42 protein-coding genes (1 of these 42 running past the window's edge) are annotated in these 57,671 nt (G+C 37.6%); 21 read left to right on the forward strand and 21 right to left on the reverse strand.

What is annotated here, in order from left to right; all coding sequences use genetic code 11:
• The 4 genes from BC008_RS41560 to BC008_RS41575 form a co-directional block, all read left to right on the forward strand.
• Positions 1-1,090, forward strand: a 1,090-nt coding sequence (locus BC008_RS41560) for a WD40 repeat domain-containing protein (RefSeq protein ID WP_407657100.1), incomplete at its 5' end; no start/stop codon positions are given.
• 234 nt (positions 1,091-1,324) lie between these two features.
• Entirely contained in the window at positions 1,325-2,443 is a 1,119-nt protein-coding gene (recF, locus tag BC008_RS41565) for a DNA replication/repair protein RecF (protein ID WP_027846327.1), read from the forward strand.
• Positions 2,444-2,697: 254 nt separating this feature from the next.
• Positions 2,698-3,114 (forward strand): hypothetical protein, encoded by a 417-nt coding sequence (locus BC008_RS41570; RefSeq protein WP_027846326.1) that lies wholly within the window; start codon positions 2,698-2,700, stop codon positions 3,112-3,114.
• Between the two features lie 306 nt (positions 3,115-3,420).
• Complete coding sequence (locus BC008_RS41575; RefSeq protein WP_027846325.1) at positions 3,421-5,868, forward strand: putative PEP-binding protein; 2,448 nt, start codon at positions 3,421-3,423, stop codon at positions 5,866-5,868.
• A 114-nt stretch (positions 5,869-5,982) separates the two neighbouring features.
• On the opposite strand, the gene BC008_RS41580 is transcribed toward BC008_RS41575, so the two are convergent.
• The gene (locus tag BC008_RS41580; RefSeq protein WP_027840911.1) at positions 5,983-6,819 is read right to left on the reverse strand and encodes a DUF1361 domain-containing protein; all 837 of its coding nucleotides are present in this window, start codon (positions 6,817-6,819) and stop codon (positions 5,983-5,985) included.
• A gap of 312 nt (positions 6,820-7,131) precedes the next feature.
• Here BC008_RS41580 and BC008_RS41585 point away from each other — a divergent pair, with 312 nt between their 5' ends.
• Positions 7,132-8,697 (forward strand): hypothetical protein, encoded by a 1,566-nt coding sequence (locus BC008_RS41585; RefSeq protein ID WP_027840912.1) that lies wholly within the window; start codon positions 7,132-7,134, stop codon positions 8,695-8,697.
• A 71-nt stretch (positions 8,698-8,768) separates the two neighbouring features.
• Complete coding sequence (locus BC008_RS41590; protein ID WP_058183382.1) at positions 8,769-8,981, forward strand: hypothetical protein; 213 nt, start codon at positions 8,769-8,771, stop codon at positions 8,979-8,981.
• 39 nt (positions 8,982-9,020) lie between these two features.
• Here the strand turns inward: BC008_RS41590 and BC008_RS41595 are convergent, their stop codons facing one another.
• The 6 genes from BC008_RS41595 to BC008_RS41620 form a co-directional block, all read right to left on the reverse strand.
• Positions 9,021-10,130, reverse strand: coding sequence for a hypothetical protein (locus BC008_RS41595; RefSeq protein WP_036264476.1), 1,110 nt, complete (start codon positions 10,128-10,130; stop codon positions 9,021-9,023).
• A gap of 119 nt (positions 10,131-10,249) precedes the next feature.
• Positions 10,250-12,256 carry an iron uptake porin gene (locus tag BC008_RS41600; RefSeq protein WP_027840914.1) on the reverse strand — a complete coding sequence of 669 codons (2,007 nt, stop codon included), beginning with the start codon at positions 12,254-12,256 and terminating at the stop codon, positions 10,250-10,252.
• A 163-nt stretch (positions 12,257-12,419) separates the two neighbouring features.
• Positions 12,420-12,896 carry a hypothetical protein gene (locus BC008_RS41605; protein WP_027840915.1) on the reverse strand — a complete coding sequence of 159 codons (477 nt, stop codon included), beginning with the start codon at positions 12,894-12,896 and terminating at the stop codon, positions 12,420-12,422.
• Between the two features lie 303 nt (positions 12,897-13,199).
• Positions 13,200-13,952 carry an energy-coupling factor ABC transporter ATP-binding protein gene (locus BC008_RS41610; protein WP_027840916.1) on the reverse strand — a complete coding sequence of 251 codons (753 nt, stop codon included), beginning with the start codon at positions 13,950-13,952 and terminating at the stop codon, positions 13,200-13,202.
• 362 nt (positions 13,953-14,314) lie between these two features.
• Positions 14,315-14,974, reverse strand: a complete 660-nt coding sequence (locus BC008_RS41615) for an energy-coupling factor transporter transmembrane component T family protein (protein WP_036264478.1) — start codon at positions 14,972-14,974, stop codon at positions 14,315-14,317.
• Positions 14,967-15,890: an energy-coupling factor ABC transporter permease gene (locus BC008_RS41620; protein ID WP_027840918.1), complete on the reverse strand. Its 924-nt coding sequence runs from the start codon at positions 15,888-15,890 to the stop codon at positions 14,967-14,969. The genes BC008_RS41615 and BC008_RS41620 overlap by 8 nt, the downstream gene beginning before the upstream one ends.
• Before the next feature lie 350 nt (positions 15,891-16,240).
• Here BC008_RS41620 and BC008_RS41625 point away from each other — a divergent pair, with 350 nt between their 5' ends.
• Positions 16,241-16,738, forward strand: coding sequence for an acyl-CoA thioesterase (locus BC008_RS41625; RefSeq protein WP_027840919.1), 498 nt, complete (start codon positions 16,241-16,243; stop codon positions 16,736-16,738).
• Positions 16,739-17,195: 457 nt separating this feature from the next.
• Here the strand turns inward: BC008_RS41625 and BC008_RS41630 are convergent, their stop codons facing one another.
• Positions 17,196-17,429 (reverse strand): hypothetical protein, encoded by a 234-nt coding sequence (locus BC008_RS41630; RefSeq protein ID WP_321170070.1) that lies wholly within the window; start codon positions 17,427-17,429, stop codon positions 17,196-17,198.
• Between the two features lie 696 nt (positions 17,430-18,125).
• On the reverse strand, positions 18,126-19,322 hold the full coding sequence (locus BC008_RS41635; RefSeq protein ID WP_027840920.1) for a 1-deoxy-D-xylulose-5-phosphate reductoisomerase: 1,197 nt from the start codon (positions 19,320-19,322) through the stop codon (positions 18,126-18,128).
• 1,216 nt (positions 19,323-20,538) lie between these two features.
• Here BC008_RS41635 and BC008_RS41640 point away from each other — a divergent pair.
• On the forward strand, positions 20,539-21,453 hold the full coding sequence (locus tag BC008_RS41640; RefSeq protein ID WP_027840921.1) for a polysaccharide deacetylase family protein: 915 nt from the start codon (positions 20,539-20,541) through the stop codon (positions 21,451-21,453).
• A gap of 297 nt (positions 21,454-21,750) precedes the next feature.
• Here BC008_RS41640 and gltB read toward each other — a convergent pair whose 3' ends face one another.
• Complete coding sequence (gene gltB, locus BC008_RS41645) at positions 21,751-26,460, reverse strand: glutamate synthase large subunit (protein ID WP_027840922.1); 4,710 nt, start codon at positions 26,458-26,460, stop codon at positions 21,751-21,753.
• A 986-nt stretch (positions 26,461-27,446) separates the two neighbouring features.
• Here gltB and BC008_RS41650 point away from each other — a divergent pair.
• The 9 genes from BC008_RS41650 (at position 27,447) to BC008_RS41690 (ending at position 38,283) form a co-directional block, all read left to right on the forward strand.
• The gene (locus BC008_RS41650; protein WP_058183389.1) at positions 27,447-29,588 is read left to right on the forward strand and encodes a phosphodiester glycosidase family protein; all 2,142 of its coding nucleotides are present in this window, start codon (positions 27,447-27,449) and stop codon (positions 29,586-29,588) included.
• Between the two features lie 338 nt (positions 29,589-29,926).
• On the forward strand, positions 29,927-30,346 hold the full coding sequence (locus BC008_RS41655) for a phosphomannose isomerase type II C-terminal cupin domain (protein WP_027840923.1): 420 nt from the start codon (positions 29,927-29,929) through the stop codon (positions 30,344-30,346).
• Between the two features lie 251 nt (positions 30,347-30,597).
• Positions 30,598-30,924: a HesB/IscA family protein gene (locus tag BC008_RS41660; RefSeq protein WP_027840924.1), complete on the forward strand. Its 327-nt coding sequence runs from the start codon at positions 30,598-30,600 to the stop codon at positions 30,922-30,924.
• Positions 30,925-31,167: 243 nt separating this feature from the next.
• Positions 31,168-31,542 (forward strand): 30S ribosomal protein S12, encoded by a 375-nt coding sequence (gene rpsL / locus BC008_RS41665; protein WP_027840925.1) that lies wholly within the window; start codon positions 31,168-31,170, stop codon positions 31,540-31,542.
• A 531-nt stretch (positions 31,543-32,073) separates the two neighbouring features.
• The gene (gene rpsG / locus BC008_RS41670) at positions 32,074-32,544 is read left to right on the forward strand and encodes a 30S ribosomal protein S7 (RefSeq protein ID WP_027840926.1); all 471 of its coding nucleotides are present in this window, start codon (positions 32,074-32,076) and stop codon (positions 32,542-32,544) included.
• 162 nt (positions 32,545-32,706) lie between these two features.
• A complete protein-coding gene (gene fusA / locus BC008_RS41675) occupies positions 32,707-34,785 on the forward strand; it encodes an elongation factor G (RefSeq protein ID WP_027840927.1) in 2,079 nt (692 codons plus the stop codon).
• A gap of 27 nt (positions 34,786-34,812) precedes the next feature.
• Entirely contained in the window at positions 34,813-36,042 is a 1,230-nt protein-coding gene (gene tuf / locus BC008_RS41680) for an elongation factor Tu (protein WP_027840928.1), read from the forward strand.
• Positions 36,043-36,336: 294 nt separating this feature from the next.
• Complete coding sequence (gene rpsJ, locus BC008_RS41685; protein WP_027840929.1) at positions 36,337-36,657, forward strand: 30S ribosomal protein S10; 321 nt, start codon at positions 36,337-36,339, stop codon at positions 36,655-36,657.
• A gap of 969 nt (positions 36,658-37,626) precedes the next feature.
• The gene (locus tag BC008_RS41690; RefSeq protein ID WP_027840930.1) at positions 37,627-38,283 is read left to right on the forward strand and encodes an LON peptidase substrate-binding domain-containing protein; all 657 of its coding nucleotides are present in this window, start codon (positions 37,627-37,629) and stop codon (positions 38,281-38,283) included.
• A gap of 37 nt (positions 38,284-38,320) precedes the next feature.
• On the opposite strand, the gene pheA is transcribed toward BC008_RS41690, so the two are convergent.
• Together pheA and BC008_RS41700 are read right to left on the reverse strand one after the other, a co-directional pair.
• Positions 38,321-39,226 (reverse strand): prephenate dehydratase, encoded by a 906-nt coding sequence (pheA, locus tag BC008_RS41695; protein WP_027840931.1) that lies wholly within the window; start codon positions 39,224-39,226, stop codon positions 38,321-38,323.
• Between the two features lie 284 nt (positions 39,227-39,510).
• On the reverse strand, positions 39,511-41,232 hold the full coding sequence (locus BC008_RS41700; RefSeq protein WP_058183383.1) for a glycosyltransferase family 39 protein: 1,722 nt from the start codon (positions 41,230-41,232) through the stop codon (positions 39,511-39,513).
• 635 nt (positions 41,233-41,867) lie between these two features.
• On the opposite strand from BC008_RS41700, the gene BC008_RS41705 reads away from it, so the two are divergent.
• Entirely contained in the window at positions 41,868-42,455 is a 588-nt protein-coding gene (locus tag BC008_RS41705) for a DUF1997 domain-containing protein (protein ID WP_027840933.1), read from the forward strand.
• Between the two features lie 37 nt (positions 42,456-42,492).
• Here BC008_RS41705 and BC008_RS41710 read toward each other — a convergent pair whose 3' ends face one another.
• From BC008_RS41710 to BC008_RS41725, 4 genes are all read right to left on the reverse strand, one after another.
• Complete coding sequence (locus tag BC008_RS41710) at positions 42,493-43,182, reverse strand: ribonuclease HII (protein ID WP_058183384.1); 690 nt, start codon at positions 43,180-43,182, stop codon at positions 42,493-42,495.
• A 28-nt stretch (positions 43,183-43,210) separates the two neighbouring features.
• Positions 43,211-45,286 (reverse strand): Rne/Rng family ribonuclease, encoded by a 2,076-nt coding sequence (locus BC008_RS41715; RefSeq protein WP_027840935.1) that lies wholly within the window; start codon positions 45,284-45,286, stop codon positions 43,211-43,213.
• A 572-nt stretch (positions 45,287-45,858) separates the two neighbouring features.
• Positions 45,859-48,462: a TIGR03960 family B12-binding radical SAM protein gene (locus tag BC008_RS41720; protein WP_027840936.1), complete on the reverse strand. Its 2,604-nt coding sequence runs from the start codon at positions 48,460-48,462 to the stop codon at positions 45,859-45,861.
• Positions 48,463-48,619: 157 nt separating this feature from the next.
• Positions 48,620-48,949, reverse strand: coding sequence for an STAS domain-containing protein (locus BC008_RS41725; RefSeq protein WP_027840937.1), 330 nt, complete (start codon positions 48,947-48,949; stop codon positions 48,620-48,622).
• A 430-nt stretch (positions 48,950-49,379) separates the two neighbouring features.
• Here BC008_RS41725 and BC008_RS41730 point away from each other — a divergent pair, with 430 nt between their 5' ends.
• The gene (locus BC008_RS41730; protein ID WP_027840938.1) at positions 49,380-49,574 is read left to right on the forward strand and encodes a hypothetical protein; all 195 of its coding nucleotides are present in this window, start codon (positions 49,380-49,382) and stop codon (positions 49,572-49,574) included.
• A 402-nt stretch (positions 49,575-49,976) separates the two neighbouring features.
• On the opposite strand, the gene BC008_RS41735 is transcribed toward BC008_RS41730, so the two are convergent.
• Positions 49,977-50,342 (reverse strand): hypothetical protein, encoded by a 366-nt coding sequence (locus tag BC008_RS41735; RefSeq protein ID WP_036264485.1) that lies wholly within the window; start codon positions 50,340-50,342, stop codon positions 49,977-49,979.
• A gap of 358 nt (positions 50,343-50,700) precedes the next feature.
• Here BC008_RS41735 and clpS point away from each other — a divergent pair, with 358 nt between their 5' ends.
• Positions 50,701-50,982, forward strand: a complete 282-nt coding sequence (gene clpS / locus BC008_RS41740; protein WP_058183385.1) for an ATP-dependent Clp protease adapter ClpS — start codon at positions 50,701-50,703, stop codon at positions 50,980-50,982.
• A 140-nt stretch (positions 50,983-51,122) separates the two neighbouring features.
• Complete coding sequence (locus BC008_RS41745) at positions 51,123-51,959, forward strand: CPBP family intramembrane glutamic endopeptidase (protein WP_027840940.1); 837 nt, start codon at positions 51,123-51,125, stop codon at positions 51,957-51,959.
• Positions 51,960-52,099: 140 nt separating this feature from the next.
• Here BC008_RS41745 and BC008_RS41750 read toward each other — a convergent pair whose 3' ends face one another.
• From BC008_RS41750 to BC008_RS41765, 4 genes are all read right to left on the reverse strand, one after another.
• Positions 52,100-53,272, reverse strand: a complete 1,173-nt coding sequence (locus BC008_RS41750; protein WP_058183386.1) for a WG repeat-containing protein — start codon at positions 53,270-53,272, stop codon at positions 52,100-52,102.
• 548 nt (positions 53,273-53,820) lie between these two features.
• Positions 53,821-54,462, reverse strand: coding sequence for a pentapeptide repeat-containing protein (locus tag BC008_RS41755; RefSeq protein ID WP_027840941.1), 642 nt, complete (start codon positions 54,460-54,462; stop codon positions 53,821-53,823).
• A gap of 636 nt (positions 54,463-55,098) precedes the next feature.
• Complete coding sequence (locus BC008_RS41760; RefSeq protein WP_027840942.1) at positions 55,099-56,502, reverse strand: DICT sensory domain-containing protein; 1,404 nt, start codon at positions 56,500-56,502, stop codon at positions 55,099-55,101.
• A 325-nt stretch (positions 56,503-56,827) separates the two neighbouring features.
• Positions 56,828-57,671, reverse strand: the 3' portion of a protein-coding gene (locus BC008_RS41765) for a photosystem II high light acclimation radical SAM protein (RefSeq protein ID WP_027840943.1). 755 nt of this gene lie beyond the right edge of the window; 844 of the gene's 1,599 nt are visible here — the last part of the coding sequence; the start codon falls outside the window, past its right edge; the stop codon is at positions 56,828-56,830.

A 57,671-nucleotide genomic window follows, 5' to 3' on the forward strand; every position in this document is an offset into this window, starting at 1 on the left:
CGCCAAGGTATGGGACACCACTGGCAAGTTGCTTGCCACTCTCAAAGGCCATACAGAAGCGGTCTCTGACGCCAATTTTAGCCCCGTTAGCGCAGCGTCCCCAAAGGGAATTGGCAAGACCATCGTCACCGCTTCAGATGACAACACCGCCAAGGTATGGGACACCAGTGGCAAGTTGCTTGCCACTCTCAAAGGCCATACAGGCTCGGTCTCTGACGCCAATTTTAGCCCCAATGGCAAGACCATCATCACCGCTTCACTGGACAACACCGCCAAGGTATGGCATGTGAAGAATTTAACGGAAATGTTAAATATTGGTTGTGAATGGTTGAATAATTATTTGATAATCAATCCCAAAAAATTGCAAAAATTAGAGGTATGTCAAAACAAATCTAATCTCAAAGCAGCAGCACCGTTTTTGGTGCAATTAGGAGAAAAAGAAGCCAAAGCTGGTAATTTTGAGGATGCTGTTGCTACTTTCAAGACTGCTTTAAAATGGAACCGTCAATTAAAGCTTGACCCCCAGAAAAAAGCGCAATTGTTTGAGAATCAAGGTAAAGCAGAACAGTTGGTTAGTGAAGGTCAATCCATAGCACAAGAAGGTGAAATAGAAAATGCTGTCGCGAAGTTTGAGGAAGCACTACAACTAGACCCCAAATTAGACATCAAAGCAGTTGCCAAAGGTTTAGTTAATAATGCGAATATTCTTGTTGAACAAAAGAAGATCAAAGAAGCAATTAAAACTTACAAGCAAGCACAAAAACTCGATCCCACAGTAGAAATTAATGCTGATACTTGGAATCAACTTTGTAGACAAGGTGGTTTAAATGGATCTGCCAAAGAGGTGATGTTTGCCTGTGAAAATGCCGTTAAACTTGCCCCAAATCATGGTTATATTCGCTATAGCAGGGGATTAGCCAGAGCATTAACAGGGGATTATAAAGGAGCTATCGCCGATCTTAAAATATTAATCGCTCAGACTAATAACAAAGAAAATAAAGCACAACGCCAGGGGTGGGTAAAAGCCTTGCGAGAAGGTAAGAATCCATTTACCAAGGAAGTATTGGAGAAGTTGCGGAATGAAGGATGAAAATTTACAGCATTTGTAATTGTATTGACAATTATCTGAACAATAATTCTGATGTGAGCGCTCCACAAGGGAAAGTCAAAAATAAATCGGGGATTTATGAGATAACTTTCAATTACGGCATAACGCACCGTCGCCATTAAGAGTAATATACGAGCATTAAGATATAAGGTTTAAGGAATTAATTAATCTTTTAACCTAAATACGTAGTGCTATCGTTTCCCAGTCGATCGCTTTATGTTTCTCAAAACTCTTCACCTCAAACAGTTTCGTAATTATCAAGAGCAACGAGTAGATTTTGTTGCTCCCAAAACCATACTCTTGGGTAATAACGCTCAGGGAAAATCCAATTTACTCGAAGCTGTAGAGCTATTAGCAACTTTGAGAACTCACAGGATCGCCCGCGATCGCGATTTAGTTCGTGATGGGGAAAATATTTCTTTGATTTTGGCAACACTACAAAGAGAAGCGGGTATCAGCGACTTAAAATTAACCTTGCGGCGTAACGGACGGCGAACCGTTAATCTCAATAGTGAAAATCTTCGCCGTCAGATGGATTTCCTTGGGGTTCTCAATGCAGTTGAATTTTCCAGTTTAGACTTGGAATTAGTTAGGGGAGGACCCGATGGACGACGTAACTGGTTAAATACCCTTCTAATTCAGCTAGAACCAGTTTATGCCCACATTTTGCAGCAATATAATAAAGTTTTACGACAGCGCAATGCACTTTTAAAGAGTTATCAGCAATCTGAATTAAAGGTTCCCCCCAAAGAACTGGCTGTATGGGACGCACAACTTGTCAGTGCTGGAACAAAAGTAATCCGAAGGCGCGATCGCGCTTTGCAAAGACTAACCCCCATTGCTAGTAATTGGCACGCCAGTATCAGTAATTCTACAGAAGTATTACGAATTAAATATTTGCCGAGTATTCCCTTGGAAGAAAACGAACCAGAACAGGTACAGCAAGCATTTTTCACCAAAATTGAACAACGGAGTGTAGCTGAGTTACATCAGGGTACAACCTTGGTGGGACCCCATAGGGACGAAGTAGAATTGACAATCAATCAAACAGCAGCCCGTCAGTACGGTTCCCAGGGTCAACAACGGACTTTGGTATTAGCACTTAAATTAGCTGAATTACAGTTAATTGAAGAAGTGGTTGGAGAACCACCATTATTACTGTTAGATGATGTCTTAGCAGAATTAGATCCTTCTCGGCAAAATCAATTATTAGATGCAATTCAAGATCGGTTTCAAACTTTAATCACTACTACTCATTTGGGTTCATTTGATTCCCAATGGCTCAAGTCATCGCAAATTCTGCACGTCAAAGCTGGGGAAATATTTCCTGGATAGGGTTAGCTTTGTCAAAAATTCTACTTGTAGCTAAGATTGGCTAAGTATAAGTTTGGAGAGGAATAATTTAAGAAATTAGTAACTATCAACGTAAATTGCGTAGTTACAGAGCCGTTGAATTTTGTTCGCGGATTATACCCGTCCGATCAGGTTATTGTTTAACTTGTGATTCTTTCACCTGTAATACCAGTTTAAAAATTACACATTTTTCGTATTACTTCGGTCAACAAATAAGAATTTATATAAATTGTGCAATGTCTCACAGTAATGACTTAGTAGAAAAAGAAGAGATCTCATCCTTAGGTGCATCTTTGCAAGAAATTGAGCCAGGAATTCTCAAAAAAGGCTATAAAAAAGGAGCCACAAGAGTTTGGTATCAAGGAGAAGAGCCATACTTTGATGTTTTTTGCGAACTCATTAATGATGAAATTGTCTGGTTTCAATTTACGTTGCGTGGTAAATCTGTATCTTGGGATAAAGATAGATCTGGATGGCAAACCGGTAATACTGACGAATTAAAAATCAACGATGTCAGTTTTTATGCAGCTAGTAAGACGATTGATAATGACAGTGCAATTGATTGGGAATTTATCAATTTAGTAAAATTAATTCTGACAACTAGAACTGACCAAGCTGTTTTTATTAAAGTACTAGCACTTTTTAATTCTTGAAAAGTAAAAAATAGGGGAGATTAAAGGTTAAAATTCATAGGCAATAGCTTAAAACTTCATAGTTATGGTCAGGTTACAGTTATCCAATTGAAACTTTAAACTACAGCACAATACAACCATAGTTTTATTAGATATTTATCGGTCTAAAGCAAAGTTGTAAATATGCTCATAAATACTATTTTAATGAGTATTTTTGCTGATAATTAGGTTTCACTAGTTGTCAGGATACTCTCCCCTGAGCGCTAATAAAACTAAAATAATTGATAACTTACAAGTAATAAATCAAGTAATAAATCAACGACCCAAGTGGACAAACTCTACTGGCTTGACCGAATTCAACTGCAAGATCGCACCAAAGTTGGTGAAAAAGCATTTAAGTTAAGCACTATCAAGCAGCTTGGCTACCCCGTAGTTCCGGGTTTTGTGCTTGAGGCTGAAGTAATGCAAGAATTTCTTGAATCTCTCAACACTTCAGAAGCTCTGATTGCTGATTTACCCCATTCTTCTTTACATTTGGATGCTGATAATTGGCGTCAGCTACAACAGGTTGCAAAGAACTTGCGTCAAGAAATTATCAATGCCACAGTTTCACCAGAGTGGGTTAAAAATATTACTAGTGCTGCTCAAGAATGGGAAAGTAAATATTTAGTATTTCGCCCTTCTATTGCGATACCCCATGCAAACAACCTGAGGCTTGAAAATATATCAAGCGTATTAGAAACTCAGTTTTGCTGCAATGAGTTTGAAGCAATTTCTTCAACACTAAAACGGGTTTGGAGTCAGTTATTTCGTGCTAAAAGCTTATTTTACTGGCAACGAATTGGAATTGATCTACAACAAGTAAATTTTGCAGTATTAGTACAACCGATCGAAAGTGCGATCGCCAGTGGTACACTCAATTCCTACCATTGGGGATGGGAAATTGAAGCTACTTACGGGTTAGGAATTGGTATCACTCTTGGTGATATACTGCCAGACTTTTATTCCATTGAAGGCGAAACACTCAACATTCAAAAGCAGCAGCTTGGCAATAAAATCTTAGCTTACCGTATTGGGGATAACCAATCTACGGAGAACTCTCCAGCAATAGCAACTTCTTCGATCGTATTAAATAATAATTGTCTTCTACCCTACATTTTAGAAGAAATCAAGCAACAACAATACGCCTTATCACCACAATATTTACATCAATTGAATCAAATTACTGGTCAACTAATTGATGAATTTGGCAGTAATTTTAGTTTTAACTGGACTATATTCCCAGAAACTCCCACCGGCAGAATTTACCTTACAAAAGTAAATAATCCCTTATCCAGCATTAATAGATTGAATAAGATTAGGGGATTAGCAGCATCCACAGGTAAAGTTAAAGCCAATACATTCATCATAAATAATTCAGACCCACGACCAGAATTATTACCCCAAGGGGTAATTTTAATTGCTCCTAATATTACTCCCGACTGGTTACCAATTTTACGGAATGTTGCTGGTATCGTTGCAGAAAGGGGAGGTTTAACTAGCCATGCAGCGATTTTAGCTAGAGAGTTAGGGATTCCAGCAGTTGTTAACGTTCCTGAAGTTACAAGTATTTTCGAACAAGGCGAACCAATATTAATTGATGGGGATAATGGGGAAATTTATCGTTTGAGTGCAGATACGGAACAAACACTGGATAATGGCAAAAATCATCAATTCTCCCTGAACACAAAATTAGCAAGCAATCAAAATCAGCCAGGAAATTTATCGACTGCGGTAGCTGTATCTATGCAGCATAATTCTGTACCAAATGACCGAAACCTATTACTCCCAAAAGATTTGCCCAGATCTAGTTCTCCTAACTTCGAAGAATCTATTGTTGCTACTCAACTATTAGTTAATCTCAGTCAATCCCATCTCATCGAAGAGGTAAAAAATCTTGCTGTTGATGGTGTTGGACTAATCCGTTCAGAATTAATGGTGTTAAAAATATTAGAAGGACAACACCCCCGTAATTGGTTACGTTCTGGTCGTAGGGAGCAGTTATTGGAGTGTTGGTGTCAGGAAATTCTGCAGTTTGTGGGTAATTTTAATCCCAGACCAGTTTTTTATCGTTCCTTAGATTGGCGATCGCACGAATTACCATCTCTTCAACATCACTCTCAATCTTCTTCCCAATCGATTTTGGGAGAAAGAGGAACCTTAAGTTACTTACAAAATCCAGAATTATTTGAATTGGAACTGGAAGCTTTAGCTAATATTCAACAAGCCGGTTATAGCAATGTTAATTTGATATTACCTTTTGTTCGTACAGTTGAGGAGTTTTCTTTCTGTCGTCACAAAGTAGAAGAAGCAGGTTTAACTCGAACGCAAAAGTTTCAGTTGTGGATCATGGCAGAAGTTCCCAGTGTATTATTTCTCTTACCTGAGTACATCAAAGCAGGAGTCCAGGGAATTTCAATTGGTACAAATGACCTCACACAATTACTCTTAGGAGTAGACAGAGAACAAGGACAGCTAGCAGCGATATTTGACGAACGACATCCTGTGGTGATGACTGCTATTTCTGAATTAATTCAAATGGCGAAAGAAGGGGGGATTCCTTGTTCAATTTGCGGTCAAGCACCAGCACTTTATCCCGAAGTAATTGACAAATTAGTAGAATGGGGAATTACTTCAATTTCTGTAGAGCCAGAAGCATTAAAGCGTACTCATAGCGCAATCGCTCGCGCCGAAAAGCGCCTGATTTTAGAAGCTGCTCGAACCAGAAAAAATTGAAAATATTTGATGAACAACAAATGAGCAATTACCAATTACCCATTACCAATTACCCATTACCAATTACCCATTACCAATTACCCATTACCAATTACCCATTACCNCAATTACCCATTACCCATTAGAATTCATACGTTGTGAGGGAACAGATACTTGATTTTTTCCTTGGTTTGTAATTCCTAGAGTCACCCGCTTCATTATCCAGTACAAACCCCAAAGAACTATAAAGGTAATACCCATAATTACTATTGGTTGTTTACCCAGAGTATCTGCGATTGTTTGAGTTAATAATTCGTCTGGTTTGGTAATTAAATCCCAAGTATTAAAACGTAAAAATCTTCCCAGATAAATACCAATTCCACACAGGATATGAGTAGTGATTTCCATTGCGAAAATCCATTTACTCTTACCAATTTGGTGTAAGTAGTAACCAAGATTTATTAGGGATAGAACATAAGCTTCAAATCCACCCAAAATTACAACAATATAAGTGGGAATCAAAACTAAAGTAATCATCCAAACAGATTGGATTGTCCGGATATCATCAATTAAGTGAATAATATCAGTTAATAAATAAGGTGCGTTAGGTAAAAAAGCATAGAAAACTAAAAATCCCGACCACCACTTCAAACGGAAACCCAATCGACCGGGAAACAGTGCTAACCCAACAGCAATTAACGCTGCACTTGAAAGCCATACCAGTTGAATTAGCTCTACATTATTTTGAAAACCAAGTACCTTTTGGAAAATTTTTGGGATACTCGGTAAAAAACCCAGAACCATTAAACCACTCAACCACCACAACCAAGTGTATTCTTGGCGCTTGCGAAACAGTATTACACTTAAAGCCAATGGAATAAAAGCCAAAAATAAATTCCAAGTCATCCAACTCATATTGATTCGCAAAACTTGGACAACTCTGTCTGTGAGGTCAATTAGTTCTGGTTTCATAGGTGCTTCAACAGAAGACGTGTAAACTAATACGATTTACTTTCTTCTAAACTAGCTAATTAATCAAAAAAATGCACGCTCTTGTTTCGCTTTATACAAATTACTTATTTGTACCGGTTAGGAACAAAAAATTGCCTATTAAATTATCTTATCTTTTCCCTACCTTTTTAAAATATGATGAACGCAAGTATTTTTTATACAGCAATAAACAACATAGTTAGGTAATAATTAATCTACTTACTTGTAGATGTGATAGATGCGTTGTTTTGTGGAGAAATAAATATCTCCTAAAAATTTTATGGAGAGGATTAGATGACTTTTAAATTATACAATCACAATATTTACTTGTTTGCTTATTATCTTAGCGAAAGTAATAACAGTTTAGGTGAATATAAACCAGATTGGCTATGGAATAAATGTGATGAAATAATTGCTAAAACTTTAAAAACAGAATTTCATTTTAACGTTAAACAATATCTTGATTTAGAAAACAAACCAGAAGAAGCATGGGCTAATTTAAATAAGTTTTTTCCAAAAACTGATGATTACCATCCTATATATATACAGCCTCATAATTGTTTTTTTGACCCCAATAGTCGCAAAAAGGATTTAGATAGTAAAACTTCTATTCTTTACCCAGTACAACTTTATGATAGTTATGGCTTCGGTCTTAAACTGATCAATCCAAATAATGAATATTCTAAAGGGGTGAATGATAAAGAGATAGCATTATTTAATCCAAACAATTGTTTGATGCTAGACCTAGAGCAAGATAATCAATATTTTCTCGGTCAAACCTTATTCATTACTATTAATTTGGAAAATAGGCAAAAGTTAAAATATAAAAATAATAGAAATAAACTTAAAAATATTGCTGATAATTACATAGAATCTTTATTACCTGATTATGTCAGAAAACCTCCCTTCAATCGTGCTGGAAGTTTATTCGGATCTCCAATATTTGAATATGGTATCATCAGAGCATCTCAAAGTTACAGTCATATTATAATTTGGTTTATTTTAGATGATTCTTCAGAAGAAAGATTTGATAAATATTATCAACAATTATTAGACTTATTCTTTTTTAGAGCTAAAATAATTCACGCCTATAATGAAATAATAAAGATTGAAAAAGAAGCAAAAAAGAAATCTAAAGATATACAATTAGAAATTGAAAAAACCCAAGAAAACTATAATAAGAATAAAATATTTAATCAGTATAGAGAAACCAAAAATGAATTAGATTTGAATAAATTAAAAAACTTGTTAATTGAACTACCATCTTTGTCGTTAGAGTATACAGAAAAGATACGTATAATAAAGGAATTTCAAAATGTTGTAGTATCCTACACTAAAAATTATAGTGACAAAATTTATGAAATAAGGAGTAATTTTTCAGATGAAGAGGATTTTTCATTTTTAGAGCTTTTTACTGATAGAACTTGCTATCCTTTTCAAGATAGAATAGTAGCTGCAGTCAACTTCTTTCAACTTGATACTAATTTAATCAACAATGCCATAGACTCAATTAGAGGTCAAGTTGAAATCGAACAGGCACATAGAGAACGCCAGTTACAAACTACAATTACAAGCTTAGGTATTGGTATTGCTGTTGCAGGGAATTTTGCATCTAGTTATGAAGCGGGTTCAATAACAGAGAACGACGAAGGCAATTACCCTGATATTTTGGGAATACCTTTTGACTCAGTTCATTTTACGATTTCCTTCTGTATAAGTATGGTTATTGGTTTTATTGCATGGCAAGGAGCATCGTGGTTTTTTAGTTGGTGGTATATTGAAGAGCAACTTATTAGAAAAACCAGATTTAAATTAAATCCTTTTAGATTATTACAAAATAGACAGCATAATACTAAATGAGATAATTAAATTCAAATAAGGAAAAGCACACAGACTTATTTATTACTGGATTTTTCCGTCCTATTGTTGGTATGTCGTTTGCTATTTTCACAGTAGCATTGATTGAATCTGGGATATTTTCTGGTGTTTTTAGAACTAGTAAAACTGAAAATCGCGCTGTTTATCTTTATATGGCTATAGCTTTTGTCGCCGGATTTAGTGAAAGATTGGTGGAAGATGTAGTTTTACGCACAGAAGATACTTTAACAGGTTTTTCTTCGCGTTCAAATAAATCAGATCGGTGATTACTAATCAAATAAAATTCAATTACTAAAATTCAATCACTAACGTAACAAAACGCGACTACGTGGACCAATAAGTTTTTTCCTTATGGTTACCTCCCTTTCCTTTGACAAACTTCCAACCTTCGGATTGAGTTTAGAATAATTACCACTGCTAAATTCAATATCGGGTATGGTCGAAGGTAACAAGCTATCAAAAGAATTAATATTATTGTTAGCAGTATTGATAGGAGAAGGTGGAATTATTTGATTGTCAGTTCCAATAGAATTTGAATTGTTGTTTGTCAAATTTCCATTAGTTACGGAATTTCCGCTAGCACCAGTGTTAGAACTTCCATGATTTGCAGAACTTCCACTAGTATTGGAACTGGAACTACCACTAGTTGTAGAACTTACACCAGTTGTTGAACCTCCACCAGTATTGGTATTGGAACTGGAACCACCACCAGTCGTAGAACTCCCACCAGTTGTTGTTATGGGAACAGCATCAGCAGGTACCTCCACATACAACTTCACCAAAGGTGAATTTTTCATTTCCAATGAAGTTACGGTTGGTTTCCCAGGAAGATCGGATTTAAAATCAAATACTGTTGGACTTTCACCACCATTAGGATCGCTGTATCTTGGTCCTTGTCCTGTGACTTTAAAAGTTCCTTCGTACTGCTTTCCAGTTTTTGGATCTGTAACAATACCTTTATAAAAACCTGCTTTTATTCCAAACTCATCTTGAACAACTGCTTGAAATTTAGTTCCATCTATTTTTCCTTGATATTTATAATCTTGTAATTCACCACCCGAAAGTACCGGTGAAGCGATCGCACCATTTTTAGAAATAACCGGAATACCTTTAAAGTCAACATAATATTGAAGACTTCCATCAGTACCAGTTTTCATTTTCACATAATCAGAACTGTAAACTGCTTTCCCATGACGGAAGTAAGTACCGTTATGATCGGTGTCCACCCGAGTAGTAACTCTATTGAAGTTTGGATTAAATGCAGGAAGTTCGAGAGTTCCAGATAATGTACCAGTACTTTGAATAGTAAATGGAGTTACTTGCGCTGACACGATTGATGAATTTAGCCCTAAAAATAAGCTAGTTAGACCAGTACCGAATAAAATGGTGCGAGTAAGCGCTGATGTTTTTTGCATTTTTGGTAATTGGTAATTGGTAATTGGTAATTGGTAATGGGTAATCAGTGATGAGTAACGAGTGATTTTTAACTATTAACTGTTAACTGTTAACTGTTAACTGACAACTGTTAACTGCTCTAAAACTGATATGTCGCTCTGAGTGCACCAACCACTAGAGGGTCGTTACTTTTGTTATGGTCGGGATTAAAAACTACAAAAAAGCCAGGAGTTAAAGAAAGATTTTGGTTCACTTGGGCGCGATAAAAAAGCTCTAGGTGAAGTGATGTATCTTTGCGTCCACCAACCGTACCACCATCAGAAAAATTCGGAAAATTAAAACCATCAGGTAAAGAACTGGAAGTGATTTTTGGTGGTTGTCCAACGATCGCACCAGCTAAATTACCGCTTTTTCCCAAGTTAGGTAAAGCTGCAAAAATAGCCCAATTAGTTGTTTGTACGTTACCAGAAATATTTTGCGGGTCTGAATAAGTCCAACCACCCCAACCTCCCACCTCCAAGTTTGGACTTATTCGCCATGCTACCGTCGCACCGACTGCTTGAGTATCAAACTCTGTCACAGGTGCAAAAGGGGAAATTAACTGAGCGTCTCCAATTCCCGTACCTAATAGAGCATCGGGAGAATGGGAGTAGAGATAATGTATTCCAATATTTAAATTATTGGTAGGAGCTAAACTTAATTGAGCTCCAGCACTATATCTACCATTAAATAAACCACCACTATTAGCTCCGGGGAAAGATGCAACTTCAGTGTTATAAATAGCTTGCAAACTCACGCGATCGCTAATTTGCCAATCAAAACCAACTCCACTTCTACCATTACCAATGGTCAAAATTGGGTTGCGTTGACCAAATAAAGAAATAGCTCCTTCTCCAGAACCTTCCAAAGGATTAATTCCCCTAAATGTAGAAATAGAATTAACTCCTGCAGTTCCAATAACAAACCCTAGATTTTCTGAGACCGCAAAGCGATAAGATAATTCGTTTAAAACTACATCATTATCAGTATCAGACTCATAACCCAAACGTCCCATGTTATTAAATACGAGAGGTGCTGAGGAACCTAAATTACCTGTGGATAAGCCAGTCAGCAGTAAATCCTTACCAGTAAATGAAGTAGCTAAAGTTAGTTGTACGCTATTGTTGAAACTCAGGCTGCTTTTTGCTTGACGCTCTGTTTCCCCATCCCGAGGAAATAAATCTACTTCTGGATTATTGTTACCCTGTAAACTAAGAATTGCCTGTCCAAATAGCTTTGTGGTAGGAGAAAAATTATTTTCTTCTGAGCGTGTAACTCTTTCTTCAAAATATTCGATCCGTTTTTTTAGCTGTTGTAACTCTCGTTGAAAATCTGTTTTTAGTCTTTGTAGCAAGCGTAAATCTTTTTCTGTAACAGCTTCGTTAGTATTGTCAGCTATCAACTGATTAATTTTTTCCGTACAATTTGCTAAATCAGCAGCAAATTCATAGCGATTTATCGCACGATTTCCAGCATAAGCTCTATCTTTATACCCTGAGATACAACCATAACGCTCTATTAAAGACTTCAAAGCACCAAAAGCCCAATCATCAGGTTGTACATCATCTAGCTGTGATACTGATGTAAGTTTAGAAATTAGGAATTTTGGGTTTTCTGTTTTAAGTACTGAATGTTCGTTCTTAGCTCTTAGGTCTTGACTTTTGACTTCTGATACCCGTTCAAAATCTGATATTTCTGGTATTTTCTCTTGAATTTCAACTTTTCTTGAAGAGAAAGAGTTAGAAACAGAAAACTCATCACCATTAGTTCTTTGTCTCAACTCTTGAACCCCACTCACTGGAGGTGTGCTGTGTAGTAAATTTTGTTCTGGAGTAATGATTTGAGGTAAATTTTCCTCCTCTTCAATTTTCAAGGTGATATTGGAACCACTCATATCTGGCTCGAGTGTTTCCGGAGGAGCTATTTGAGAAGATTGAATCTCTGGTTTTTTTTGTTCTTGTTTTACTTCTTTATGTTCTAATTGTTGATTTTGCTGTTCTGATACTTCCTCAAAAGAAGCTTCTACTTGTGGTGAATATGGTAATTCCTTTGCTGATGGGATTCCTGTTGTTAACACGCTCGCAATCAACAAGCCAATATTGCTCATTAGTTGTATTTCAATTTACTAACATCCACTATTTCCTGTGACAGATAAAATTAGTATTCATCAGGAAAATATTACATAAAAATGTTGCAAATGATACTAGCGATAGTGCTAGTTTATGACGAGGGTATTAATACTGAAAAAACTTCAAGAATTATCTAAGAAACTATTTTTCTTGCTTACAATAATTTCCGATCTCTATTTCCAACCTATCTGATTGCTTCGCATATTTTGATGCAGTATTTAATGCTAGTTTAATATCTTTACGTGCCTTACGTATTTTCCCTCGACCAGATTTTGAAGCTTCTGCTACTTTTGAAGCACCTAATGCTTTACCAGCTTTATCCACTTCTCGACTCATATTGTTAAAAACCTGAGCAAAACTATTTGTATATTCTCGGAGTTTTGGGTCTTCTAGATTAAGCCTTTCCAACTTCTCAGCGACTTTATCTAAATCTTGAGCTAGTTGTAAGCTGGTGACAACTTGGTATCCTTTCTTGCTTTGTACTAAGGATGTTCCTTCTTCTACTGTTTGAATTAAGCGTTGGCATTGTGCTTTTTTAGTCTCTTCACATGCGCCAACTAATAAGGTCAGACTTAAACTCAGGGGAGTGATAATTTTAAATAAAATCCGAATAGACATTAATTTTCTATATTAAATAATACTGAAATTATCATAACCAAGAGTAGAGTAATTTTACACATTAGCACTCATGTATTTAATCTACCTCGGTTTTAGGTGTCGAGTTGATAAAATGTGTATTTTAAAATAAATGTTCACTTTTATGGGCAGACAAAAGGAAGCTTGGGAGCAGGAAGAGGTTTGAGAAACAAATTAGGCAAAAAGTCTTTATCCCCCATACTATCCCCTGCTCCTTGCCACCTTATTAGATCAGTATTTTTACTGCCTATGATAAAAAAATAGTAATTTTATAGTCGAGTAATTCTACCAGTCTAAGGGTAAACCTACTGCCTCCAAGCTTTCACCATCTTGTAAAAGCAATTTTATGTCTTTGTCTATAACAACTTGTCCTCTCGATAGGACTAAAGCTCGCTGTGTAATTTTGCCAAGCCAATGCAGATCGTGGGAGGCAATCAACATTACTTCTACTGGTAAATTTATCAGCACTTCAGCCAAATTTCGCCGCCATTTAGGATCTAAACCATTAGTTGGTTCGTCTAATATGAGAATTTTTGGTTCTAAAGCTAAAATAGTTGCTAAAGCAGCTAATCTCCTTTGTCCCCCTGAAAGTTCATGTACCGAACGATTAGCATAAGCTTCTAAATTAAAATCTGCTAATAACTTTCTGGCTTTATCCACAGCAACAGCTGCTGGTACCCCATAATTCCGGGGTCCAAATGCCACATCCTCTAAAATTGTCGGCATAAATAATTGGTCATTAGCATCTTGAAAAGAAAAGCCAATATAACTCCGTATTTCTGGTAAAGTTTTCGTTTCTACAGGAGTACCGCGAATCCAGATTTTTCCAGAAGTTGGTTCTTTTAAGCCAATAAGGTTTTCTAACAAAGTACTTTTACCAGAGCCAGTAGCACCCATTAACGCGACTCTTTCCCCTGCATACAAGTTGAAAGAAATTTCCCTTAAGATAGGCTCTTGTTTGGAATAAGCATAAACTAATTTTTCTACTATCACTTCTGGTTTTGAGGTGATTGATTTTGAGGTGGTTAATTGTGACATTTTGAGTTTTCTTTCGATCGATCTAATGAGGTGAAGTTAATCAGGACAAAACGCCCCCGAAAGGGCGCTCCTGTAATGCGAAGACAAATAACAATGAAGATGAATAACTCGAAAGCAAGAGTCTGAAGACCAGTTAATCCTGAAATTCGAAAATAGAAAAACAAGAAATTAGAAAATAAACCACTAATTGAGAAAAAATAACAGTTTATGTGGTTAGAATATCCGTAAAAGTGATGTGCGATCGCCAAAACTGACAGAAAATTTCTAATAAACTCTAAATTCTTGGGAAGAGTAAAGTAAGTCCTCAGAAGTAGTGACCCTAAATCCTAAGCCTTGATTGCTGTTCGAGTGTGAATTCGTAATCAATCGAGGAGATAAGAACCTACAGTTAAACTAATTGCCATTGTACTACTGACAAACAAAGTAAAACGTTCTTTTGTTCTTAGTCCAGAATTTACTGGAAGTTGACCATTGTAACCGCGAGCTACCATAGCAGCATGAACTCTTTCAGCACGGTCTAAACTGCGAAGAAAAAAGGCTCCAATCATCGCCGCACTGGTGTAACGAATCCAGCCAGCTGTACCTCCCAAACCACGTAATTTAGCGCTACGCTGCATTCGAGTTACTTCTAACAACAATATTTCTAAGTACTGCCCAGCTAAAAGTAAGCTTTCTTTGAAGGCTTTGGGTAGTGGCAAATCTTTAAGGGCGATACCAAAGCTATGGGGAGGTAAAGTTAGCAAAAAGCTATTCATAGTTACCAGACAAACTAAAGAACGAACCAGTAAAAAACTTGCTCGTTCCCACCCTAAAGGTAAAGCCATTACAGATAGAAAGACTAATTCTAGACTTAACAATCCTGTTAATTTGCGGATATTAGCCTGCAAGAAAATAGCCCATAAAATTGCTATTACCCCATAACATAGGAGCCAGTACCAAGCTCCTAATTTTAGTAAAGCTGTTCCAATTACGATAATCAGCGACAAATGTAATTTTAATGATAGAGAGACTCGATCAAGCATTCTTTGGTTTAACAATTTTGGCAATTCCAAAAGCTACAGCAAAACAAACAACCGACCCTAAAACTCCAGCAATGCTAGTACCTACTCCCTCATTACCATTAAATGTATAGTCTGAAAATGGTGTGGGTAAAGATACTCGCACGTTATCTGCTAGACCTATAAATCCGTTGTCCTCAGCCACCCTTTCTAAACCATCGGGCCAAGCCGAAGCAAACAAAGATAACACTCCCGCAATCAATAAAATACTGATAACTGGAACTACCCAACCGCGAACTTGTTTCTCTTCTCCTGGTAATAGGTCCGGTCTAGCTTGAGAAAGATAGGCTAATACTCCACCGGTGATTAATCCTTCTCCAATACCAATCAAGATATGAACACCAGTCATCGCTGGTAAAACAATATTTACCTTTCCAGTACCGGATATGCTAAGTTCAATTGCTGCAAAAATTGCCGCCGCGACTACACTTAATGCAGCCGCAATTCCACCAGCAAGAGGTAAACGACTTTTAGACCCACCCAGCAATCGTTGCAAAGTTTGAGTTAATATCCATGCTACCCAAACTCCAATTACAGCCATATTAAAAATATTGGCTCCTAAAGCTGTAATACCGCCATCAGCAAATAATACCGCCTGAATAATTAAAACAGTAGCAATACACAATGCACCAGCCCAAGGACTACCCAAAACAATCGCTGCTAATGCTCCACCTAGTAAATGACCGCTAGTGCCGCCAGCTACAGGAAAATTTATCATCTGCGCTGCAAAGATAAAGGCTGTAGTTAAACCTAATACAGGGGCACGACGAATACCAAAAGCCTCTTTGGAGCGTCCTAATGCCAAACCTAATACTGCTACACTTGCCAAACTTGTAGCTGCTGCTACAGATGGAGAAACAAAACCATCTGGTATATGCATAATTTTTCGATTAATTAGTGATATAAACCAACAAAAAATACTGTAGCTAATACGCAATCTTCTATGTATTAAATATTGTTTGAGTTATTTTTTCAATACCCCTATAGGGCATTTTATAAGTTTTTTCATCAATACTAGTGCTTTATTATATGTTGCTAAATATACTTGTGTTTCGCGATGTAAACTTTATGTAACTTACTTTAATTTGTTGTCTAAAAGTCATTATTAGGTGTAGTGAATTTCTGTAAATATAAAGTTCACTTTAGGAATGAAATTTGTTAGTCTTAACTCTCTTGTTGTTTAATATTTTAGTTGTTAAATACATATAGCACTTATCAATCAACTTAACTATGTTGGAAGAAAAAACAGAGCAACCAAAATTACCTACTAGCGCCATAGATCGTATTTCACATCAAGCATTTGATGACTGGTTTGAATATCCCATCAGAGTACAACCTCACCATACGGATTACCTTGGTGTTGTTTGGCATGGTACTTACGTTGCTTGGCTGGAGGAAGCAAGGATAGAATGTTTGCGCTCGATAGGGGTTAATTATGAAGATCTAGTTGCTTTGGGCTGCGATCTACCGGTTGTTGAGCTTTCTATACGCTATCACCAGTCTTTAAAACTAGGGACTACTGCTATGGTTAAGACTCGTATGGCTGAAGTAACGGGTGTAAGGATTAATTGGGATTATGCTATTACTTCTGCCGATATACAAGAACTATATTTAACTGCTCGGGTAACCTTGGTAGCTTTAGATCGCGAAAAGGGTAAAATTATGCGTCAGTTACCTGCAAATGTAAAGGATGCACTTGCAAGAATTTCAGGAACCACAAAAAAATAATTTATTTGCTAAACTTCATTGGCTAAATAATTTAATAGGCTAGATATTTAGTCCCTAATTCCTGAAAAATTTACTGTAAGGGAACTTTCTCAAATGATGTGGTGTGGGCTGTGCCCACTTTACAAAAAAAATATTACTTTGGATGTGTTTTTCGGTACTAAGACACAATTTTATACCCTTAAATTATTATTGTGGTGCAAAATTATGAATTATGGAAAAGTGATTGTTTATTAACTACAATTTGGAATAAATGCATTTAATTGTATATTGGGATTCTGGCAGTTTCATTTTGGAATTTCATTTTGGTATCTGAGTGAAATTAATTAACAATTTTGAATTCAAAATATTGAGTCAGGAATATTGAATTAGGAATAAGAAATATTCATAGGGAACCTATATGTCATTTGATACTAAATATATAGATTATTTTACCTCAGTACTTGTATTGTGGAGTAATTTAATTATTAGTGTCTATTAAGTCTTTAATGGCATCGTTGTTTTCAATTGCTCCGGATACCTTTTGTAAGAATTCAAATACGTAACCCACAACATCAAAAGGACTAATATCAAATCCAATCTTTAATAAAACAATAATTGCAGCAACAGTTAGAGCTAGTTTTACTGTAGTCTTAACTACTTTAACCAATATTGTAAAGACAATCCAAGCGACTATGAAAGTCAGAATAATCATAGAGTTATATTCCTTGTATAATAGCCCCAATAATCGCCCTGCTCACTAAGCTATATATTGTCGCTCTTAGGCTAGGAGACATCAATCTAAAATAATGTGGCTGGTATACAGCTCGCCATCACTAGAATTAGGAGTTTAAATTCAAGTACTAATATATACGATAAAATAGCAATTTTTGGGATATTTTATATGTAATGAATAATATTTCAGATAAATAAGAAAAATGATGTAAAAAACTATATTATGTCAAATACTTTTCAATGCATAGATATACTTCGAAATCAAAAAGTATCTGCTATTGTTTTTCGGTTACTGAGTGTGCCGATCTATTTTATATTTTCGGCTTGTTAAGCCCATCCACTACACAAATTGGGAATTCCAACTGAAACAGAGAATACAAAACAAGTAGTTTCCTCGTTCTAAAGCGTAAAGCCATATTACTTCTAAAATACCCTATCTGTCTTGTGCGTTATGATACCGACTGTATAATTTTTGTAAAGACGCAAAACCATGACCTTACGGTCACCCTCAGTGCTTTACGTCTCTACATTAAAAATTGATGTTTGGATATTATGGTTGGTCGACACTCCCGCGCCCTAAAGGTCGTGGGATGTAGCGCTCCGGCACTATAAACCAAATAACAAATTGGATATTAAATTTCCTCAAAATTCTCAACAATTGTCAGCAATCGAGAATTCATCGTAAAGAAATTACATCGCTCGAAGATTTTAACTCTTGGGTAACCTGTAAAACTTCTTGCCTTGCCCACCGGTCTGCAGTCAAAATATCATCTAAGGTTGGATTCAAACGATTGCGATCGCGGTGACGGTCACAAACTAATTCTATACTGCGGGGAATATCTAGAAACTTAATTTTTTCTTCCAAGAATAGGGCTACTGCTTGTTCATTTGCAGCATTTAATACTGCTGGCATTGAACCACCTGCTTGACCCGCAGTATAAGCTAAATTCATGCAAGGATACTTTTGATGATCGGGTTCGCGGAAAGTTAAATTTCCAGCTTTTACTAAATCTAACCTTTCCCACTCAGTATAAATACGTTCGGGGAAAGATAAAGCATATAGTAAAGGTAAGCGCATATCCGGCCAACCCAACTGGGCCAAAACAGAAGTATCTTGTAATTCAATGAGGGAGTGGATAATGCTTTGAGGATGAATAACAATCTGAATGTTAGAATAGTCCAACCCAAATAAAAAGTGTGCCTCAATTACTTCTAAACCCTTATTCATCAAAGTGGCAGAGTCCACAGTAATTTTTCGCCCCATTGACCAATTGGGATGCTTAAGGGCATCTGCAACTGTAACCTGTGCTAATTTTTCAGTTTCCCAGTCGCGAAAAGCACCACCAGAAGCAGTTAATAAGATTTTCCGCAAACCACCTTCCGGTACACCTTGCAAACATTGAAAAATTGCTGAATGTTCGGAGTCTGCAGGTAATAGTTTAACACCATGCTTTGCTACTAAAGGTAGAACGACTGGACCCCCAGCAATTAAGGTTTCTTTATTTGCCAAAGCTATATCTTTACCAGCTTCAATTGCAGCAACTGTCGGTAGCAAACCCGCACAACCAACAATTCCTGTAACTACAGTTTCTGCATCACCATGACGGGCAACTTCTATTACTCCTTCATTTCCCGCAAGTAAAATAGGTTGCGGATCGACATCTTTAATAGCTTCTTTTAGCTCGGGTAACTTTTCTTCAGCAAAAATTGCTGCAATAATGGGCTTAAACTGCTTAATTTGAGCAGCCAACATTTCCACATTCCGTCCGGCTGCTATTCCCACAATCCTGAACTTTTCTGGATTTTGAGCTACAATTTCTAACGTCTGGGTACCAATAGAACCTGTTGAACCAAGAAGTGTAATCGCTTTCACAATTGCTTATCAGATGAAAAGACAACTCCACTATAAATTGCTTGGGACACTCAAGGAAGAATCAGGGGATTGAGGACTAGAATTCGGGGATCGGAGACTTACAATCCCACTGACAATGGTTACTATCTATAAAAGTTATTTCATAAACCAATTACAAACTGCATCATTATTAGCTATTTCAATACTTTGCAGTTTTCCCGCTAGAATGTTTGTACTGTTACCGGAGTTATTACCTATTCGTAGAATTTACAATACCTAAGGTTAAATACGCATCCCATTAAAACTGACTGAAGAATCTTTAAAATTAATGTTTTTCAGCGAAATATTTGCCTGTAGAAAGTTACTTTAATTTATTATTTATTTTTCCTATTTTGGGTCTTTAATTATACTGGTGGCACACAGTATAATATTCAAAATTACACACAAAGTTTATACTGACTTGATGTTAAGTAAATACTGAATAAAATGTTGTATTAGACACATTGTATTTTATGCTTAATTATACAAGCATGATATTATTTGTTATAATTATCTTGTGGAACGCTAGGGTTGTCAGTCGAGATAAACTTCAGTATTTATACTGTCAACACAAATATCTAGAGTGTAATATCAATAATGTAGGGTTGTAAGGAACTAACCCTGGAAATATAAACTAATAATTTAATATTTCCTTAAAAATTGTTCTTGTCGTGTTCAAATATTTAGTTTTTTGAACCATTCATCAATTATAAAAAAACAAGTACTAATAATGCATTATTTAGTACTAATTTATTTGATGTTGATAAAGTAAAAATAATGATATTTCGAGAGTATTAGTACTAAGAATAATAAAGCTAATAGTTAACTTTTGCTTAGTTTAAATCAAGAAAAATCAAATTATCTTTAGGTATAAATTTAACTTTGTCTTTAACAGTAATATTCTGAGGTAATACTAAAATATACATTGTCAATGATGAAGGTAATATTTTGCATTCAATAATATTTAATATCCTCTCAAAAAATATTAGTTTTCCGTTGCTTTAATCTCACTTTTTGTGATGCTTAGACATAAACAAAGTCCGTAAAATCAACTAACCTCCTTTTGTGCTCTTTGTTGATGAAATCTGTTAATTTCTGGATTATCAGACAATCAATGAGTATTTATCTATATGGATCTGTAATTATCACCAACCGCCAGTCAAACTTCTGACGTTTACACCCTTGAAGGAGTTATGAAGTGGAGAAGAATAAGTTCTTTGCTTGGCCCCAAAGTATACTAATTGGGCTGGCAGCATTAGGTGGTACTCTTAGTTTAAGTTGGATTATGCCAATTAAACCAAGTCTTTTTGAACTGGGGAGTACTAATGCTGTAGATGCGAGCCCAGAAAAGCTGTTAGCTAAGCCACAAACTCAGAAACAAATTGAATATTTCAAGTTAGCAATGCTAGCTACTTGGCAAAAAGAAGCACGAGGAAAAGGTTTATATCACACCGTACCAAAAACTTTTTTTGGCAAAACTATTAATTCAGCAAAACTTTCTAGCGAACATAAAGTAATTGCTCTAACTTTTGATGATGGACCTTGGCCGGGATATACTGCACAAATACTAGATATTCTAAAAAAAAATCAGGTTAAGGGTACATTTTTTGTAGTCGGGCAAATGTTGCAAACTTACCCGCACTTGGGTAAAAGGATAGTAGATGAAGGTCATACGATCGCAAATCATACATGGCACCACTGGTATCACTATTTTAATAAACAGGCTGCTGCATTTGAAATAGACCGCACCAGTAATTTGATTTATGAAACCACTGGTGTGAAAACAACCTTATTTCGACCACCAGGAGGAAAATTACACAATGGTTTAGCAGCTTATGCTAGAAGTAAAAACTATACCGTAGTTATGTGGTCTGCTGATTCGATAGATTACAAACGTCAATCACCATCAACTTTGATTGATCGCGTAATGGGACAGTCTACTCCTGGTGGGATAGTATTAATGCATGATGGTGGTGGAAATCGCTCTAATACTGTAGCTGCTCTACCGACGATGATTAAAAAATATCAGGAGCAAGGCTACCGTTTCGTGACTATTCCAGAATTATTAGAACTTAAAGAAAAACATCAACAAGTAGCATCTACAAAAAAATAAAGATTACTTCGATTTATTAAAATTTTGTGATTTTGTTTTGTGATTTTGTTTTGTGATTTTTAATTGCAAGAAAGCGAAATTTAATATAAACAATTTGTTCCCTATTGATACATTAAACCACTGATTTCGATTGATTATTCCCAATGTAAAAATACTTACAACATTTTTGGAAAAACAAAACAAGCAGTAATACTTTGATTGAATAATCGTTGTAACTTCTTCTTTAAGGGTAGATTCCTGTATTAAAACTTCGTAGAGACGTAGTAATTCTACGTCTCTCTTAGTTTTTTAGCTACTTTACACAGAACTTAACTGTTTGACTTTTTGAGGATTTACTTCTGGTCTTTCAGCTTCGGAAGGCGGAACCAAAAGCCAGAACTTGGGTAAGTACTCTTGCCAATTTTGCAAAATTTTCTTGGCTTTGGCGGAGTTTGTTCGATTGCAATGGGCTTGAATTAAATCTTTGAGTTGCTTTTCACCTGCAGCGGTAATTACCTTTTGAACTTTGACATTATCTTGATTGACTAATTCAGGGAAATTGCCATCCTCATCTAGAAAATATGCTAAACCACCAGTCATTCCTGCAGCAACATTACGTCCAACCTTACCTAGAACCACAACTACACCACCAGTCATATATTCGCAACAATGATCCCCGGCTCCTTCAATTACAGCTGTTCCTTTAGAATTTCGTACAGCGAACCTTTCTCCTGCTAGACCTTGAGCAAATAACATACCACCGGTAGCCCCGTAAATACAGGTATTGCCGATAATTACATTTTGTGAGGGATCATAAGTGACATCAACTGGAGGATTAATAATTATTTCACCACCATTCATACCTTTACCAACATAATCGTTGGCTTCACCCTCGAGAGTAAGAATCATTCCCGGAAGATTAAAAGCACCAAAGCTTTGACCCGCACTACCTTTGAAGTTCAAATTAATTTCTCCTTCAAAGCCATCGTTCCCATACTTCGCTGCGATTACTCCTGCTAAACGAGTACCAACAGTTCGATCAGTATTAACTAGAACAAATGATTTGGTGACGCTAGATTGATTTTGAATTGCAGCTTGAATATCTGCGTCCTTGAGTAGTTTATCATCTAATACATCACCGTTACTATGTACTTCTTCGTGCTTTAACCAGCTACGATCAGCTTTAGTTTCAGGTAACTGTAATAAACAGTTAAGGTTAAGGGATTGGGTCTTGGTTAACTCAACTTCCGAACGAGGTACCAATAAATCTGCACGTCCGACGATTTCTGTGAGAGAACGGTAACCAAATTTTGCAAGTAAAGAACGAACTTCTTCAGCAATAAAGTAAAAGAAGTTAACAACTTGTTCGGGAAGTCCAGGGAAACGCTTGCGTAATTCTTCTTTCTGGGAAGCTACACCCACAGGACAATTATTGGTATGGCAAATCCGCGCCATAATACACCCTTCAGCAATCATGGCGATGGAACCAAAACCGAATTCTTCTGCGCCCATTAAAGCACCCATTAACACGTCCCAACCGCTCTTAAGACCACCATCAACCCGCAAAATTACTCGATCGCGCAAATTGTTTTCCATTAGAACGCGATGTACTTCCGTTAGTCCCAATTCCCAAGGAGAACCAGCGTGTTTAATTGAACTTAAGGGCGAAGCACCTGTTCCACCATCGTGACCGGAAATTTGGATAATATCGGCGTTTGCTTTCGCAACCCCAGCAGCAATTGTCCCAATACCAATTTCTGCTACTAACTTCACCGAGACTTTGGCTTGGGGATTAATTTGATGCAAGTCGAAAATTAACTGTGCTAAATCTTCAATGGAATAAATGTCATGGTGGGGAGGTGGTGAAATCAGCGTTACACCCGGCTTAGAGCGCCGCAACATGGCAATGTAAGGGCTGACTTTTCTACCTGGTAACTGTCCTCCCTCTCCTGGCTTAGCACCTTGAGCAATTTTAATCTCAATTTGCTGGGCGCTCATTAGGTACTCTGGGGTAACACCAAAACGTCCCGAAGCAACTTGTTTAATGGCACTGCAAGCTCGATCTCCATTCCGTAGACCGTTTAAATGGGGTAATGTGGGGGAGTTTCCAGAATCATCCACATCATCTAAAACTTTAAAACGTACCGGGTCTTCACCACCTTCCCCAGAATTAGATTTACCGCCAATTCGATTCATAGCGATCGCTAAAGTCTCATGGGCTTCTCTTGAAAGTGCCCCTAAAGACATTCCACCCGTACAGAAGCGACGTAGAATTTCACTCACCGGTTCAACTTCTTCCAAAGGAATAGAATCTCGATCGCTTTGGAAATCTAGTAAATCCCGCAAAGCAGTAATCTTTCTATTCTGTAAAGATTGTTTATAAACGCTGTAATGGTCGTAATCTTTCGTGGCGACAGCTTTATGTAGCATTTTTGCCATTTCTGGATTGTTCATGTGATATTCACCACCACGACGATATTGAACAAAACCCAGATTTTCTAATTTTTTCAGACTTAGTTCGGGGAAAGCCTTACGATGAAAACTCAATACTTCTTGGGCTAAGTCACTAATACTTAAACCTCCGATCCGTGAAGTCGTACCCCGAAAGCCCATTGCTAACAAATCTTCTCCAATACCAATAGCTTCAAAAATTTGTGCTCCTTGATAGCTGGAAAGTAGTGATATTCCCATTTTTGAAAGAATTTTGAGTAATCCAGCCTCGATAGCCTGACGATAGTTACTCAAAGATTCTTCCAAACTTAAAGTCGGTACTTTACCACGTTCCATAAATTGTTGGGTTTTTGGATCTTCCCACCAATTTCGAACTGTATCTAATGCCATGTAGGGACAAATCGCTGCTGCACCGTAGCCAATCAAGCAAGCAAAATGATGGGTACTCCAACATTGAGCTGTATCAACAACTAAAGATACCTGCATTCGTAGTCTTTCCCTAATTAAGTGATGGTGCACTGCACCTGCAGCTAGTAGGGGTGGAATATAAGTACGATCGGCATCAATAGCACATTTTTGCTCGACACGCTCTGTGAGGATAAGTACTTTACTTCCTGAGCGTACTGCTTCTGCTGCTTTCGCTTGCAACGATTCAACTGCTTTTTGTAAGCCTTGGGGACCGTCAGTAATATCAAATAATGTTGACAGTTCTACTGTTGTAAAATCTGAATTCTTAATTGCTTCTAACTCAATTTCTGAAATTACTGGTGACTCTAACTTAATTCTGCGGGCGTATTCTGGTTTTGGAGCCAGTAAATTGCCCCTTTCACCAATTTCTACTTTTAATGACATCACCAGCTTTTCCCGTAGTGGGTCGATGGCTGGATTAGTTACCTGAGCAAATCTTTGCTTGAAATAGTCATATAGTAAGTGAGGTTTTTCTGATAATACCGCTAGGGGAATATCGTCACCCATGCAGAAAGTAGGCTCCTTAGCATTTGTAGCCATTTCTTGGATCGTCATTTCCACATCTTCTGTGGTGTATCCAAAGGCAAATTGATTTCTCAGTAAAGTTTTTCGGTCGATATTGGGATGTAATGTTCCTCGACTACCGTTACCATTACCATTACCATTACCATTGCCATTATTTTTGTGTTTACTTTCAACTAAGCCATTAAGATCTTGGCGATATTGACTCAACCATTCCCTGTAGGGGTATTTCTGAGCTATGCGCTGTTTGATTTGCCAATTTTTTAAAATTTCCTGGGTTTCTAAATCTACCGCGATCGTGCGTCCCGGTCCAAGTCTTCCTTTTTCAACAATTTCGGACTCTGGAAAGTTTGCAACGCCGGCTTCTGAAGCAACAACGATATAGTCATCTTTGGTGATGCAGTAACGAGCTGGTCTTAAACCGTTACGATCTAGGGCTGCTCCAACTTTTCGTCCATCACTGAAGACTAGTAAAGCTGGACCATCCCAAGCTTCTTGCATCCCACTGTAGTATTCGTAAAAATCAACAATTTCTGGATAATCTTTCAATTCCGGCTGATTTTGATAAGCTTCCGGCACCATGATCATCAAAGCTTCCAAGGGACTACGTCCGGAACGCACTAAAACTTCGAATACATTATCTAAAGTTGCGGAATCACTATTTTCCATCCGCACAAAAGGTCTCAGTTCATTTAAACGCTCTTCCCAAACAGGATGATTGAGTGTTGTATCTCTTGCCATCATCCAGTTTACGTTACCCACCAAAGTATTTATTTCACCATTATGTCCCAATAAACGCATTGGTTGGGCAAGTGGCCATTTAGGCAAAGTATTAGTACTGAAACGACGGTGGTAAACTGCAAAAGCAGTTATATATTGTGGATCTTTTAGATCGGCATAGAATTCTGCCAATACAGCAGAACGAACCATACCTTTGTAAATAATTGTTCGACTTGACAGCGAACAAACATAGAAGTCTGTTAAAGATTCTTGATTTAAACTGCGAATTTCTTTGACAACGCGACCGCGAGTAATGTATAGCTGCCTTTCTAGGTCATCGCCGCTTTTGTCATTACTTAATAAAAAAACTTGTTCTATTTGGGGTTGGTTTTCTTTTGCTTGTACTCCCAAAACTTGAGGGTCGACAGGTACAGTTCGCCAACCCAAAACAGTTAATTTCTCTTCCGATGCAACTGTTTCAAAAGTTGTTTTTGCTATTTGTGCTGCTTGTTTGTCGGTTGGGAGAAATATCATTCCTACCGCAACTTTGCTCAAGTCTTGTGGAAGTTTTATGTTATCTGCGGTTAAATTAGTTTGGAACAAGTCCCAGGGGATAGCAGTCAATATGCCTGCCCCATCACCAGAATCCCGATCTGCACTACAACCCCCACGGTGTTCTAAGCAGGTTAACCCAGCCAAAGCTTTTAGCAATACTCCATGGCTGGCTTGATTTCGACGATGGGCAATAAAGCCTACACCACAGGCATCCCTTTCCTCCACTAACCACCTTTGTCCCTGGCTGTTACTTTCGGAGGAATTATTGATAAATGCCATATTTTGTTCTTGATTGTTTTGTTTGTTTTTCATAAACTATACCCTGAGATTTTGAGTCGTTATTTTTACCACTCCGCAGTAAATTTGAAATTTGTTAATTATGATTTAGGAGATACATTGCAATGACTGCATGAGCGCAATTAAAAAAAAGAAAAAAAATTACCTCGGGTATCATCATCTTGTTCTACCCGCGTTAATATCTATAAATTGAAAAAATTATACTGGGTTAAATGAGTTACAGCTTATCCTGATGAGCTTATACAAACAGTTTAATATTTTTGAAGGTGTCTATTATCTCAATTCATCGTTTTAGACAAATTTAGACAAAAAAGTTAGCTCGGCTCCAACTTTCAATTCAATACTTCATTAAGATTCTCAATCTCAGTGAGAGTAATTAGAATTAAAGACTTTACCGACCTTCAATTTGTATACATTTTGTTTAAGTGTTTCTGCACTAAAATCAGCGCATTACAAATCAGCGTATTACACTATATGGCCATTTGACAATTCCAAAACTTCACTTGTTCGCACATAAGCCGTTTCAGTTAATGCTGCTACCATTTTCACCTCACTTAAGTAGCAAATAATCCTAAGACTAAGCTATCAATATTGAGTTCTATTTTTTTCTGCAATTATTTGCAGCAAGTTGACTGTTAGTTAGTAAGAAGTTTCACATAAATTTTCAGTATTTATGTCAAAAAAAAACTTGTTTAAATGTTTGCAAAAGGATGTTTAACTATATATACCTTATCATGCCAGACTTTAAAACCCATCTTACATTTTATTCCACCAACAAAAAATTTTAATTTTATACCTTCATAGTGCGAGGGAAGTTGTAAGTAAAAACTTCATCATTTCATGACTTTTAAATTTCGACTGCTAAAAAAGAATCTGAATTGCATGTTTCCTGGAGAAGAGGGATAAAAATAAGTCTCGACGATCATTTTGCTGAAAATGATACTTGTAAACCAAAACTTCGCAGATACCTAAAAAATAGTTTTTAAGAGTGAATGAAAATCATGGTAGAAAAAGTCAATAACTACTTGTTTTTATCAATCTGTAACATCACGAATAGTTGTAATTATAAGCGTTTTAAGGATTCTTTGTCTTTACTGCTTTTGTTTGGACTATTCTTCTTTACTAACCATTCTGTTGCATCAGCAAATTCAACCTCTGGACTAAAATTATCTTCTGAAAGAAATTCTCATTCCATAGTTAATCGCGGGGGTGTAGTTGCTTCAGGTTATCAAATTATTCTTAATGGAAAGAAATTTTCTGGAGCTTGGTTGCAACGTCAGGGAAACAAAAAATCAACACTTACTTATCTTAGTGATGGAGCGCTGAAGCAAATTTTTGGGATAGATTTATTAAATAGTCAACAGCCAGCTAGACAACCTATTCAGTGGTTTTCTTCATTTAAACAGCCTTTTATTCTATCTGGTTGGCTAACAACAGGATATAGATATTTAGATATTACAAGTTTAGCTGCAAGTAAAGGGTGGCAAATAAAAAATAATGGCAGCACTTTAAGTATATATACTCGAACAGCAAATATTAAAAATATTCTTCAGGGAAAGCGAGGAGACATTGAACAGGTAATAGTGGATTTGGATCGCCCGACACCTTGGCAAATCAGACAAGAAGCACCCAGAAAAAGAAAGCCACGTCCTCAGCTTCCTAAACTTGAGAATCCTAAAATTGAGAATCCTAAACTTAAAAATCCTGAACTCAAAAACCCCAAACTTAAAACTCCTAAACTCACAAATTCCACGCCTAAAACTCAAAAAAATCAACCGAAACTCCCCCCACTAAATCGAGATTGGACAATTACTCTACACGGAAATGCTAATCCTCGTTTGCTAAAACGCTACGCGCCTCGTCCAGTATTATCATCAGCTTTACAGTTAAATTCTTCTCAAGAAAATCTCAACCCAGTTTCTTCAAGTTCTGACGACATCAACATCAACGCTCCTGAACCACTAATTAAACAAATAGAAGTCGTTAAGAACCAAACCTTAATTCGTTTGAGCGTACCATTTGGTTACGAACCCCGGGTTAGTAGCGTGGGTAATCCTAATCGTTTAATTATTGATGTCAGACCAGATGCAATGGTAGCCCGAGATATAACTTGGGCTCCAGGATTGCTTTGGCGACAACAATTTGTTAACTTAGCCACAGAAAGCTTTGCTGTTAGATGGTTAGAAGTAAATCCCCGTTCTTTTAACATTCAGCTTAGACCGATTTGGTCTAATCCCAGCACCCTTGTAGGCACAGCACCATTAATTAAAACTGCCCAAAACTATGTTGCTGCGGCTGCTATTAATGGAGGTTTCTTTAATCGCAAAAATCGCTTACCTCTAGGTGCAATTAGACAAAATGGACAGTGGTTATCAAGTCCTATTCTTAATAGAGGTGCGATCGCGTGGAATGATTCCGGACAATTTTATATGGGTCGCTTGAGTTTAAGGGAAACTTTAATCGCTCCAAATCAACAAAAATTAACTATTTCTACCCTTAATAGTGGCTATGTGCAAACAGGAATTGCCCGCTATACGCCAGTTTGGGGATTGGCATATATACCTTTAACAGACAACGAAGTGGTTTTAGTTGTCCGTAAAAACCGAATTTTTAGCAAGTTACAAACAAACAAAGCAGGGGAGCAATCTATTCCCATTCCTAGAGATGGTTATTTAATTACTTCTCGTGGCGCAGGTAACAATCAACTCCTGAATTTGACTGTGGGTTCTGTTTTGCGTATTGCTAGTTCGAGTTTTCCTGTTGAATTTAATCGTTATCCGCATATTCTCGGAGCTGGGCCACTACTGTTGCAAAATCGTCGCATTGTGCTAGATGCAACTCGGGAAAACTTCAGTAAAGCTTTTGCAAGACAAAAAGCTGTTCGTAGTGCTATTTGTACTACTGCATCTGGTCGCTTAATAATTGCTGCAGTACACAATCGTGTAGGTGGTAAAGGTCCAACGTTAGCAGAACATGCCCAGTTAATGCAGCGAATGGGGTGTATCAATGCTTTAAATTTGGATGGGGGTAGTTCAACTAGTCTTTACCTTGGAGGTCAATTAGTTGACCGTTCTCCTAATACCGCAGCAAGGGTACACAACGGAATTGGAATTTTTCTCCAACCAACTAGTAAAAGCAAGTAAATAGAAAGCTAAGTAGGGTTATATTCACAGTTGCTTGTAGTGAAGATAGAATCGATCTCCCAAGCCAAGAAAAGCAAATAAATGCTTGGTATAATTGTTGACCTGCAATTTCAAGTTTAATGAAGTTAAGATTGATTTTGACTTTTGCTTAATAAAGAGTTGATGTAGATTTTCAGATGGGCAAAGTTATTTAATACACTGGCCTGCGAGTTTTTGTTATGTTTGGCAAGGGTGCTACGAATTGCTGATTTCCACGGTTGCAAAATTACGGCATATTTTCCATCAATGGTTAAGGTCACCAACCGATTTATCCTGCTTACCAACAAAAAGAGGTAATTATGTCTCAATTCCAAGAAGCTACAGAAGTTGAATCCTTGACATTTCCTCCTGCTGTTACTCCTAGAGGTGTTGCTGCTACGGAGTTGCGTCCCTGGGGTTCTTTCACAGTTCTGGAAGAAGGTCGCGGATACAAGATCAAGCGTATTGAGGTTAAACCCGGACATCGTTTGAGCCTGCAGATGCATCATCATCGTAGCGAGCACTGGATTGTTGTATCCGGCACAGCAAAAGTAGTTTGTGGCTCAGAAGAAATTCTGTTAAGCAACAATCAATCAACCTATGTTCCACAGTGTACAGAACATCGCTTGGAAAATCCTGGCGTTATTCCTTTAGTACTTATTGAAGTTCAAAATGGCGAATATTTAGGAGAAGACGATATTATTCGCTTCCAAGACGATTACTCTCGTACAAATAGCTAGAATCTTCGCCGTATTTGGTGAAACTCACCGAGCTTTTATTAAACAAGCATTCCTGTCGCGTCTACCTTTGGGAGAACTCACACCGTTTTCATAGGGGAAGACGCGAGTATTCACCCCAAATTCTGGTAAATTTTTACTTTAAGTTTGGCTATATTTTTATTTAATATATAGATTACCAACCAAAATTCTTGTGTTTACCCCATCTGTAAGATATTAGAGATGGGGTTTTAAATATTAAAATAACGGAATCAATGATTCATATTTCTCAATCCGCAGCTAATGAAATTGAACGGTTAAAATCAAAACGTTCTCAATCCGAGCTTTTATTTAGACTATCTGTCAAACAAGGTGGCTGTTCTGGCTTATTCTATGATTTATCTTTTATTTCAAACCACAATCTAGAAGATGTCATTTATGAATCACAAGGAATTAAAGTTGCTATAGATGCAGGTAGCTTGAAATATGTCGAGGGACTAAAACTAGATTACGCTGAGGATTTAATGGGTGGGGGATTCCGTTTTCAAAATCCTCAAGCTGTTTCTAGCTGTGGTTGTGGTAATTCCTTCTCTCAAGAATAAATAAAAATTTTTTAGTTATTAGCCAAAGTTATCAGGCGAATATTATTATCTACCAAATATATTTTCAGAAATTTAGTTTTCTTGCTTGCAGCTTCTGACATCATTGTGCAATCAAATTTGTGGTCGTTGAAGCAAGCTTGAAAATTTTGCATCTAAAATTATGTTTGACAGCCACCAATGGCAAACTGTATAATATCGATTTGTTAAAACTAAGATTAAACGCAGCTTCATGGGCTGTAACTCATGCCAACCATACAGCAGCTAATTAGAAACGAACGCGAACTGGCGCGCCAAAAGACTAAATCGCCAGCTCTGAAAAGATGCCCCCAACGTCGGGGAGTGTGCACCAGGGTATATACAACAACCCCGAAGAAACCTAACTCAGCACTACGTAAAGTAGCAAGGGTAAGGTTAACTTCTGGATTTGAGGTAACAGCTTATATCCCAGGGATTGGACACAACTTACAAGAACACTCGGTTGTCATGATTCGTGGCGGTAGGGTAAAAGATTTACCTGGTGTACGGTATCACATTATCCGCGGCACTTTAGATACGGCGGGAGTAAAAGATCGCAAACAAGGTCGTTCCAAATATGGGACAAAACGTCCTAAGGGATAAATGCAATTTCCTATTGTGCTTACCCCATGAATCGCCAAAAGTGTCAGATGAATCTAAAACAAATTGACCCGAATAAGGCTTTCTGAGCGGCAATAGTCCATGCAAGGGCTTACGCCGCTCTAATTTGCTAATGATTTCCAGTTGGCTAATTTCCTAGAAACAGATGATTTCCTGCAGATAAACTCTTTTTAAGTCTGTGATTAACATTGAGTGTTTTGAATGGGAAATGCTTATCCGAACAGTTAACAAGTATTACTGATGATAAGCATTAATTTTGAGAGTTATTTACAATTCTCTACTTATTCGAAGGGCGAAGATATCACAAATAAGGTATATAATGTTGTCGCCTTATATGTCCAGTAAAAGACAACAGTAGGAAGTAGCACTGCTTTCGGAAAAGCCAAAATTAAGAAAAGAGTGAAAAGCCTGATTCGTCGAATAGTAAGCTTATTTCGATGGTTTGCGCTAACAAATTCTCAATTCTTAGATATCATATAATCTCGTTGCCAAACATAAATTTAAGAGTTAATTATGTCTCGTCGTGGTGTTATTCAAAGACGTCCAGTTCCTCCTGACTCAGTATATAACAGTCGTTTAGTCAGCATGATGATTCGACGAATTATGCGTCATGGGAAAAAATCACTGGCTGCAAGACTTGTTTATGATGCGATGAAAACAATTGAGCAGAGAACAGGAAACGATCCATTGGAAACATTTGAAAGAGCAGTTCAAAATGTTACTCCTTTGGTAGAAGTTAAAGCTCGACGGGTTGGTGGTGCAACTTACCAAGTACCAATGGAAGTTCGTTCCGATCGAGGTACAACATTGGCACTCCGTTGGCTTGTAAGATTCTCTCGGGAACGTCCCGGCAAAACAATGGCGAATAGGTTAGCCAATGAATTAATGGATGCAGCTAACGAAACTGGTAATGCTATTCGTAAACGGGAAGAAACACATCGAATGGCAGAAGCGAATAAGGCTTTTGCCCACTATCGTTACTAATTATGAACAGTTAACTGTTAACCAATTGACAGTTAACTGATAATTGCCGCGAATGAATATATCAAATCTTTATATAAAGAAGGCGGGTTCCCGTAAGAGTATATATTCTTAACAAAGTGTAATATACAAGATATCATGAGGCGAAAGGTATAGGAGGCAGCTGTGGCACGTACTAACCCGCTGGAAAAGGTGCGTAATATTGGCATCGCAGCACATATAGACGCGGGCAAAACAACTACGACTGAGAGAATACTGTTTTACTCCGGGATTATTCACAAAATTGGTGAGGTTCACGAGGGAACAGCGGTAACCGACTGGATGGCTCAAGAACGGGAGCGAGGAATTACAATTACTGCTGCTGCTATTAGCACTAGTTGGAAAGATCATCAAATAAACATAATTGATACTCCCGGTCACGTAGACTTCACCATCGAAGTTGAGCGCTCCATGCGGGTATTAGATGGTGTTATCACAGTTCTATGCTCAGTAGGTGGTGTACAACCCCAAACCGAAACTGTATGGCGACAAGCAGATCGTTATAAAGTACCAAGGATCATTTTTGTAAACAAAATGGATCGTATTGGTGCGGATTTCTTCAAGGTTCACGAGCAAGTATGCGATCGCATGCGAACCAACGCTGTTCCAATCCAATTACCAATTGGTAGTGAGAGCGAGTTTCGTGGAATAGTCGACTTGGTCAAGATGCGTGCATACATCTACAACAACGACCAAGGAACTGATATTGAAGAAACAGATATTCCCGCCGAAGTACAAGAAATAGTTGAAGAATATCGTACAAAATTAATTGAAGCGGTAGCTGAAACTTCTGATGATTTGATGACAAAGTACTTCGAAGGAGAAGAAATCACAGAAGAAGAGATCCAGCTAGCTCTGAGAAAAGGAACTATAGACGGTACGATTGTACCGATGCTGTGCGGTTCGGCATTTAAAAACAAGGGTGTGCAGTTGCTCTTGGATGCTGTGGTAAATTACCTGCCAGCACCTATAGATGTACCCCCAATTCAAGGTACATTACCAAGTGGCGAAACAGTCGAAAGATTTGCCGACGACGAAGCCCCCTTAGCTGCACTTGCTTTCAAAGTGATGGCCGATCCTTACGGTCGTTTAACCTTTATTCGAGTTTATTCTGGCATCTTCAAGAAAGGTAGCTATGTTTATAATGCGACAAAAGGTAAGAAAGAACGAATTTCCCGCCTAGTTTTAATGAAGGCAGATGATCGGCAGGATGTTGATGAACTGCGAGCAGGGGATTTGGGAGCAGCAGTAGGATTGAAAGAGACCTTGACAGGTGATACTCTTTGTGATGAGGATTCGCCGGTAATTTTGGAATCCCTATTTATTCCAGAACCTGTGATCTCGGTTGCGGTTGAACCCAAAACCAAGAACGATATGGAAAAGCTTTCAAAAGCGTTACAAGCGCTTTCGGAAGAAGATCCCACTTTTCGTGTCAGCGTCAACCCTGAAACTAACCAAACCGTGATTGCGGGAATGGGAGAGTTACACTTAGAGATTCTCGTAGATAGAATGTTACGAGAATTTAAAGTTGAAGCAAATGTTGGCGCACCACAGGTAGCTTATCGCGAAACTATCCGCAAAGCTGTTACTAAGGTAGAAGGTAAATTCATCCGCCAAAGTGGTGGTAAAGGTCAGTACGGTCATGTCGTAATCGACTTAGAGCCAGGAAAAGCGGGAAGCGGTTTTGAATTTGTCTCTAAAATAGTCGGTGGTTCAGTACCCAGAGAATATGTTGCGCCAGTAGAGCAGGGAATGAAAGAAACCTGTGAATCGGGTATCCTAGCAGGGTATCCCTTAATTGACGTCAAGGCAACATTGATAGATGGGTCTTACCACGACGTAGATTCTTCAGAGATGGCATTCAAAATTGCTGGTTCTATGGCGATGAAAGCTGCCACAATGAAGGCTTCACCAGTCCTATTAGAACCCATGATGAAAGTTGAGGTAGAAGTACCAGAAAACTTCCTTGGGGATGTGATGGGCGATTTGAACTCTCGTCGGGGTCAAATTGAAGGGATGGGATCCGAACAGGGTCTTTCAAAAGTGACTGCTAAAGTTCCATTGGCGGAAATGTTTGGTTATGCTACAGACATCCGCTCCAAGACCCAAGGTCGGGGCGTCTTCTCCATGGAATTTAGTAGTTACGAGGAAGTGCCTCGCAACGTCAGTGAGGCAATCATCGCTAAAAGTAAAGGGAACGCATAACTAGAAAAGGAAAAAAAACGAGTACTCATGGCACGCGCAAAGTTTGAAAGAAATAAACCCCACGTTAATATTGGTACTATTGGTCACGTTGACCACGGTAAAACTACTTTAACAGCAGCTATCACCATGACCTTATCGGCTTTAGGTCAAGCTGCGGCCAAAAAGTATGATGAAATCGATAACGCCCCAGAAGAAAAAGCTCGGGGTATTACTATTAACACTGCTCACGTGGAGTATGAGACTGAAAATCGTCACTATGCTCACGTAGATTGTCCCGGACACGCAGACTATGTGAAAAATATGATCACAGGTGCTGCTCAGATGGATGGTGCTATTTTGGTAGTATCCGCAGCTGATGGTCCTATGCCCCAAACCCGGGAGCACATCCTCTTAGCAAAACAAGTGGGCGTGCCCAACATCGTTGTCTTTTTAAATAAGAAAGACATGGTGGATGATGATGAACTGCTGGAATTGGTGGAATTAGAAGTCCAAGAATTGCTGAGCAGTTATGACTTCCCTGGTGATGAAATTCCTGTGATAGCAGGTTCTGGTTTGCAAGCACTAGAGCATATGATTGCTAACCCCTCAACACAACGGGGCGATAACGAGTGGGTAGATAAAATCTATGACTTGATGGATAAGGTAGATTCTTATATTCCTACTCCCGAGCGGGCTGTAGATAAGCCTTTCTTGATGGCAGTTGAAGACGTATTTTCTATCACAGGTCGTGGTACCGTAGCGACTGGTAGAATTGAGCGTGGTGTTGTTAAAGTTGGCGATCAGGTAGAGCTTGTTGGAATTAGAGATACCCGCAGCACCACCGTAACTGGAATCGAGATGTTCAAAAAGAGTCTTGATGAAGGTATGGCTGGGGATAATGCTGGAGTATTATTGCGCGGTCTGCAAAAAACTGACGTAGAACGCGGTATGGTTCTTGCTAAGCCAGGTAGCATTACACCACACACTGAATTTGAAGGTGAAGTGTATGTTTTAACTGATAAAGAAGGTGGTCGTAAGACTCCATTCTTTTCTGGTTATCGCCCTCAGTTCTACGTGCGAACCACTGACGTAACCGGTACCATCAAATCTTTTACTGCAGATGATGGTAGCGTTGCAGAAATGGTAATGCCTGGAGACCGCATTAAAATGAATGTGGAATTAATCAACCCAATTGCGATTGAAACAGGAATGCGTTTTGCTATTCGTGAAGGTGGTCGTACAATTGGTGCTGGTGTTGTTTCCAAGATCGTAAAGTAACACCTGTTTACCTTAAATGAAGGAGGAGCAGAGATGCTGAAATTATTCTCTGCTCTTTTCCCATCATTTGAATTGTATTTCTCGAACTATATTATGAGCGATCGTAAATTTACTTTTTCTAGAAGAGCTATACATTGCTACTCAAGTAATTATTTAATTTCCGCTAGCTCATAATTATTATTGTTCGTCTATTAATATGTAGAAGCACAAGCTGCTTTAATAAGCCGAACGATACTCTAATTTTTCAAATAAGCTTTACTAGCTTCTTTCATCTGAACCAGGAAAACTAAAGAAATGGCCACTTTACAACAACAGCAAAAAATCAGAATTCGCTTACAAGCTTTTGACCGTCGTTTACTAGATACATCTTGCGAGAAGATTGTTGATACAGCAAACCGTACCAACGCTACAGCTATTGGTCCTATACCCCTGCCGACAAAACGTCGAATTTACTGTGTTTTGCGCTCGCCTCACGTTGATAAGGACTCTAGGGAACATTTTGAAACACGTACTCATCGCCGTATCATCGATATTTATCAGCCATCTTCTAAAACTATTGATGCTCTAATGAAATTGGATTTACCATCTGGTGTGGATATTGAAGTCAAATTGTAATCAGTTATATTTTTACTAGTTATTAGTTTGCTTTGTTGTTTTATTTGTGGCTGAGTAAGATTTTAAATACTGAAAACTTACATAATAATAACAACTAATAGTCAATCGCATCAAAGTGAGTAGTGAGACGAATAAATAAACCACGTAACAGTTAAGATTGCACTGTTACGTCATATCTGCGGGGAATTATCTCCCGCAGAATTTGTATTTGAACAAAAATGTTGTTAATAAATCCCTGTCTACTAGGAATCATATTTGTGATTCTGGATATGAATTTGTTTCACAATAATTTCTATCATCGCTTTATAAGTTTAAATTCAATACAAAATCTTCAATCTTTATCTAAATAATGTAATGAATTGAGTTGATTTAAGCTTTAGCAAATTAAGTTTTTATAGCAGTAAGTGTATGGGTCAGAAAATTATATTTTGCTATAAAGGGGATAGGAAGCAAAAAATATCCTGAGGCAAAAATATAGTCCTTGATATGTGGAAATTATATGTAATTTTTTTTTATGATTTCTATCAGAAATATAATTGTTAATTTAAAAATCTAGAAATAAAAGAATGCTATCTAAGATTAATTAATATCTAACATTAATTAACTTGTCTTTGTCTACAGATAGCTAATTCATTAGATCTAAAAATCTTAATCACACTTGATTATGTATTCTCAATTGGGCAAATAATATTGAGTTAATAACTTCATACAACCAACAAAAATAAAGTAATAAAAGATACTTAATTGTAAGTCATGGGTTTAAATTTGTAGATATTGAATTGATATTTAGGTACGAAGATTTTTAATCTTCTTATAAAAATATTCTTATTTATGATGTTTCAATCTTTACTAGTGTTTGATATAGATTTCCTCAAGGTTTTTTATAGCCGAATCATAAAATGCTAGAATAGCAAAATACGGGGAATCTAAAAATAACTTTATAAAGATTAAATTTATACCAAGGTTACAATGTCATCTTCTTCTAATATTGCGGTTCGCGAATTACCTCTATTCCCCATAAAGGAGTTAGTGTTATTTCCTTCCAGACCTTTACCCCTACATATATTTGAATTTCGCTACCGGATGATGATGAACACGATCTTGCAAAGCGATCGAAGGTTCGGTGTGCTGATGGTAGATCCAGTAAAAGGCTCAATTGCGAATGTTGGTTGCTGTGCTGAAATTGTTCACTATCAACGTTATCCAGACGATCGGATGAAAATGGTAACTTTAGGACAGCAAAGATTTCGCGTCTTGGAGTACATTCGAGAAAAGCCTTATTACGTAGGGTTAGTAGAATGGATAGAAGACGAGCCACCCAGTCAAGACTTGCGAACAGTTGCAACAGAAGTGGAACAATTGCTGCAAGATGTAGTTCGTTTATCAGCAAAACTCACTGAACAACCAATTGAACTACCAGACGATTTGCCAGAGTTACCTTTAGAGCTTTCATATTGGGTTGCGTATAATCTGAGAAGTGTTCCTTTGGAGCAACAAGCACTTTTAGAAATACAAGATACTGCTGCTCGTTTAGAACGGGAAGCAGAAATTTTAACTTCTACTCGCAATCATTTAGCTGCTCGTACAGTTCTTAAAGACACATTAAATCAAAACTATAGGGGTTAGTTAATACTAAGTACTGGCTAATTATTCTAGTTAGCAGTTAGTTGCTTGACTTGCTAATCTGCAGGACATTGTAACTGCCAAAAACCTTCAGTATTTCTGTATGCTTACTAAGTTCGGTGAGTGCCAATTGTATTTCTGATTGGCTATCATCAGCTTCTAAATCTATAAAAAATAAATATTCTCCTAGGGAGCGTTTAGTAGGTCGAGACTCGATGCGACTGAGATTTATACCAAGTTGAGAAAAGACCTCTAAGGGTTTAACCAAAGCGCCAGGAATATTTGCAGGTAGACTAAAGGCTAATGAGGTGTGAGTGCTTTTAGCAACAGAAGAATGGGGATAAATATCAGGTACGTCAACGTCAACTCTACTAATTATCCAAAAACGAGTGTAGTTTTCTGGACTATCATTAATGCTGCTGGCTAGAATCGGTAAATTATATATTTGCGCCGCACGCTTGGAAGAAATCGTTGCTGTGGTCGATTCTTGATCTAGTATTCCTAATGCTTCAGTTGTAGATTTTGTCGGAATTAGCTGTGCATTAGGTAAGAATGCATTTAGCCATTTCTGACATTGAGCAAGAGCTTGGGGATGGGAGTAAACTTTTTCAATTGTCTCCAAGCTTTTAGCATTTGAGACAAGAGCATGACAAATTGGCATAACTAAGGCTAGATTAATTTGTAAATCATCTAATTGCCATAATGTATCCATAGTGACTCTCACGCTTCCCTCAATAGAGTTTTCTACAGGTATCACAGCTAAATCTGTTTCCTTAGAATCTACAGCGTATAATGTTTCAGCAATGCTGGGATAAGGACACAACTGAGTTTTCACTTCGGCCTTTTCTTTCAGGAAATTAGTATAATTAATAGCAACAGCTTCGGCATATGTACCTAATGGTCCTAAATGGGCAATATGTAAAGTTTTCGGTTCGTCACTTATCATGGGTAATTGGTAGCTAGTAATTAGTGGTTATCAGTAGTTAGCAGTCGCAAATAAAAACAAGTTTTCCTAAAAATAATTTTTCACAAGAAGAATTTTTTAAAATCCATCTCAACTTTACAATTCTCAGGAATGTTTTTCTCGGGTATATTCAAAGTTTAATAGTTCGCCAGATGCACTAATATATTTGAGCCCTAAATTCATGTTACAGATTGGCCAAAAATCTTTCGAATAATTAATCAATTTTGGTGCTATAAATAACTACTAAATATCACAATATGAAAGCATTAATTATTGGCAGCACAACGGTAGAGCTTATATTTGTATTCACCAGCATATGAATTATATTTAGGGTCAAGAAAACAATTTTGAGATTCTAAATCCATTTTTGTGCGAAAGTTAACTAACCACAAATCCAAAGGGCGAGGTACTTGAGTAAGTTGTTTATTAAGTATTTCCATCCCCTCACTGTAAGAGTCTGTTTGAAAATCTTTGTGTACTAAGAAAAACTGCCAATCATTACTAGAAAATTTATCACCAGATAAGCGTTTAAATTCTAGTGCTAAACCCATCATTCTTCCAGTTTGTCCGTGATGTTTGTGACTGGTAGCGATGATAGCTGGGGATTGGGAAGCTTTGTAGATCGTTGGAGCAAGGATATCGGGACGATGATGCTGCAAGTAGCCAATATTCCCAACAACTGTTACTCCTCCCAAAAGGGACATAAAAGCAATAATTCCCACCAACACTCTCTTGTTAATAGCCGAAAAGAATTGATGATTTTGGGAATGAAAGTTTTTTCCTTCCTGCCAGCAAATAGCTAAAGCCGCTGCAAAGACAAGTATAACTGTGGGTGTATAAATAAATTGGAAGCGCGGTGCTAAAGTTAAATCTATACCTAGAAAGTAACTAAAGCTTAAAAATAAAAATATTGCCCCGATAATGTATTCTTTTAAGGAATTACTAATAACGGCAGATGTTGAATTTAATTGTTGAGCTTGTAAAGTACATCTGATGTTATAAATTACCCAACCTAAAAACAGTAGTGTAAATACACCAGAAATTACCACAATCCAAATAGGTACAATAGAAATTGCTGACGGAGGCAATACAAATATACTTATCATCCATAGAAAAAGTCGCCAAATCGGTTCTATGAAATGCGGACTTCCATCAGAGACCCAAGTGGTAAGCTCATTTCCACGAATCTTTGTTAAAATTGGTAACCATACTATAGAAGCACTAAAGGTTCCAAAAGCAACTCCCAACATACGTAACCAGTTTAAACGTATTGACACCCACTTATTACTTTTGATTTGCTTTGCAATGTATAAGAGCAATACACAACCTTGAACGCACAGTGCCAAGCTAAAGAAAAAATGGGTTGCAATTCCCAAAGCATTGACTATAACCCAAGTTAACCCCACCCAAATTGGTAGGCGTCGATGATTACGAGTCACTTCAATTGCTTTCATGAAACAAGACAAAGAAGCAATTAGCAACAAAATAACTAGGGTATAATGACGTGCTTCCCTAGCTAAAAATATATTGTAGGGAGAGACAGCCATTAACGCAGCCGCTATATGTCCTACTAAAGCCGAACGAAAAACTATATATCCGAAACCAAACATTGCTGGAATGGATATAATTCCTAATATGGCACTCAGCGATCGCGCCGCAAAAATAGATGCTAATTCTCCTGGTGGTGAAAAAATTTTCATCCACAAGTGATTAATAATGAAATATATAGGTGGGTGTGTACTTTCACTAAATAAGCGTTCGGTAACATCACTAATTTCTGTATTGGATATTACTTGCAATGGTTGCAACAAGACATCCGCATTAATAATTTGATTGAGGGGTACGTGACGAAATGTGTTACCCAAGCTGAAAACTATGGTGGCACATTCATCAGTCCAAGGTGGTAATTTTTCTAAGCCGATAAAGCGCAGACAACTACCAATAATTATCCATGCCAACAATAACAATAGATGAATGCGCTTGTTCATTATTATAGTTATGAAATGTTTAGCAGTTTTTGATTACTTATCTTGGAGTGGAGCCGATACAAACCTCGGATCTTGAAATATTTTCATTGAGTTTTCAATTACAAAATCTCCACTTTTTTTCCCAAATTCAAAATGAATATTACAACAATCATATTCAGTTTGTGAACAGGTTATGGAATAATTGTTAGCCATTTATATGAAAATAACTATAGAAAAGTAGTTCCAGTGTAATGAACAATTATCGCCCTACTCACTATTACTTATTTTTTCCTTAGTATTTTTTGCTTATATATATTTCGAAAATTGTAAATATAATCAAGGTTGCAAACATGCATTATTTAAATAGTATATATAAACTTTTTGCTCGAGCATTTAACTGTATCCAGACATTACATAAATCACTTATTACTACTTGTGACAAAATTTCCAGATATTTATTAGTATTTTAATTCTGAGGTATTAATTTTAAAGATAAAGATATTTGCAGCTTTTTAGAGCAATGCTATCTCAGCATCTACTTAATGACAAAGTATAGCAAAACATCACATTTCAACAGTGAAAAATACATTAAATATTTTTTATTAATCATGTATTAAAAAATATTAGAATAATTAAATAGTTATGGTTATTAAATTATGGCGACCAAGTTTTTTGCTTCCGAGTCAGTAGAAATTACTGTTACCCGGCAAGCTATTCCCGTTGAGCATTACTTGCGTCAGCCACAAAGATTAGTTAATGCTTTAGTCGATCAAAAGCGGGTTGAACAACTGAGTAGAGAAGTTTTTCGTTTAAAAATGCGTCCTTTACATTTTATGTCTGTAAAAATTCAACCAACCGTAGACATGAAGGTATGGGCACAATCAAACGGCACAATCAACCTAGAATCAATTGCTTGTAAAATCCTTGGTTTAGATTACATTAACCAGCGTTTTAACCTAAATTTAAAAGGATATTTATTACCTATACAGCGCAATGGTGTTACTTACCTTAAGGGCAATGCCAATCTAGAAGTTAGATTAGAACTGCCACCGCCATTTTCTTTCACTCCCCAATTGATTATGGAAAAAACTGGAAATGCCCTGCTCAAAAGCGTCTTAATGACAATCAAGCAAAGATTACTCAATCAGCTTTTGAATGATTATCATTCCTGGGTTAAGTCTCAAACACAGGGACAAAGAATTGACAGTGACAGCACTGAATTTTCTAGCTTGAAATTGGAATAATTATCACTTTATTTTTGATTTGAAGCATCGCAATTAGCTATATCTCTAGATTTATCTTCATTTGTTTTTGACAAGGGCTGAAAGAATGACGGTGCCAAGGCGAAGGCCCATGTTGCTCTAATGCTATCAGGTGAATTTTACTACCGTATCCCTTATTCTTATCTAAGCCATACATGGGGTATTTCAATGCCATTTTTATCATTATCTCATCGCGCCAAACTTTCGCCACAATACTAGCAGCAGCAATTTGGAGCGATTTAGAATCTCCCTTAACTATTGTTTGTTGCTGTTGTTGGGGTAGATCTTTTATCATTTGATTGCCATCAATCAAACAAATTTCCGGCTGAATTTCGAGCCTCGTGATTGCTCGTCTCATGGCTAATAAAGATGCCTGCAGAATATTTATTTCGTCAATTTCTGTGGGAGAAGCACAGCCAATTTTCCAATCTAATGCCAACTCATAAATTTGCTCAGCTAATTTACTTCGACGAGTAGCACTCAGCTTTTTACTGTCATTGATTTTTGCACTAATCAACTCCGGAAAAGCAGTTTGTGGGAGTACGACAGCAGCAGCAACTACAGGTCCAAATAATGCACCTCTTCCCGCCTCATCAACGCCTGCAACAATTTCAGGCAATTTAGATGAAGGGGATAACTCCAGCCACTGGGAATCGCTTGTGGATGTTTGGGAGCCCATGCCAAAAACAGATTTTTGCCTATCAGCCATAAGAATTATTTATGCTTCAAGCCGATTTTTATTCACTTTCTGTAGCAGATGAACGACGGCGACGGCGACGTTTGATACCGGTACTGCTAGATGCACTAATAACCTCAGGTTCTGGTTCTGGCTCAGGTTCTGGTTCTGGTTCTGGTTTTGGTTTTGAAGCAATTACCGGAGTTACCTCTGCTGTACTACTTTCTTCCAATTCAACCTTTGTAGGTGCTGGGGTTTCTACTTCATCGGAATTTTTTACAGGTTTTGGCGCAATAGTAGGTTCTGGATTTTCTGATGTTGCTGTAGAAGCTTGTCCGGGCTGGGTTACATTGATAATTACAGACTTGGGATTTTTTACTTCACGATTTAAAAGTACTAAAGGTGATACTCCCATTAGCGCATAAACGTCTTGTTCTTCCGATGACATCTCCACAGAAACAATTTCTGGTGGTTCGACGACTGATTTAACAGATTCTATTTTACTTACTCTATTAGCAGGGGGGAGGCGATCGCCCCAACCGGCTTTACCAAAAGTAGCTTCTGAAGCTAATTCTGCATCTATGTCCCCATCTTGGTCATTAGCCAAGATTGGAGAATTATTATTAAGCCGTAGTTCCTCTTTGCCATTAGTCCCATTGACACCATTACGACGACGACGGACGCGACGTTTACTACTATCACCAAGTTCGTGATAGCTCGGATGGTTAACCAAATTCAAGGCTGCTAACTCAGATTCGTTATCAAATCCGTCATTAAATCCTTCGTAAGATTCCCGTGGTTCATTAATGCGAGCAGCAGGTAAGCGGGGTTCTTTATGGGGTAAGGAAACAAAACGTTCTGGCGGTACTTCGGTTGGAGCTACAACTTCTGGAGTTTCAGTTTCACCAGGTAGTCTGACAATATGACCTAAACCACCACATGTGGAACAAGTCTTACCAAATAATTCATAAATATTTTGTCCTTGACGCTTACGCGTAAGCTCTACTAGACCCAGTTCTGTAAGCTGAGCGATTTGGGGACGGGCTTTGTCTGCTTTGAGTGCCTTATTAAAATGCTCTAGGACATGCAGTTGGTCGCGCCGCGATTCCATATCAATAAAATCAACAACAATTACACCGGCGATATTACGCAAGCGTAATTGACGGGCAATTTCCGTTGCAGCTTCACAATTAGTCCACAAAACTGTTTCTCTTGCTGTTGCAGAACGTGTAAAGGAACCCGAGTTAACATCGATTACGGTTAGTGCTTCTGTCGGTTCAATAATTACATAACCTCCAGATGGTAAATCTACTCTCGGTCTCAGAGCTTCTTTAACTGCAGCATTAATGCGGAAATATTCCAAAATATCGCTGCGATCGCGGTGGTGATCGATTAATAAACCTTGTGGTGTTTGTCCGCCACTCCAATTTTGTAAGTATTGTTTGACTCGTTTTAACCCAGTACTTGAATCAACCACAATTCGGTTAACATCGGCACCGTACATATCTCGTAGTACCCTTTGGATGAAATCATCATCTCGATTGAGTAATGCTGGTGCGCGGGTAGATTGAGCTTCTTGCTGAATGGTTTCCCATTGTCTTTGCAAAGATTCTAAATCTTCAATAATCGCTTCTTCTGGCTTGCCTTCGGCTTCAGTTCGTACTAACAAACCCATGCCAGCAGGTTTAATCAAAATTGCTAGTGCTCGCAAACGGTTGCGTTCATTTTCATTTTTGATTCGACGGGATAAATTTACACCGCGTCCATAAGGCATGAGAACAACGTAACGCCCGGGTAAAGTAATATTTCCCGTCAATCTTGGACCTTTGGTTCCAGTTGGCTCTTTCATTACCTGTACTGGAACTTTTTGCTGTGGTGCCAATAATTCCGTAATTGCAGCCGAACTGCGCTTAAGTCTGAGTGGTCCGAGATCGGTTACATGAATAAAACCGTTACGTTCTGGGTCACCTATATTTACAAAGGCTGCATCTATCCCAGGTAATACATTTTCTACTACACCTAAGTAAATATCACCAATTTGGTGATGACCCGTAGCAACAACCAATTCTTGTATTTGGTCTTCAGAAAATACAGCAGCAATCTGATGCTGTTCGGCGATAATAATTTGTTTTGTCATTCAATTCCCTCAAAAATTGGCAGCACAAATAGACATGGGGGTTGATTGTTCGAGTTCGCCCTTACAAGCCTGGTTCTGCTGGTAGTAAAAATTACACTTTTTTGCTCTCAAATTTGGCAAGCGGTTGACGTTGTCTTGACGCTCACACGCTTGATTATTCCACAACGGCTGCATAAAATTTTCTAAGCAATTAAATACCCGTCCGTGGTTAATTTTTGATTAAATGCTCTTTCCAATCTTTGGCCAGAGCTTTCCACTGTTGTTTGAAAAAGCATATACTCGGAGAAATAATTAGAGAAGCCGACCCAGTCGCTTGTTTGGTTGCCGATTCACTCGTAGCTATTTTTAAAGAGTGTTTGTCAATCTGCTTCAAGTTTCCTGGGGTCAAATCCGGGAATTTGCACTCTAATATTTTGCTTCCGTATCCTGAATGTCAGGTTAGTGAATCAGCTTACTCAATGCAGCGCCAGAAAATTTCTCTTCATATCATTCTAACGCAACCTTGTCAAAAATCAATTATTTGCTTATGCACTACCTGAGGGCAACTTAGTTCCAATTGCCCTCAGTAAACCTTAAACCGCTAAAACTAGCCGATTGCGGTGAATGTGTAGCAGTTGAAATTCTTCGGAAGCTACTTGCTCTAGCATAAACAAGATTTGGTTGGGACGCAACATTGTGCCATCGTTACGCCATTTTCCTAAATAGCGTAAAACTGCTGTTGAATCACAGAAGTTACTATTCTCTGGGATTAATTCTAATTCCAATAAGCGTTCGCACAGATTTACCAAGTAAGTTTTGCCTGATTTAGTTGTTTGTTCCCATAATATTTCGTCCTTACTGTTAATTATGTCAACCCAATTTTGCCATTGTGTAACATTTGGCTGTGTATTGAGAGCAGCTATTGTTATTTGATATTCAGCAGATTCTAGAACTTGGGCTGCTTTTTCGGATTTTACATCCAGTTGGATAACTTTATATACCGGAATATTTACAGGTAGTATTTGAGTTAGTTTTTGACGAAATACTTCTACATCAATTGCCTCAGTCAATTCAAAATCAACAATTTCGCCGCTACTTGTAACACCCAAAGGTAAAGCATTAGCTGGAGATATTCTAGGTTGTGGATTATACCCGCCGGTAAAAGATATGGGTAATTTGGCACGTCTCACGGCTCGATCAAGCAACCGCATTAAATCTAGGTGACCAATCAACGCCATATCATCTTGCTTGCCAAACCAAACTCGTATTTTTTGAGCTTTAGTTGTATTGGGCACAAAATCACCGGAAAATTCTGGGATTAGTGGTGCCTTGATCGCAATATTATGACCAAATTCGGGACTGCAAACACCGCAATGGGAACAACCATCAAAGGAACAATCGGGTACTACGATCGCTTCTAAGGCACGTTGCAAATCTTCCTTGAGCCACCTTTTATCAATTCCTGTATCTATGTGGTCCCAGGGTAAAGGTGCATCAAGCCGATGGTCGGAATCTTTACCTTCGCCTTCCATTACATTCCATTCACCATTTTCAACTTGGCGATATTTCCAATCCAATCCAGATTCAGCAATGGCTTCTCCCCAAGCAGCAAAAGCTTTATCTAGACTTTCATACCAAGAATCCATACCTGCTCCTAATTCCCAAGCACGCTTTAAGACTGGAGCTAAGGAGCGATCACCTCGACCAATGAAATCTTCCATCGCTGAAATCCGTACATCGGTAAAGTTGACTTTTACTCCTTTCATGCGGCGAAATTCTTGCCTCAGGATGTCTTGTTTGCGTTTAAACTCGGAAGTAGAAACCGAATGCCATTGAAATGGCGTATGGGGTTTAGGAGTAAAATTAGAGACAGTCAAATTAAACGAAAGTGTTTTTCTACCCTTAGCCCAGCATTCTCTTCTGAGCCATCTTACTGTTTCGGCTATACCTAATACATCAACATCTGTTTCTCCAGGTAAACCAATCATAAAATAAAGCTTAATTTTATCCCAACCTTGCTCCCTGGCAGTTTTGATACCCCTGAGTAATTCTTCGTTGGTCAAGCCTTTATTAACGATATCGCGCATTCTTTGGGTTCCCGCTTCTGGAGCAAAAGTTAGTCCTCCTTGTCGGGTACCGCCAAGAATACGAGCAATATTTTCGTCAAATCTATCAACTCTTTGAGAAGGAAGAGAAAGAGAAATATTTTCATCTTTGAGGCGATTTCTAATTTCCGTCCCTACCGCAGGTAAGGACAAATAATCAGAACAACTCAGAGACAGTAGGGAAAATTCTCTATGACCTGTTTGGCGCATTCCCTTCTCAATCGCATCAACCACTTTATCTGGTGCGACATCCCGTGCAGGTCGGGTAAGCATTCCTGGCTGACAAAAGCGACAACCACGGGTACAACCCCGGCGAATTTCAACTATTAAGCGTTCGTGGACTGTTTCTACATAAGGGACCAGTCCAATAGAGTAAGCCGGTATTGGGGTTGCAACACGGCGAATAATTCGCTTTGGTACATCGGGGCGCTTAGGAGTAACTGACCCGTCAGGGTTCATTTCATAGAACTGCGGAACGTAGACGCCAGGGACTTGTGCCAAATCTAATAATAATTCTTTGCGGCTAATTTTAGCTCTTTTACCTTCTTCTAAAATTAAGCCGATTTCTGGTAATAATTCTTCACCGTCTCCCAAGGCAAAGAAATCAAAAAAGTCGGCATAGGGTTCGGGGTTAGATGTTGCGGTTTGTCCACCTGCAAATATCAAGGGGAAATGATTTCCCTGATTTCGTTCCTCCCATGTTAAAGGGATTCCCGCTAAATCTAACATTTCTAAGATGTTTGTCGCTCCCAGTTCATAACTGAGACTAAAGCCAAGAATATCAAATTCCTTTAAATCTCGTTTCGATTCGACAGCAAACAAAGGTGTATTCGTGCTTCGCAATTTACCCGCCAGGTCTTTTCCTGGTAGGTAAGAGCGATCGCACAACTGCCGAGGCTGGGAATTTATGATGTTATAGAGGATGATGTGACCCAAATTGGATGCACCGACTTCATAAACTTCTGGGTAGGTTAAAACCCAGCGAATTTCAGCTTCATCCCAAGGTTTGTGTACTGACCCAAGCTCGTTACCTAAATAGCGAGCTGGCTTCGCAATATCCGGTGTAATTAATTTTTCTACTGCAACAGACACTGTGCTAATCTGCGTGCTAACTTACAGCTAATCACTACCAACCTTAGCATTTATTAAGTGTCTGAAGATATGGAAATCAGTTAAATTCCAGAGTTTTTTTTTATTTTAGGTGTTGATGTTTACACAACGGCGCAAATATCATTGTGATATCTGTGAATTATGCACTGAATAATATTTTTTGGTTTTCAAAAATTTCGAACACTCGATCTAATTGAGTAAGTTCAAAAATAATTTTGATAGATGGGGATACGCAACATAAACCCAAACGCTTTCCCAAGTTTTGAGCTAACTTAAGTGCAGATACCAATGACATTAATCCAGAGCTATCTAATAGTTCCACTTTTTCTAGATTTACTAGCAAAATTTGATTGTTCTCGTGTCTTAAAGCTGTTGTTAAGTCACGCTCAAATTCCAAAGCGTTAACAGCATTTAAATTATCTTGGGGTTTAATAATTGCAACTGTGGTATGGCTAAGTACTGCTTGCATAGTCAATTCCTATCAGAGGCGTCAAAAAAAAACAGGTTAGATGTATTTGACCATAATCTTTTTATGTTCACATCGACCATTCGTCTTACACCTCTTTGCGGAATCTTTATTAGTCTAATGGCTCTGTTTAAAGATTGTTATAATTCTATCCCCAAAAGTATTACCGTATACTTTTTGTTAGATTGAGTAGAAACAAATTTAAATGATTGGGTGTAACATATTATTCTAGTTAAACACATAGCTAAATTAAGATTAAGAAAGCCTAAAATCTGCTGCTGTCAAGGATAAATCGTAATTGCATAAACCTAAGTATTACAAGTATATTCGTCTTGTTTGTGATTCATGTCACTGTTTATCTGAGATCTCGATCGCGTTTTATACTGAAGTCATGCTTGGATAATTAGTATTAAATACACTTTACTTATTTTTTATGGAAACTAAATACGCTATTCGTCAACTAGTTGCTAGAGCACTAGATATCAAAAAATTAACACTAGAAATCGAGAATGAGATTAATTTGGAATTGACTACTCGGGGTTATATTTCTGACGTTGACTACGAAGCTTTAGAGCTATTAATGGCAGAGATGGATGCTGGTAGAATAGCTCTATGCAGAAGTATTTGAGGAAGATTTAGATGAATTTAAATCATCCGAATCTAGTTGAAGTTCTGGAACAATTATTAAATTATATTTTGGGATAATATATATATCAGATATGTAGTAGTTGTTATAATATATGAGACATTTTCTCAGTAAATATATTTATCAACATATTTTGTAAAATTGTTAAATACTTACTGTCTAATAATTTTTGTATGCTAGATGATATTTTACTTATTCTAGTTTCATTTTTATTTACTCATTCTACATTTAATTTAGAAAGAGAGTTGAATAAAATTTAAAAATATTATTTCGGTTTAAATAGACACAAAAATAATAATTTGATTTTAGGCTTATTTATAATATCTATTTTCATCGTAATTGCATTTAGCAGTCTGGAACTACAGCGATAGGTCAATTCGATAATCATTTTTCGTCAGAGAGGTTAGCATTTTTCTGGCTTTGCCAAACACGATGAATAAATTCGTTGAGTTTTTGCTTGCAAATGCTGGGAGTCATTTCGCTTTTTGACCCTTCTTGGGAAATTTGACAGATCGAGTTTATTACTTCTACATCCAAAGCAGGATAAAATAAACTGATAGACCATAATAAGTCAAAAGCTTCTTGAAGGCCAGTTATCTGTGGTTCCTCATCACCAGATTTTACTTCTAGAAACAAAGGACGTACCCAACACAACTGACGGGAAGCAACAACCTGAATGACCTCTGCATACAGACGAGTATCACCTTCCTGTAAATACACAATTTGTCCCGCTTGAAATTTTTGGGTCATATTATTAATTGTATTATTACTAAATATCGCGAGGAAATATTAATAATTTTAGATAGGCTAAGTAAGGTGTTTGAGTGAAAATAAAAAAATCTGCTAGCGTTTTAGTGCTGGGAACTGCTTTTGTACCTTGAGTTTTAGAAATTTTTGTTTGCGCATATGTGGTTTGAAGCAAACTTCGAGGTCATAATATTCTAGTCTTATCGCTATATTGAGAAAACACAAATTTTCAAGACAGTGGATACATTTTGTGAAAACAAGATTCATGGTTAAAATGTTATAAGATAAGTTAAAAAGTGTTAAGTAACCATAAAACATCAGCCTTCTTGTCGTACATCTACTGAAAAAAAAGTAAAGAGCCGTGTCAGTCGAAACTATAGAAAAGCGTTCTACGTCGAGAAAGATAGCGCCTCGGTACCGCGTTCTGCTTCATAACGATCCATTTAATAGTATGGAATATGTGGTCCAAGTACTGTTAACGACAGTACCAAGTCTCACTCAGCCACAAGCAGTAAGCATAATGATGGAAGCTCATACTAGTGGCGTAGCATTAGTAATTACTTGCGCACTGGAGCATGCGGAGTTTTACAGTGAGACTTTAAAAGAAAATGGTTTGACTAGTACGATCGAACCGGAAGATTAGGATTTAGTTGCTTGGGATTGTGAAACTGTAATAACTTCCTTGGCGTCAAGCTAAAACATGCCAAGAAAAAATCATTAATAAATAAGCGTTAATGTTTATTGATTTCGTTATTATTAGTTTTGCGATCGCTGTAACTTGTCATGAAAAAATACTTTGCAATTTTAGCCCAGCGCTCTTTTGGGATCAGACTGGGTAGTTTTATTTTATTTCTATGTTTGCCATGGTTACCATATGCAGCATTAATTTATTTTTTGGTTGATGACAGTAACCTGCAAACGATTGTAACAATGGTACCCTTGGCAATTTGGTTTTTTCTGTTTTTGCCTATTTGGGGTAAGTACGTTTGCCAACAAAAACGTATATTTGAGTATTACGGTTTAGAGTTTAGTCGCCGTAATGGTGTTGAGTTGTTACGGGGTTTGGCTATTGGGGTAATCAATATTTTAATTTTATTTTCTTTGCAAGGGATAATGGGTTGGTTAGTATGGCAAGAACCATCTATTTCCTTGCTAAAACTTATTTTAGAAGGATCGCTTACTGGTTTAGGGGTAGCGCTCGCAGAGGAGTTATTTTTTCGCGGATTTATATATGATGAACTCCAAAGAGACTATAAACCTTCTGTGGTGCTTTGGAGTAGTTCTCTTATATTTGCCGTTGCTCATTTTATCAAGCCCCTTCCAGAAGTAATCCAAAGTTCGCCACAATTTTTAGGTTTACTTCTATTAAGTTTAGCTTCTGCTTTTGCAAAACGAAGTTCTCGAGGACGTCTCGGTTTATCAATAGGGATTCATGGAGGTTTAGTTTGGGGTTATTACATTATTAATGTTGGCAAACTAATCGAATACTCTGGTTCTGTACCAACATGGTTTACAGGCGTTAATAATAACCCTTTGGCTGGAATCATGGGTTTGGTAGGTCTGACGATTTTGACTTTGTGGATGAGAATGAGCTATCGCTCAAAACTCTCAAATCTTTAAGCTCCTAACTGGGTATAAAATTCTTAAGATAAATCCCAAAAGTCTTAATTTAGTAATCAAAATAGTAAATTAAGATTTGCTGCAATTTAATAGTTGCATACAAACTTCAAAATTTAGTTTTAGCTTCTTTTCTGCTATTTTTAATTTGTAGAAGTACTAATGTAACCCCATTGGGAACCAATTTTGACCCACGCAAGTTTTACTTTTTGGTCAACACCCAATCTATCAACTGTAAAATCAGTGGCATGATCGAATTGGGGTTCGATAACTATTTGACCAGTAGTATCAATGTATCCCCATTTATCATTTATGTTTACCCGTGCTAATCCTTGGGAGAAAATACCAACATCGTCAAATTTAGCTGGAATAGCCATTTGACCTGTTTTAGTAATGTAGCCATATTTGCCTTCTTTCCATACGTAGGCTAACCCCTCGGAAAATATTCCTGCATCCTGAAATACTGGCTTGATCGCAAATTTACCAGTTTTATCAATATAACCCCAGTGGTGATTGATACTAGCTAAGGCTAAGCCTTCAGAAAATTTCCATGCTTGAGTAAATATAGGTTGAACAATTAACTTACCACTTTGGTCAATATAACCCCATTTATCGCCTAATTTAACTTCTGCCATGCCTTCAGAGAAGTAAGAAGCTTGATTAAACTTGGGAAGAATAACAAATTTACCGCTTTTGTCGATGTAACCCCATTTCTGTTCTAATTTGACTGGAGCTAATGCTTGTCTGTTTACAGCCTTTGCCTGGTTATCTACAGCAAAAGACATTACGGCTTTAAACTTGGGCTTAATAACTATTTGACCAACTCTGTCGATATAGCCCCATTTATCACCATTGCTAACTTTTGCTAAACCTTGGGAGAATTCTCCAGCAGAGTCGAATTGTGGTTTAATTACCATTTGGCCATTTCTATTGATGTAACCCCACTTATCACCGATGCTTACCCGTGCTAACCCTTCAGAAAATTCTTCTGCGGCGTCAAAAAGTGGTTTTATAGCTACTCGACCATTTTTGTCAATATATCCTTTTCGGTAACCAATATATACTGATGCCAATCCTTCAGAGAAACTACCAACATACTTAAATTTTGGTTGAATTTTATAAGTAAAATTACTAGTACTTTTTAAAACTCTATTCTTTAGTTTGAGAATATGTAAGTTTTGAGGTGATAAAGTTTCTGATTGGACTAATTTAACTGGCAATAAAGTTAACCAACTGAGAGTTACAGTGCTAGTAATGATAAACAACTTTAGCCGCTTACGTATAGTCTGGGATTTCACACGGGATAGGACAGCCATAAACTTATTTGTATCAAATTTTTTCGTTCCTGTTAAAACCTATCTTCAGCAAGAATAGCAGTTTTAACAAAAATTTCTGGGCTTCAAAGACTTTTACTTGCTAAAACTCATCGTATCTGTAATGGTTTTCTTCCAGGTATAATTACGCTTTTTCCTCCGTATATGTTCCCTGAAATTTTTCATGAAAGAAAATTAAGCTCTTATCAGTTTGACTTTTGTTAGCAAAGCGTATGCGCAGGACATAACTTGAATGTTACTAACCGCATATCAAAACTATGTGTTAGCGGATCCGTAGGCAATACCTAGGGCTGCGCTACCTTGAGGATCTGGTACGCTGCGCTAGCTACGCGCTTACCCACTAACACTGTAAGGTGCGGCTATAATGAATGACCTAGCTGTGTTAATTTTGTGTAAATTCTACTAGATATTCAAACACCTTCAAAAATTGGCAAATACTGTTTAATTTGCGATTTTTGAAGGTGTTTAGAAGTAGTTAAAATTATTACAAAAGAAAAATTGAACTTAATCGATGATCGTGAAGAGAGAACTTAAGAAATATTTTCTGTTGCAATAGTTCCAGCCAAACAAGCTCCATTCAGATTAACTCCTTTGAGGTTTGTACCTTCCAATTCTGCACAGAGTAAATTCGCCCCTGTGAGGTTTGCACCTGCAAGGTTGGCTTTACGCAAGTCAGCTTCTTCTAAATTTGCTTCTCCCAGTAGGGCTCCTTGTAAATCTGCACCACTTAAATCTGCGCCTTTAAGGTTAGCTGCTGTCAGATTAGCTCCTCGCAGGTCTGCACCTCGCAAATCAACACCTTGTAAATTGACGTTCATTAAGTTTGTACCACTTAAAAAAGCTCCGGTTAAAGAAACATCATTGAGCCTAGCCCCCATAAAATTAGCTCCCCGCAAATTACTACCGCGTAAGTCCGCACTAGTTAAATCCGCTTGCATCAAATTAGCTCCCATAAAGTTAGCTCGCAAATTTGCTTGATGTAAATTTGCGCCCATTAAATTTGCGCCTTCTAGATGTCCGCCTTCTAGATTAGAATTAGTTAAATTTATACCAACAAGGTTTGCACCAGCTAAATTGATTCGATTTAAATCTAATTGCGATAAATCTTCATCTTCTAAATTTACTCCGGGGAGTTGTTTTAATTGACCAGATTTAATTGCTTCTATATTCATTTTTTTATTAACTGACTTTGATTGAGTGCTTTATTGGGTTTTACCACAAGCTACTAACTTTGAAAGTAGAAAGTTTTCGATAAGTTATATTACCTATGCTCAAAATGATAGTAAGGTTAACCTTGTATCAAAAATTAAGTCAGATGAGAATGTGAGAATTTCTACAACTCAACGTTCCCGTCACTGGGTGTAAGGTAAGTATCCAATATAAGATACTAACTCCCAAGAAGGGGAAGTCAAAATATGACCTGTGGTCACGCTAGAGTCTGCGACGTTGGCAGATCCGCAAGGTGACCTTAATCAGAGACTATAGCTGTGCTACCCACGGATCCGCCGATGCCGTAAAAGCTCTAGCCTCTAGCTGCGCTACCTCCGGATCCGCTAACAACAGTATTAAACCGTTAATTAACCCCCTTGCAATGAAATAAAATAACACATTTACTGGCTTTTGACATTGGCTGAGATCTTTGCTGTGTAGGGGTTACAAAATGTGGAATTTGACGACAGGGAAAATTGAAATACGGCAAATTTGATTTTTGCTGGGTGTATTGAATTTAGGAGCAAATCAGTTGAAGAACCAGATAAAAGCCTAAATGCAAATTAAATTAAATTAAATTAAATTAAATTCAAGCAAGTTCAATCAAATTTTGTTGATTCTAATTTTTGATCGCTAACTCGAGCGTCGCTATCGGCTTTAGAATCAATTAACCACATTCTGGAACTAAATTTCGGTGTATTGGTAGGTAATTCTAGTCCTTGCTGTAAACCCATAACCAACAGAGTCAAAGCATCAACTAATTTCGGATCGAAGCGGTAAGATTGTTGCTCCTTACATTCTTCCAAGGCTTGTGTGAAAACTTGTTCTCTACTTTGTCCAGAATTTTTTTTCTGATTAACTCGGTATTGGAAATCTGAAACTAAGGCTAAAATTCTCGATTCTAAGGGAATTTCATCCCCTGTTAATCTTGCTGGTTCTCCAGTACCATCCCACCATTCTGTTTGATGAGTTATAATTTGGGCGATCGCACGCAACCGGGGCATTTTACGTAAAACTTGCGCTCCCGGTACCAAGGGACAAGTCAAAGGAGTGCTAGGTGAATTTTCTTGATAACGCGTGCTAACCCCAGGAGTAAGAATGCTTTGACTTCTTTGTAATGGATCTATACGATGCAACCAAGCAGCAAGTCGTAGTCGCTTAATTTGCCATGCTGGTAATTCTAAAAGTTGAGCTAAGGTTTCTGCAAGGGAAACTACCTCTGCAGCAGCCATTGGATTATTAATATCAGCTTGATCCATTAATTGCGCCATGCGCAAAAATGCCTGAATTTCGTTGGAAATTAAATTACTATCTAAGGCTTCGTGACGTAAAGCCGTAGGTGTACCAAGTTTTTCTTGCCCAGTTTGTAGATATTCCACAACGCGAGAAACCACCGTTGCATATTCTTCTGGGGTAGCTACCGCCGTTTTAATTTTCTTCTGAGCTTGCAGAAGTTTTTGCTGAAGTTCGGGGTTGTAATTGCCAATATGCTTAATGGCTAAATCTGCTGTTTGCTTAACCAATGTTGGTTCAAATGTCCACAAACCATAGAATTTTCGTTCTACATCTGACTCCGGCTGTCCTCCCGCTCCATAATCTTCTGGCGATAATTCTTGGCACAGAACCATTGCTGTGTAATTTGGGGATAGGATAATTAAGTGCCATTCTTGGGCAACAGGATCTGATGTATCTAAAGGAACCAAGTCAACATTGGCTAGTTTACTGGTTGGATGTTCTGTCCAAACTGTATCCGGTGCTGCCATAATCGCAATATGACTAGAATGCTTAGCCATATCTGCATATCTTTCGGCCTCTTCGAGATACCATTTACCTTGTTGAAAGGCTGTAATAACTATTGGCGAACTCTCATCGGATAAAATATGATCTTCAAGGGCATGACATAAAGAAACAAGAGTATTTTTGTAATATACTCCTAGTTTTAATGATGTTTTCTGATGGCGATGAGCCGTTTCTAGTTGGTCGAGAATTGAGCCTTTTAACATAGGTATGGTAAATCAACTTGAAATAAATAAACTTTTTAGAAATTTAAATAAAGTAACTATTTAGAAAAAATTAAAAGTCTTCTCATAATAATTTAGTTTACTGCCATACCAATGATTTTTGTTACATACCACAATAATGTCTTTACATTCACTTGGTACTTTCAAGATTTAACTCTGTATGTAGGCGCTCTGTATCTTTATGATTTTATCTTTCTACTTCCTATCCTTTCTACTTCCTATCATAGATAAATCAACCATAAAGACACAGGAGCACGAACATTTTCACCGACTTTACGGAATAATTACACGGGGAATAACTTAATAATTAAGATATTTTTGCCAGTTGTTTGGGTTTTAACTTTTGCTCGATTGGTGCTGTTAATGCTTCTTCCAATGGCGCACAACCCAGTTTAGCTTCCAAAATATTCATAACTTCCCGCCCAAAATCGTTGGGATTTTCCCGCATGGCTTGCAAGCAGACTTTGCCAAAGAAGGAGCCGAGTGGTTCTGGGTTCCAAAGTAGTTTTCTTGCAGTCCATGGTAACAGGAGCATGGGATTATAACCTGGTTTGAGAATATCCTCTTTAAAAGCGTATTCTTCTAAGTGGGTATGGGGTTGTAGTCCAATGAAGAAGATTGCGGGTTCGACTTTATCCGCACCAAAAATTCGTTCGAGTTCCCGATGATAAGCTATGGTTTGGCGAATTGTTTCGATGCGTTCGTCAATGACGTTAAAGGAGTAGTTAACAGAAACTAAATCATTGAAACCAGCAGCTTTGAGATCCCGACAGTTTTGTAAAACTGTTCGTAGGTTATAACCCATACGCATTTTCCGGACTAACTCTTGGGAACCACTGGTAATACCGATTTCAAAATAGTTCATTCCAGTTTTTACCATCAATTCGCACAATTTAGGCGTCAAGTTATCAGCACGGATATATGCTGCCCAATGAATGTCCGTCATTCCCGAATCAACGATTTTTTGTAATAGTTCTACTGCATCGTCGATAAATCTTTTGGCTGGAATAAATTGAGCGTCGGTAAACCAGAAGTTGCGAATTCCCCGATCATATAGTTGGCGCATTTCTGCAACAACTTCATCTGCAGGATTTATACGTACTTGTTTCCCTTCCACTACTGTATAAACGCAGTAGCAACAGTTATGAGGA

This window comes from Mastigocoleus testarum BC008 (genome assembly GCF_001456025.1).
In the GTDB taxonomy this organism is placed as follows: domain Bacteria; phylum Cyanobacteriota; class Cyanobacteriia; order Cyanobacteriales; family Nostocaceae; genus Mastigocoleus; species Mastigocoleus testarum.

What these genes read in the sequence shown, in the direction of transcription:
- BC008_RS41630 (WP_321170070.1), bottom strand. Translation starts at nt 17,429, where the DNA reads ATGATTATTCTGACTTTCATAGTCGCTTGGATTGTCTTTACAATATTG.
- pheA (WP_027840931.1), bottom strand. Translation starts at nt 39,226, where the DNA reads ATGATAAGTGACGAACCGAAAACTTTACATATTGCCCATTTAGGACCA.
- BC008_RS41700 (WP_058183383.1), bottom strand. Translation starts at nt 41,232, where the DNA reads ATGAACAAGCGCATTCATCTATTGTTATTGTTGGCATGGATAATTATT.
- rpsJ (WP_027840929.1), top strand. Translation starts at nt 36,337, where the DNA reads ATGGCCACTTTACAACAACAGCAAAAAATCAGAATTCGCTTACAAGCT.
- BC008_RS41595 (WP_036264476.1), bottom strand. Translation starts at nt 10,130, where the DNA reads ATGCAAAAAACATCAGCGCTTACTCGCACCATTTTATTCGGTACTGGT.
- BC008_RS41605 (WP_027840915.1), bottom strand. Translation starts at nt 12,896, where the DNA reads ATGTCTATTCGGATTTTATTTAAAATTATCACTCCCCTGAGTTTAAGT.
- gltB (WP_027840922.1), bottom strand. Translation starts at nt 26,460, where the DNA reads ATGAAAAACAAACAAAACAATCAAGAACAAAATATGGCATTTATCAAT.
- tuf (WP_027840928.1), top strand. Translation starts at nt 34,813, where the DNA reads ATGGCACGCGCAAAGTTTGAAAGAAATAAACCCCACGTTAATATTGGT.
- BC008_RS41620 (WP_027840918.1), bottom strand. Translation starts at nt 15,890, where the DNA reads ATGCATATACCAGATGGTTTTGTTTCTCCATCTGTAGCAGCAGCTACA.
- BC008_RS41610 (WP_027840916.1), bottom strand. Translation starts at nt 13,952, where the DNA reads ATGTCACAATTAACCACCTCAAAATCAATCACCTCAAAACCAGAAGTG.
- BC008_RS41745 (WP_027840940.1), top strand. Translation starts at nt 51,123, where the DNA reads ATGAAAAAATACTTTGCAATTTTAGCCCAGCGCTCTTTTGGGATCAGA.
- BC008_RS41615 (WP_036264478.1), bottom strand. Translation starts at nt 14,974, where the DNA reads ATGCTTGATCGAGTCTCTCTATCATTAAAATTACATTTGTCGCTGATT.
- BC008_RS41760 (WP_027840942.1), bottom strand. Translation starts at nt 56,502, where the DNA reads ATGTTAAAAGGCTCAATTCTCGACCAACTAGAAACGGCTCATCGCCAT.
- BC008_RS41650 (WP_058183389.1), top strand. Translation starts at nt 27,447, where the DNA reads ATGGTAGAAAAAGTCAATAACTACTTGTTTTTATCAATCTGTAACATC.
- BC008_RS41710 (WP_058183384.1), bottom strand. Translation starts at nt 43,182, where the DNA reads ATGGCTGATAGGCAAAAATCTGTTTTTGGCATGGGCTCCCAAACATCC.
- rpsG (WP_027840926.1), top strand. Translation starts at nt 32,074, where the DNA reads ATGTCTCGTCGTGGTGTTATTCAAAGACGTCCAGTTCCTCCTGACTCA.
- BC008_RS41705 (WP_027840933.1), top strand. Translation starts at nt 41,868, where the DNA reads ATGGCGACCAAGTTTTTTGCTTCCGAGTCAGTAGAAATTACTGTTACC.
- BC008_RS41655 (WP_027840923.1), top strand. Translation starts at nt 29,927, where the DNA reads ATGTCTCAATTCCAAGAAGCTACAGAAGTTGAATCCTTGACATTTCCT.
- BC008_RS41730 (WP_027840938.1), top strand. Translation starts at nt 49,380, where the DNA reads ATGGAAACTAAATACGCTATTCGTCAACTAGTTGCTAGAGCACTAGAT.
- BC008_RS41690 (WP_027840930.1), top strand. Translation starts at nt 37,627, where the DNA reads ATGTCATCTTCTTCTAATATTGCGGTTCGCGAATTACCTCTATTCCCC.
- BC008_RS41580 (WP_027840911.1), bottom strand. Translation starts at nt 6,819, where the DNA reads ATGAAACCAGAACTAATTGACCTCACAGACAGAGTTGTCCAAGTTTTG.
- recF (WP_027846327.1), top strand. Translation starts at nt 1,325, where the DNA reads ATGTTTCTCAAAACTCTTCACCTCAAACAGTTTCGTAATTATCAAGAG.
- BC008_RS41755 (WP_027840941.1), bottom strand. Translation starts at nt 54,462, where the DNA reads ATGAATATAGAAGCAATTAAATCTGGTCAATTAAAACAACTCCCCGGA.
- BC008_RS41725 (WP_027840937.1), bottom strand. Translation starts at nt 48,949, where the DNA reads ATGCAAGCAGTACTTAGCCATACCACAGTTGCAATTATTAAACCCCAA.
- BC008_RS41570 (WP_027846326.1), top strand. Translation starts at nt 2,698, where the DNA reads ATGTCTCACAGTAATGACTTAGTAGAAAAAGAAGAGATCTCATCCTTA.
- BC008_RS41590 (WP_058183382.1), top strand. Translation starts at nt 8,769, where the DNA reads ATGTCGTTTGCTATTTTCACAGTAGCATTGATTGAATCTGGGATATTT.
- BC008_RS41585 (WP_027840912.1), top strand. Translation starts at nt 7,132, where the DNA reads ATGACTTTTAAATTATACAATCACAATATTTACTTGTTTGCTTATTAT.
- BC008_RS41600 (WP_027840914.1), bottom strand. Translation starts at nt 12,256, where the DNA reads ATGAGCAATATTGGCTTGTTGATTGCGAGCGTGTTAACAACAGGAATC.
- rpsL (WP_027840925.1), top strand. Translation starts at nt 31,168, where the DNA reads ATGCCAACCATACAGCAGCTAATTAGAAACGAACGCGAACTGGCGCGC.
- BC008_RS41715 (WP_027840935.1), bottom strand. Translation starts at nt 45,286, where the DNA reads ATGACAAAACAAATTATTATCGCCGAACAGCATCAGATTGCTGCTGTA.
- BC008_RS41625 (WP_027840919.1), top strand. Translation starts at nt 16,241, where the DNA reads ATGTTGGAAGAAAAAACAGAGCAACCAAAATTACCTACTAGCGCCATA.
- BC008_RS41750 (WP_058183386.1), bottom strand. Translation starts at nt 53,272, where the DNA reads ATGGCTGTCCTATCCCGTGTGAAATCCCAGACTATACGTAAGCGGCTA.
- BC008_RS41660 (WP_027840924.1), top strand. Translation starts at nt 30,598, where the DNA reads ATGATTCATATTTCTCAATCCGCAGCTAATGAAATTGAACGGTTAAAA.
- BC008_RS41735 (WP_036264485.1), bottom strand. Translation starts at nt 50,342, where the DNA reads ATGACCCAAAAATTTCAAGCGGGACAAATTGTGTATTTACAGGAAGGT.